Here is a 54,727-nt window from a genome sequence, read left to right as displayed (position 1 = left end):
GGCGGGTGTAGGCCTCCAAGTCGCGGTAGTAGCGAGAGGCCTCGAAGGCGACGACGATGCGGCAGCAGCCGGCGCGGATCCCTTCGAGCATGGCCTCGAAGTCGTCGCGGGACGTCTTGGCGTGGCGGGAGGCGGAGACGTCGACGTCCTTGAACTCCTCGACGACGGGCCAGCCGAGCCGGGCGCACAGGGCCCGGCCTTCTTTCAGCTGGGCGTTGACGCTGCTGCCCCTCTTCTTGGGGTCGCGGCTGGCGCGTCCGTAGAGGTAGGCGTGGAAGGGGCCTTGGTAGAGGACGTGCAGGTAATCCGGGTCAACTGGCATGGCTCAGCGTACCCAACTATGTATGCGCAATGGCATGTTTGCGCCTGAGATCTTCCTGACCTGGGTCGCGGCCAGGACCAGCACCATCCGCATCGGGCACGGAGTCGTGTGCATGCCCTTCAACTTCAACCACCCGGTCCGGGTGGCCGAACGGGCGGCGATGCTCGACCTGCTCTCGGGCGGCCGGCTCGACCTCGGGGCCGGGCGCGGGGGCACCGAGCAGGAGACCTCGCTGTGCGGGGTGGACCGGGAGCGCACCACCGCGGAGGTGGAGGAGGCCCTGCGGATCATCGGCAGGGCCTGGCAGGAGGAGGAGCTGGAGTACCACGGCCCGCTGATCGACATCGACCCGCACCCGATCCTGCCCAGGCCCGCGCAGACCCCGCATCCGCCGCTGTTCCTCGCCTGCAGCCGGGGCGAGACCCTGGTGCAGGCCGCCGAGCTGGGGATCGGAGCGCTGGTGATGGGCTTCGCCGGACCCGAGTCGATCGCGGGGATGCGCGCCGTCTACGACGCGGCGGTCGCCGCGCGGGACGGGAGCCGGTTCGTGTCCACCGCCGTCAACGACCACTTCTCGGTGCTGTGCCCGACCATCGTGCTCGACGACCGGGAGGAGGCGCGCCGGATCGGCATCCGCGGCCAGCGGTTCTTCGCCCAGTCCATCGGCCACTGGTACGGCGGCGCGGGCATCCCCGACGAGGCCGTCGTGGCGGGGGCCGACGAGGCCGCGCGGATGCGCGAGGCGGCCGAGCAGGTGGTGGCCCGGCTGCACGAGCTGGACATCCCGGTGCGCCCCACCTCCACCGCCACCTTCAACGCCGACCACGCCTACGGCAGCGCCGACGACGCCATCGCGTACGTGGAACGGCTCAGGGACGCGGGCGCGGACGAGATCATGTGCCTGATCCAGATGGGCACCGTGGAGCAGGAGGCCTGCCTGGAGACCCTGCGCCAGTGGGGCGAGAAGGTCATCCCCCACTTCCGGGGCCGGCGGTGACCGCCCCCGGGCCCGGTGCGGACGGCGGCCCCGACCCCGCTGCCCGGCCCTACCTCGACGCGCTCGGCGCCGGCTTCCCCGACCTCGGCGGGACGGTCACCGACGCCCGCGAGGCCCGCCGCATCCTGGCGGCCGCGCCCCGCCCCCCGGCCGACCCGCCGCGCGTCGGAGCCGTCGAGGACCGCACGGTCCCCGGCCCGCCCGGAGCCCCGCCGGTCGCGGTACGGGTCTATCTGCCCGACCCCGGCGAATGGCCCGGGCCGCGCCCCACCGTGGTCTTCCTGCACGGCGGCGGCTTCGTCCTGTGCGACCTGGACACCCACGACACCACCGCCCGCACCCTCTGCCGGGCGGCCGGCGCGGCCGTGGTCTCCGTGGACTACCGGCGGGCCCCCGAGCACCGCTTCCCGGCCGCCGCCGAGGACGCCCACGCCGCCCTGTGCTGGGCCGGCGGGCACCTGGCCGAACTGGGCGGGGATCCCGGGGCCCTGGTCGTCGCGGGGGACAGCGCCGGCGGCAACCTCGCCGTCGCCGCGCTGCTGATGGCCCGGGACCGCCGGCAGTACGGCGGCCCGGCCGTCGCCCTCCAGGCGCTGGTCTATCCCGTGCTCGACGCCGCCCAGGACTCCGCGTCGTACCGGACCTACGCCGAGGGCTGCTTCCTGACCGCCGCGCACCTGCGCTGGTTCTGGGAGCAGTACCTGGGCCCGGGCGGCGACGGCGGGCACCCGCTGGCCTCCCCGCTGCGCGCTGACCTCACCGGACTGCCGCCCGCGCACCTGGTCGTCGCCGGGTGCGATCCGCTGCGGGACGAGGGACGGGCCTACCACCACCGGCTGGCCGAGTGCGCGGTCCCCTCCGTTCTGGACGAGCATCCCGGGATGTTCCACGGGTTCCTGGCCCTGGCCGGCGTACTGCCGCAGGCCCGGGAAGCCATGGCGCGACTGGGCGGAGCCATCAGTTCCACGCTGAAGAACGGGAAGACTTCCGGTGAAGCGGGGGGTATCACAGGATAATTTCCCGAGATCCCTCTTGAACGGGAGAGCCTGCGCCGTTTACGCTGCCTTGACGTGAGGTTCTCCTGTGGAGGAAGTGACATGACGGAAACTCTTGTGCCGGGTGCCCGCGGTGCCGTGATAGCCGCCGGGACGCGGGTGGTCGACCACCCCGCGTGGCCCGCGCTCAAGGCCGCCGTGGAGGAGATCCGCCCCTGGCAGGCCAAGGACGGCTCCATCGACTTCGAGGCCGCCGAGGCCCCCACCCGCTCCGAGGCCGCGGCCGCGGTCGAGTGCGTGATCGAGGGCGTCGAGGCGCTCTCGCCGCTGCTCCCGCACGCCACGGCGTACCACCGCGCGCTCGTCGCGGACCTGCGCAAGTGGGCCGCAGACGGCTTCCTGGTGCCCGACTTCCTCGACTCGCTGCTGGCCTTCCAGCCGGCCGCCGAGCGCACCGACGGGCTCCAGCACCTCGTGGTCTTCCCCATGTACACGCAGAACGGCAACCCGGACCGCAACCTGGAGGCCGTCGTCCTGCGCATGGTGTGGCCCGAGTGGCTCGCCGAGCTCGAGCGCACCCGGTACGACAACCCGCTCTTCCTCGGCATCACCTTCGAGGACTTCACCCCGGGCTACGACACCAACTCCGCCGTGCTCTTCCCGGAGACCATCGCCGTGCGCGAGGCCCCCGAGCGCTTCACCTGGGGCGGCATCTTCTGCGACCGCGAGGCCGCCCGGTATCGCAAGGTCACCGAGGCCGCGGTCGACATCCTGGGCATCGAACTGCCCGAGGACATCGCCGCCATGGTCGGGGACCAGGAGCGCTGCGAGAAGGCCTTCGTCCTGTGGGACATGGTCCACGACCGCACCCACAGCCACGGCGACCTGCCCTTCGACCCCTTCATGATCAAGCAGCGCCAGCCGTTCTGGATGTACGGCCTGGAAGAGCTGCGCTGCGACCTCACCGCCTTCAAGGAGGCCGTGAAGCTGGAGTCCGAGGGCAACGAGCACGGCCGCGACGTCCAGTACGCCGTCCTGTTCGACCGGATGTTCCGCTTCCCCGTCTCCGGCGACCGCACCCGCAACTACGACGGTCTCGGCGGCCAGCTGCTCTTCGCGTACCTCCACAAGCACGACGTCGTGCGCTGGACGGACAACAAGCTGAAGATCGACTGGATGCGCGCCCCGCAGGTCACCAACCAGCTGTGCGCCGAGATCGAGGACCTCTACCGGGCCGGCATCGACCGCCCGAAGCTGGTCCACTGGTTCAAGGCCTACGAGCTGGTCTCGACGTACCTCGCCCCGCACCCGGGCTCCAAGTGGGCCAAGGGCCCCGACGCCCTCGACATGACGCAGCCTCCGCGCAAGCTCGTGGACGACGTGCTTCCTGACGAGTTTCCGCTCAGCATGTTCTATGAGGCGCTCGCCAAGAAGCTCAAGGGTGTGATCGCCTCCACCAAGGGCATCACCGCCCTCAATGCCGAGCAGGCCGAGCGAGTCGCCGCGTGAGCGACCGCCCACAGGAGGCTGTACAGATGAACGGCTCCGGGAACGGCAACGGAAAGCTGCACGGAGCGGTAGTGGCGGTGGCCGGGGCCGGTGGCCCCGCCGGCCGCGCCACGCTGCTCCGCCTCGCCGAGGCGGGCGCCGTGGTCGTCGCGTCCGACGCCGATCCGGCGCGGCTCGCCGAAGCGGTGGACGCCGCCCGCTACGCCCACGGCGGCGCCACCATCACCGGTGACACCGTGGACCTGCTCGACCTGGCCGCCACCCAGGCGTGGGCCGAGCAGACCGAGAAGGAGTTCGGCCGGATCGACGGGCTGGTCCACCTCGTCGGCGGCTGGCGCGGCAGCAAGACGTTCACCGATGTCGACCTCGCGGACTGGGCCTTCCTGGAGAAGCTCCTCATCCGCACGGTCCAGCACACCTCGCTCGCCTTCCACGACGGACTGCTGCGCAGCGACCGCGGCCGGTACGTCCTGGTCAGCCAGTCCGGCGCGCACAAGCCGGTCGCCAACAACGCCGCGTACAACGCGGGCAAGGCGGCCGCCGAGGCCTGGACCCTGGCCCTCGCGGATTCCTTCCGCAAGGTGGGGGGCGACGACGGCCCCGGCGCGGCGGCTGCGATCCTGGTCATCAAGGCACTGGTGCACGACGCGATGCGCGCCGAGCGTCCCAATGCGAAGTTCGCGGGCTTCACCGACGTCAAGGAGCTGGCCGAGGCCATCGCCGGCGTCTGGGACCGACCCGCCATCGATGTGAACGGACAGCGTCTGTGGCTCACTCCGCAACCGTGAGAACCGATGCCGGCAAGACCGACGCCCGGCGCCATCACGACCCGGCGGTCCGCGGTTTCGCAAGCGACAACTACGCGGGGGTGCACCCCGAGGTCCTGGCCGCCGTCGCGCTGGCGAACGGCGGCCACCAGGTCTCGTACGGCGAGGACGAGTACACCGAACACCTGCAGAAGATCTTCCGCAGCCACTTCGGGCCGTACGCGCAGGCCTTCCCGGTCTTCAACGGCACGGGCGCCAACGTCGTCGCCCTGCAGGCCATGACCGACCGGTGGGGCGCCGTGATCTGCGCCAAGAGCGCCCACATCAACGTGGACGAGGGCGGCGCGCCGGAGCGGATGGCGGGCATCAAGCTGCTCGCCGTCCCCACCCCGGACGGCAAGCTCACCCCCGAGCTGATCGACCAGGAGGCCTGGGGCTTCGAGGACGAGCACCGGGCGATGCCCCAGGTCGTCTCGATCACCCAGAACACCGAGCTCGGCACGGTCTACACCCCGGACGAGATCAGGGCGATCTGCGAGCACGCACACGGCCTGGGCATGAAGGTGCACCTCGACGGCGCCCGGATAGCCAACGCCGCGGCCTCGCTCGACGTGCCGATGCGCACCTTCACGAACACGGCCGGCGTGGACGTGCTGTCGTACGGCGGCACCAAGAACGGCATGATGTTCGGCGAGGCCGTGGTGGTGCTCAACCCGGACGCGGTCCGGCAGATGAAGCACATCCGCAAGATGTCGATGCAGCTCGCGTCCAAGATGCGGTTCGTCTCGGTCCAGCTGGAGGCGCTGCTCGCCAAGGACCTGTGGCTGCGCAACGCCCGCCACGCCAACGCGATGGCGCAGCGGCTCGCCGCGGGCGTGCGCGAGACGGACGGCGTGGAGATCCTCTACCCGGTGCAGGCGAACGCGGTGTTCGCGCGGCTGCCGCACGAGGTCACGCGGCGGCTTCAGGAGCGCTACCGCTTCTACTTCTGGGACGAGGCCGCGGGCGATGTCCGCTGGATGTGCGGCTTCGACACCCAGGAAGAGGACGTCGACGGCTTCCTCCAGGCGCTGAAGGAAGAGCTGGCGCGCTGAGTCCGGCGGTCCGCCCCGCCCCTGTTCCACCCCGGATAAATCGATAGTTGTGCGGAAGGTCGCATAGGTATGCTCCTGGATCATGGAACTGATCCAGGAGCAGCCCGACCTCGCCGCCTATCTGGCGGCCGACGAAGCCATAGATCACGAGCACCCGCTGGTGCATGAGACCGCCGACGCCTTCTGGACCGTCACGGACGGCGACCCGTACGCCTACGCCGAAGCCGTCTTCGCGTTCGTCCGCGACGCCGTCCCGCACTCCGCCGACTCCGGCGACCCGCGCGTCTCCTGGCGCGCCTCCGACGTCCTGGCCACCCGCAACGGCATCTGCTACGCCAAAGCGCACGCCCTCGCCGCCCTGCTCCGGGCCCAGGGCGTCCCGGCCGCCCTGTGCTACCAGCTCCTCGCCGAAGACGACGGGTCGAACCCGGTGGTCCACGGCCTCGTCGCGCTCCGGCTGCCCGGCGCCGGGAGCTGGTCCCGGGTCGACCCCCGGGGCAACAAGCCCGGTGTGGACGCCCGGTTCAGCCTCGACACGGAGCAACTCGCCTTCCCCGTACGGCCGGAGCTCGGCGAGGTCGACTACCCCGTGCTGTACGCCGCCCCGCACCCGGCCGTGCTCAAGGCGCTCCAGGGCTCCGCCGACCGGCCGCAGTTGTGGGAGAACCTGCCGGCCGGTCTGTGACCGGCGCCGCCTGAGCGGGCTTCCCGGCCCCCGTCAGTGCGTGCAGCACGGCCGCCGCGAGCTGGAGACCGGCGATCCCGGTCAGCAGCGTCCACGCGGGCGCGTCGGCCGCGAGGCCCACCAGGGCCGCCCCGGCCGACGCCGCCGTCACCTTGAGTCCCGCGCCCAGGGTGAACACCTGCGTCCGGACCGCGTCGGGGGCGTGCTCCGAGCGGATCCGCAGGGTCGCCGTGAGCAACGGCCCGTCGCACACCCCGGCCACCGCGAACAGCGCCACCGTGACGGCCAGGGAGGGTGCGAACGCGGCGGCGGCCAGCGCCGCCCCGGTCCCGGCCAGCGCCCACCGCACCAGCCGGCCCGGCTCCACGGCCGTCATCCGGCCCAGCGTCAGCGAGCCCGCCAGGGCGCCCAGCGCGAAGGCCGTCATCAGCACGCCCCCGGCGCCCGGGCTGCCGAGCCCGGTGGCCAGCAGGACCGAGGTGGTGGTGAGCGAGCCGATGCCCACGAACGCCAGGGTCGTCGCCGAGGTGACGGCCCGCAGTTCCCTGACCCGCCACAGGGCGGCGAGCCCGGCGCCCAGCCCGGCCCGGGGCCCCTCCTGGGGCGCGCCCGCACCCGGGCCCCCGTACGGGAGGGTCGCGGCGAGCGCGGCCGCCAGCGCGCCGGACACCGCCAGCACCGCCATGGCCGGAGCCGCCGAGCCCAGCGCCGTGACCAGGCTGACCGCCGCCGGCGCGGTCACCGAGGCCGCGTTGTAGGTGGAGGCGTCCCAGCCGTAGGCGCGGTCGCGCCCGGCGCCCGCCGGGACCAGCCCGGTGACCAGGCTCGACAGCCCGCCCGTCACCATCGGCCCGCAGCTGCCGCCGAGCGCCGCCACCGCCAGAACCAGCGGGAGCGGGGCCCGGCCCAGCAGGAGGGACAGCGCCACCACGGCGGCCGTGAACCCCGCCAGGGTGCCGACGTGGAAGAGCCGCGGCCGGGCGGTGCGGCCCGCGGCGGCGCCCGCGAGCGGAGCCGCCAGTACGTGTGGTGCGAGCCAGGCCGTCAGGACGAACGCCCCGTACGAGGCGCTCCCGGTGCGCTCCAGGGCGAGCAGGACCACGGCCATGCCCATGCCCTCGGAGGCGAACCGCGCGGCGAGTGCCGCCGCCAGGTACCGCCCGAACCCGCTCATCCCGGCCCCTCCCCGCTGCTGTAACGTGATAACAGGCCAAGACGTTACGTCATTCGGGTGTACGGGGAAAGGATCCGGGCATGGCGGACCCGCGAGAGGGCTTCTCGGCGGCCCGGCGGCTGATCGACCTCGCCGAGGCGGTCCGCGCGGACCCCGAACTCCCGCGCACGGCGCTCGCGGAGCTGCTCGCCGGGCACGGAGAGCGCCCGGCGGACCTCACCGGGGAGGCGTTCCCGGAGGCGGGCGCCGCCGAACTGCGGGCCGCCGCCCGGCGGATGGCCGGCGTCCTGCGCGAGCGCGACGAGGACCTGGCCGCCGGGGCCCTCAACGCACTGCTGGAGGAGTGCGCCACCCGGCCCCGGCTGACCCGGCACGACGGGCATCCCTGGCACCTGCACGTGGACCGCGGCGAGGAGGCGGGCTGGGGCGACTGGTTCCTGGCCTCGGGCGCCCTCGCGCTCGCCCAACTGCTCACCGAGTACGGCCGGATCGCGTGGGGGGCCTGCGCCGCCGAGGGTTGCGGCCGGTTCTTCCTCGCCACCGGGCCGGGCAGCGTGCGCCGCTACTGCTCGACCACGTGCGCCGGCCGCTCGCGGGTCGCGGCGCACCGGCGCCGCAAGCGCGAAGCCTGACGGGCGGGGGCGGCCGGGTGCGACAGGAAACTTTCTTGTCAGACATCGTTGTCAGCTTGGCATGAGCATGAGTATCTTCAGGCCACCGGAACCCCCTCCGACCGGAAGGCCCCCCATGCGTTTCGGACTCCCCGCCGGGATCGCCGCCCTGGCCCTCGGCTTGGTGGCGGCGGTGGTCCCCGCCACCCCCACCGGCGCGGCGCCCGCGGCCCCCACCGCTCCCTCCGCCCTCGCCGCCCCCGCGCAGTTCGCCCACCCCGGAGTGCTCAACAGCCGCGCACAGCTGGACTTCGTACGGGCCAGGGTGCAGGCGGGACAGCAGCCCTGGAAGCAGGCGTTCGACGCCATGCTCGCGAGCAAGTACGGCTCGCTGAGCCGCACGCCCAAGCCGCGCGCGGTCGTCGAGTGCGGCTCGTACTCGAACCCGAACAACGGCTGCACCGAAGAGCGCGAGGACGCCATAGCCGCTTACACCCACGCGCTCGCCTGGTACGTCACCCGGGACGCGAAGTACGCGAAGAAGTCGGTCGAGCTGATGGACGCCTGGTCCGGGGTGATCAAGGACCACACCAACAGCAACGCACCCCTGCAGAGCGGCTGGGCCGGCTCGACCTGGCCGCGCGCCGCCGAGATCGTCAAGCACACGTACACCGGCGGCTGGCCGAACCAGGGGCACTTCGCGGCCATGCTGCGCGAGGTCTACCTGCCCGAGGTGATCAACGGGAAGCCGAACAACAACGGCAACTGGGAACTGATCATGATGGACGCGGCCGTCGGGATCTCGGTCCACCTCGACGACCGGGCGAGCTACGACAAGGCGATGGGCATCTACCTCGGCCGCGTCCCCGCCTACTTCTACCTGGCCTCCGACGGAGCGCAGCCCGTCTACCCGCCCCGGTCGAGCATCGACACCCGCGGCGAACTGATCGGCTACTGGCACGACCAGACCACCTTCGTGGACGGCCTCGCCCAGGAGACCTGCCGGGACTTCGGGCACACCGGCATGGGCATCGCGGCCGCCATGCACGTCGCCGAGACCTCGCGGATCCAGGGCCGCGACCTGTACCCGCAGTTCAAGGACCGCTTCCGGCACGCGCTGGGCTTCCACGCCACGTACGAACTCGGCGCGGCCGCGCCGTCCTGGCTCTGCGGCGGCAGCCTGACCAAGGGCCTCGGCCCGGCCACCGAGGTCGGCTACAACGCCCTGCACACCCGGCTCGGCGTCACCATGGAGAACACCCGCAGGCTCACCGAGGGCCGGCGCCCGGCCGGCACCGAGAACCACTTCGAGGCGTGGGAGACCCTGACCCACGCCGAGAACCCCAACTGACCGGTGCGCGCAAGCGCGGCCCCGCCCCTCGGACGGGGGCGGGGCCGCGTGACGGGTCCGGCGTCAGCCGGCTTCCTTGGCCTGGGCCGCGGTCGGAGCGGTGCCGCCCAGGTGGGCCGGCAGCCACCAGGAGTCGGAGGCGTCCTTGGGCTTGTCGGGGTAGGCGCGCTGCGCCGCGTCGAGCAGCTCCTGCACGCGCTCGCGCAGACGGCGGGTGATGGCCCCGGCGTACTGGTCCGTGGGCGCCTCGATCGGCTCGCCCACCCGCATCGTCACCGGGATGTGACTGCGCTTCAGGTTCTTGGGCCGGCCCTTGGTCCACAGCCGCTGGGTGCCCCACAGCGCCACCGGGATCAGCGGGACCCCGGCCTCCTGGGCCATGCGCGCCGCACCCGACTTGAAGCTCTTGAGGGTGAAGGACTGGGAGATCGTCGCCTCGGGGAACACCCCGATGATCTCACCGGCCCGCAGCGAGTCCAGGGCGTGCTGGTAGGCCGTCTCACCCTGCTTGCGGTCCACCGGGATGTGCTTCATCGCGCGCATCAGGGGACCGGAGACCTTGTGCCGGAAAACCGACTCCTTCGCCATGAAGCGCACCAGGCGCTTCTGCGGCCGCGCGGTCAGCCCGGCGAAGATGAAGTCGAGGTAGCCGATGTGGTTCGACACCAGGACCGCCCCGCCCTTGCGGGGGATGTTCTCGGTGCCCTTCATGTCGATACGGATGTCCAGCGCGCGGAACAGCCCGTGCGCGGCGCCGATCACGGGAGGGTAGACGAGCTCAGCCATGGTGGGGAGACCCCGCTTTCTGCCTGGGGAGGTGCTCCCGGCCGGAAGTTACGGAAGCGTAGGTACGCGACCCATGGGGGATCGTGCCCCAAACGCGGGCTGCTGGCCAGCCCAGACGACCGCGCCCGGCGAGATTCTCGTCACGCCGGGAATGCGGTTCCTCCGCAGGGTGCTGCGATCAGGGTACGAGCGTACGAGCATGGGGTGCGTAAGCGAAGACGGCGAGGGGAGCGCGGGTGCACGGGCAGGACGAGGGGCGCCGCGGCGGCGGGGGCGGCGGCCGGGGCCCGCTGGGCGCCGCGGAGCTGGGCGCGGAGCCCGGGGAGCGGGCCAGCCTGGTGCAGTTCTCCAGCGCCTTCTGCCAGCCCTGCCGGGCCACCCGGCGGATCCTCGCCGAGGTCGCGGGGATGGTCGAGGGGGTCGCGCACATCGAGATCGACGCCGAGGACCGGCTCGATCTGGTGCGCGCCCTGGGGATCGAGAAGACCCCGACGGTGCTCGTCCTGGACGCGGCGGGCCGGATCGTGCGGCGGGCGGCCGGGATGCCGCGCAAGGCGGACGTGATCGCGGCGCTGGGCGCCGCCGTATGAAGCGAGCGCCGGTGCACGCGCCGTTCCGCGGGCCCGCACGCGGCGTGACGCGCCTGACATCTGACGGATCCCGCTTGACTGTGTACACGGGAGATCGCCACGCTGGCCGTATGCCGTTTGAACTCCTGCTCTACGGACGGGCCCATGTGGATCTCGTCCGCTACGCGAGCGCGCGCTGTCAGGGTCGCTGAACGTCCCGATCCCCGATCCCCGACAGCGCCCGCGTGCTCCGCGGCAGAAGGAAGTACCCCGATGACCGCTCCTGCGGCCCCGACGACCTCGTCCCTCCAGTCCGCCGGCCACCCCGCCTCGCCCGACCTCCTGCGCTCCGTGTTCCGACGGCACGCCGCCGGGGTCGCGGTGATCACCGCGGAGAACTGCGGACGCCCGGCGGGCTTCACGGCCACTTCGCTCAACTCCGTCTCCGCGGACCCGCCGTTGCTGTCCTTCACCATCGGCACCGGTTCCTCCAGCTGGCCCGCGGTGCGCGACAGCGACCACCTCGGAGTCCACATACTCGGCGAGCACCAGCGGGAGCTCGCGGGCCTCTTCGCCCGGAGCGGGGCGGACCGCTTCGGCGCGGCCACCGGCTGGAACACGGGGCCGCACGGGGTCCCCGTACTCGACGACGTGCTCGCGTGGCTGGTGTGCAGGGTGGTGGCGAGGGTGCCCGCCGGCGAGCATCGTGTGATCATCGCTGAGGCGGTTGCGGGGGATCCGGCCGGAGAGGGCCGGCCCCTGCTGTACCACCAAGGTCGCTTCAACGCGTTGCGCGACTGAATCGTCCCTGTTGGGGCGGGTCGGGCGGCGTTGGGCAGATCACAGTTCGCCGAGCTTGCGCCTTCGCGGGACCCACGGTGTACTGACGAGTAACATTCCCTTCGGAGCGCGGGCCGCCCCGACCGGGATCCGCCCGACAAGGCGCCTATGCTGCCTGCACAAGGCGGTATCAGAAAAGACGATGCGGTAGGAGAGCCGGCGTGAGCCTGAGGATCGTTGTCTGTGTGAAGTACGTGCCCGACGCCACCGGCGACCGGCAGTTCACCGAGGACTTGACCGTCAACCGTGACGACGTCGACGGTCTGCTGTCGGAGCTCGACGAGTACGCCGTCGAGCAGGCGCTGCAGATCGCCGACGAGGCCGACGACGCGGAGATCACCGTCCTGACGGTGGGTCCCGAGGACGCCAAGGACGCGCTGCGCAAGGCGCTGTCGATGGGCGCCGACAAGGCCATCCACGTCGAGGACGACGACCTGCACGGCACCGACGTCATGGGCACCTCGCTGGTGCTCGCCAAGGCGATCGAGAAGGCCGGTTACGACCTGGTCATCACCGGCATGGCCTCGACCGACGGCACGATGGGCGTGCTCCCGGCGATCCTGGCCGAGCGCCTGGGCGTCCCGCAGGTCACCCTGCTCTCCGAGGTCAAGGTCGAGGACGGCACCGTCACGGGCCGTCGCGACGGCGACACCGCGAGCGAGCAGCTGGAGGCCTCCCTCCCCGCGCTCGTCTCGGTGACGGACCAGTCGGGCGAGGCCCGCTACCCGTCCTTCAAGGGCATCATGGCCGCCAAGAAGAAGCCGGTGGAGTCCTGGGACCTGGAGGAGCTGGAGATCGAGGCCGACGAGGTCGGTCTGGAAGGCTCCTGGACCAAGGTCGACTCCGCGGCGCAGCGCCCGGCGCGCACCGCCGGCACGATCGTCAAGGACGAGGGCGAGGGCGGCAAGCAGCTGGCCGAGTTCCTGGCCGGCCAGAAGTTCATCTAAGAACCTCGGCCAACCCCTCCATAGCCCCCAGACACTTCGCAATAGCAGGAGAGCAGTCCCATGGCTGAAGTTCTCGTCTACGTCGACCACGTGGACGGCGCCGTCCGCAAGCCCACCCTCGAGCTGCTGACGCTGGCCCGCCGCATCGGCGAGCCCGTCGCCGTCGCCCTGGGCGCCGGTGCCGACGCCACCGCCGCGGTGCTCGCCGAGCACGGCGCGGTCAAGGTCCTCACCGCCGACGCCCCCGAGTTCACCGAGTACCTCGTGGTACCGAAGGTGGACGCGCTCCAGGCCGCCTACGAGGCCGTTTCCCCGGCCGCCGTGCTCGTCCCGTCCTCCGCCGAGGGCAAGGAGATCGCCGCCCGCCTCGCGGTCCGCATCGGCTCCGGCATCATCACCGACGCCATCGATCTGGAGGCGGGTGACGAGGGCCCGGTCGCGACGCAGTCCGCCTTCGCCGCGTCCTTCACCACCAAGTCCCGCGTCTCCAAGGGCACCCCGGTCATCACCGTGAAGCCGAACTCGGCCCCGGTCGAGGCCGCTCCGGCCGCCGGCGCCGTCGAGGCGCTCGCCGTCACCTTCGGCGCCCTGGCCACCGGCACCAAGGTCACCGGCCGCACCCCGCGCGAGTCGACCGGCCGCCCCGAGCTGACCGAGGCCGCGATCGTGGTCTCCGGCGGCCGCGGCGTCAACGGCGCCGAGAACTTCCACATCATCGAGGACCTCGCGGACTCCCTCGGTGCGGCCGTCGGCGCCTCGCGTGCCGCCGTGGACGCCGGCTGGTACCCGCACTCCAACCAGGTCGGCCAGACCGGCAAGTCGGTCTCCCCGCAGCTGTACATCGCCTCCGGCATCTCGGGCGCGATCCAGCACCGGGCCGGCATGCAGACCTCGAAGACCATCGTGGCCATCAACAAGGACGCCGAGGCCCCGATCTTCGACCTGGTCGACTACGGAGTGGTCGGCGACCTCTTCACGGTCGTCCCGCAGCTGACCGGTGAGATCAAGGCGCGCAAGGGCTAGTCCCTGACCTGCGTATCTCTCCGTCTCCGGGGCCGTGTGGTGATTCTCACCGCACGGCCCCGAGTCGTTTCCCCGGGACGGCCGGGGGACCATTGACTGAGCGGAACCCCGTGACTAAATTCTGCTATGCGGATCTAAGCTTCCGTGAAGCGGAAAAGAGGAGAGTGCACGATGGGTCAGCAGGAGAAGGTGGCGACGAGCCTCGCAGGCGCGGTCAGCGAGGGCATCAGCGCCTCCCTCGCCCCGGTGGACGCGGAACTCGCGCGCCACTACCCGGGCGACCCCGGCACCCGGCAGCCCATCCACACGGTCTACGTACCCGGCGACGTGTTCGCCGCGGACACCATCCGCTCCTGGGGCGACCAGGCCCTGGCTGCGCTCGATGAGCACGCCCCGGACGCCGCCACCTTCGCCAAGGTACTGGGCATCTCCGACGAGCTGGCCGTACCGGTCTACGACCGCGTCCGCGCCAAGCTCGCCTCCGAGCCGGTCGAGGACCTCCGCGTCGACTTCGAGGACGGCTTCGGCGTCCGCTCCGACGAGGAGGAGGACCAGGCCGCGGCCCGCGCCGCCCGCCTCGTCTCCGAGGCCTTCTCCAACGGCACGAACGCCCCCTACATGGGCATCCGCATGAAGTGCATGGAGTCCAACGTCCGCGACCGCGGCATCCGCACCACCGACATCTTCCTCTCCGGCCTGCTGGAGCACGGCGGCCTCCCGGAGGGCCTCGTCCTGACCCTGCCCAAGGTCACCTACGCCGAGCAGGTCAGCGCCTTCGTCAAGCTGCTGGAGGCCTTCGAGACCGCCCGCGGCCTGCGCCCGGGCCGGATCGGCTTCGAGATCCAGATCGAGACCAGCCAGTCCATCGTCGCCTCCGACGGCACCGCCACGGTCGCCCGGATGATCGAGGCGTCCAAGGGCCGCGCGACCGGCCTGCACTACGGCACCTTCGACTACAGCGCCTGCGTCGGCGTCTCCGCCGCCTACCAGTCGAGCGACCACCCGGCCGCCGACCACGCGAAGGCCATCATGCAGGTCGCGGCCGCCGGCACCGGCGTACGCGTCTCCGACGGCTCGACCAACGTGCTGCCGATCGGCACCACCGAGCACGTCCACGAGGCCTGGAAGCTGCACTACGGCCTGACCCGCCGCGCCCTGGCCCGCGCCTACTACCAGGGCTGGGACATGCACCCGGCGCACCTGCCGACCCGCTACGCGGCCGTCTTCACCTTCTACCGCGAGGGCCTCGAAGCCGCCGCCGCGCGCCTGAAGGCGTACGTCGCCAAGATCGAGGGCGACGTGATGGACGAGCCCGCCACCGCCAAGGCCCTGGCCGGCTACCTGGTCCGCGGCCTGGACTGCGGCGCGGTCGGCGCCGAGGAGGTCACCGCCCTGACCGGCCTGACCCGCGCGGAACTGGACGCCTTCGCGATCCCGCGCCGCTCGGCGACCCTGACGGCGACCGCCTGATCCACGTGATCCGTACGAGGCCCGGCCGGGGTGCGCCCCGGCCGGGCCTCGCGCTGCCCGGGAGCGGGAGCAGGAGGGTCCGAGCGGTCCCGTGACGGTCAGTGCGCGGGCGGGAGTTCGCCCGAGCCGCGGGGGATGAGGCGGGTCGGGAGTTCGATGCGGGCCGGCGGGAGGTCGGCTCCCGCCAGACGCTGGAAGAGGCGGTCCGTGGCCACCCGGCCCAGGGCCGCCGGGTCCTGGGCGACCACCGTCACCCCGGGGCGGAGCAGATCGGCCAGTTCGAAGTCGTCGAAGCCGACCAGGGCCACCGGGTGCTCCCGCCGCTCCTGCCCGCGTCGCTCCTGCCCCCAGGCGCGCTCCCGCTCGGCGAGGACCCTTACGAGGGTGACCGTCACACGGTTGTTCCCGGCGAAGACGGCCGACACCGCCTCCGGGCCCGCGAGCATCGACCGGGCCGCCGCAGCGACCCGCTCGGGTGCCGTGGAGCCGAGCGAGACCCAGGATCCGGCCACCGGAAGACCCGCGTCCGCCATCGCCGCCCGGTAGCCGCGCAGTCGCTCCGTCGCCGTGTGGATGCGCGGGTGGTCGCCGATGAAGCCGATCCGGCGGTGGCCGCCCGCGATCAGGTGGGCCACCCCGTCCCTGGCTCCGCCGAAGCTGTCCGACAGGACCACGTCCGCGTCGATCCGGCCGGCGGGGCGGTCCACGAACACCGTGGCCACACCCGCCCTGATCTCCGGCTCCAGGTAGCGGTGGTCGTCGCCCGCCGGAATCACGATCAGCCCGTCCACCCGGCGCGCGCACAGCGCGAGCGCCAGCTCCCGCTCCCGCTCCGGGTCCTCGGCGCTGGAGCCGTTGATGAGCAGCGCCCCGTGCGCGCGGGCCACTTCCTCCACCGCCCGGTTCAGCGGGCCGTAGAAGGGGTCGGCGAGGTCCTCCAGGACCAGACCCACCGTCGCGGTACGGCCCTTGCGCAGCACGCGGGCGCTGTCGTTGCGGCGGAAACCCAGGGCGTCGATGGCCTCCTGGACCCGCCGTTCGGTGTCGGGGGTGACCCCCGTCTCGCCGTTGACCACGCGCGACACCGTTTTCAGGCCCACGCCCGCCCGGGCCGCCACGTCCTTCATGGTGGGCCGGTTTCCGTAACGGGGGTCGGACGGGCGGCGGGTGTGGGGCACGGCGGGGAAACCTCCGGAGGTATCGGGGCGGGGCGCTGACCTTGAGGATAAGCACTCGGCCGATAGTGAGGTTTCCGTGCCGGGGTGGGGCGGGCAAGCCACTGGGGGCTCCGGACGAGCCATGGGGAGAGGGGTAGACGTGATTGTCTGGATCAACGGCACATTCGGTGCCGGGAAGACCAGCACGGCCCGCGAACTGACCGGAATCCTGCCGGACAGCACCCTGTTCGACCCGGAGCTCATCGGGGACGCGCTGCGGCTCCTGCTGCCGCGCAAGCGCCTGGCGGAGGTCTCCGACTACCAGGACCTGCCGAGCTGGCGGCGTCTGGTGGCGGACACGGCGGCGGCGGTGCTCGCGGAAGTGGGCGGGGTCCTCGTCGTGCCGATGACGCTGCTCAGGCAGGAGTACCGGGACGAGATCTTCGGCGCGCTGGCGGCTCGGCGGATCCCGGTGCGCCATGTGCTCCTGGCCCCAGCGGAAACGATCCTGCGGACGCGCATCGCGACACGGGAGGAGGCGGGTGCCCCGCAGGACGTGGACGTCCGCGTCCGCCAGTGGGCCTACGATCACATACCCGCCTACCGGCACGCCCTCGGCTGGCTCACCGCCGACGCGCACGTCATCGACAACGGCCCCCTGAGCGTGCGGGAGACCGCGGAGCGGATCGCCGAAGCCGTGCGCACCGAGGCGGCCCCGGTCTGCGACATCGTGCAGACCCCGGAGCCCACCCGGGAGACGGTGGCGTCCGGGGTCCTGCTCTTCGACGACCAGGACCGGGTGCTGCTGGTGGATCCGACGTACAAGGCGGGCTGGGAGTTCCCCGGCGGCGTCGTCGAAGCCGGCGAGGCACCGGCCTGCGCGGGCGTACGGGAGGTCGCCGAGGAACTGGGCCTCGTCCTGGACCGGGCACCCGGGCTGCTGGTCGTCGACTGGGAGCGACCGCAGCCGCCCGGCTACGGGGGCCTGCGGCTGCTCTTCGACGGCGGCCGGCTCCCCGACGGCGCTGCGGCCCGGCTCCGGCTGCCCGGGCCCGAACTGCGGGCCTGGCGGTTCGTCACCGAGTCCGAGGCCGCCGGAATGCTCCCGCAGCACCGCTACGAGCGCCTGCGCTGGGCCCTGCGCGCCCGGGAACGCGGCCGTCCGCTGTACCTGGAGGCCGGCGTCCCGGTCGGCTGACGCGGCCCCTCAGGACGCGGTCTCCTTCAGGATGCCGCCCCTCAGCACGCGGTCTCGGCCGCCGCCTCCGCGAGGGCGGCCGCCGTGTCCGAGATCAGCGGGTCGCCGTGGCCGAAACAGGCGACCGCGGGGGACAGCGCGGCCAGCCGCCGGAAGGAGTCCACCGCCCGCGCCCGGTCCACGTTGAAGACGCCGAGCATCAGCGGGCCGACGGCGGCCACGCAGTCCCCGGTGAACAGCACCCCGTGGCGCGGGAGGTGGACGCCGATGCTGCCGTCGGTGTGGCCCGGGGCGTGCACCGCGTACGCCCCGTCCCCGAACCCCAGCGCGTCCCCGTCCTCCACCTCCTGGTCGACCGGGGTGGGCGGGGCCTCGGGGACGGTCAGGCCGTGCGCGTACAGGGGCACTTCCCAGTCGAGCAGCACCGGTTCGGGCACGGGCCGTTCGCCCCGGATCACGGGCGCGTCCAGCCGGTGCGCCAGCACCCGGGCGCCCCAGCGGGTGGCGAGTTCACCGGCCGCGCCGACGTGGTCGCGGTGGCAGTGGGTCAGCACGATCCGCTCCAGCCGCTCCGGCAGCAGCCCGAGGGACCGTATCGCCCCCTCGATCTCGGCGGCGGACTCGATGTTCCCCGCGTCGATCAGCGTCAGGGACCGCCCGCCCTCGCCCTTCTCGCCGTCCTGCCACAGGTAGGCCTGGCCGATGGGGAAGCGGAGCATGTGGAGCCGGTTCGGGAGCACTTCGACGAGATCCATACCGAGACGGTACGGACCCGTACCCGCGCCGCGCCCCCGGCTTCACCCGCAGCGGAGTCCGCCCACAGCGGAGCGGACCCGCCGTCGGCCCGGCTCAGCCGCGCTTGGACTCCGCGTAGTTGACGAGGAACAGGGCCTCCGCCACCGACAGCCGCTCCAGCTCCTGCGGCGAGACGCTCTCGTTGACCGCGTGGATCTGCGCCTCCGGCTCGCTCAGCCCGATCAGGAGCATCTCCGCGTCCGGGTACAGCTGCGTCAGCGTGTTGCACAGCGGGATCGAGCCGCCCATGCCGGAGACCTGCATCTCCTGACCCGGGTAGGCCACCCGCATGGCCGCCGCCATCGACGCGTACGCCGGACTGTCGGTGTCCGCCTGGAACGGCTGGCCCTGGCCCACCACCTCGAGCTCCAGCTTCGCCCGCCACGGGGTGTGCGCCGTCAGGTGCGCCTCCAGCAGCTTGATGGCCTCCGCGGTGTCCACGCCCGGCGGCACCCGCAGGCTGATCAGCGCGCCCGCGCTCGCGTGCACCGACGGCGTCGCGCCGACCACCGAGGGGCAGTCGATGCCCAGCACGGTCACGGCCGGACGGGCCCACAGCCGGTCCGCGATCGTGCCCTCGCCGATCAGCTCGACCCCGTCCAGCACCTTCGCGTCGGCACGGAAGTCCGCCTCCGGGTACTGCAGGCCCTCCCACACCGCGTCCGAGGCCAGACCGTCCACGGTCGTCGAACCGTCCGCCGCGCGCAGCGAGTCCAGCAGCCGGATCAGCGCCGCCAGCGCGTCGGGGGCGACACCGCCGAACATGCCGGAGTGCAGGTTGCCGCCCAGGGTGTCGATCTTGACCTTGATCAGGGTCATCCCGCGCAGCGTGGCCGTCACCGTCGGCAGGCCGAGACGGAAGTTGCCCGCGTCGCCGATGACGACGGTGTCCGCGGCCAGCAGCTCGGGGTGCGCCTCCGCGTACTGCTGGAGGCCGCCGGTGCCCTGCTCCTCCGAGCCCTCGACGATCACCTTCACGCTCACCGGCACACCGCCGTTGGCCTTCAGGGCGCGCAGCGCCAGCAGGTGCATGATGAACCCGCCCTTGCAGTCGGCGGAGCCGCGCCCGTACCAGCGGCCGTCGCGCTCGGTCAGCTCGAACGCGGGCGAGACCCACGCGGCGTCGTCCAGCGGCGGCTGCACGTCGTAGTGCGCGTAGAGCAGAACGGTCGGCGCGCCCTCGGGGCCGGGCAGGAACCCGTACACGGACTGGGTGCCGTCGGGGGTGTCGAGCAGTGCCACGTCCTGGAAGCCCTCGGCGCGCAGCGCGTCCGCCACCCAGTTCGCGGCGGCCTCGCTCTCGCTCTTCGGGAACTGCGCCCAGTCCGCCACCGACTGGAAGGCCACCAGCTCGGTCAGCTCCCGCTTGGCGCGGGGCATCAGCGAGGCGACGGTCTCGGCGATCGGATTCTGGGACATGGGCACGCTCCTTTTGGGTGCGACGTTGTGCTCTGTGTACGCCACCCGCAGCCGCGTGGTGCGCGTATGCCGGGTTCGGCGGAAGACAGCACCGATCCTCGCACAGCAGGGCGAGGCGGCGTCTCGCCGTAGGATTTCCCCGGCATCGGAGCAACGGGTGATCAGGAGCAGCAGCACATCGTGAGCAGCGACAGCGACAGCGACGACGTACGCGACGCAAACACGGAGAACACCGCACGGGGGGCGGACGGCGAGGTGGCCGGGGACAGCGGGGAGACCGGCGAGGTGTGGGACGTGGTCGTGGTCGGGGCCGGTCCGGCCGGCTCTTCGGCGGCGCACGCCGCGGCGACGGCGGGGCGGCGCGTACTGCTGCTCGAGAAGGCCGAGCTGCCCCGCTACAAGACGTGTGGAGGCGGCATCATCGGGCCTTCGCGCGACGCCCTGCCGCCGGGCTTCGTGCTGCCCCTCAAGGACCGCATCCACGCGGTCACCTTCTCGCTCGACGGGAAGCTGACCCGGACCCGGCGCTCGAAGCAGATGCTGTTCGGGCTCATCAACCGGCCGGAGTTCGACGCCGGGCTGGTCGCCGAGGCCGAGAAGGCCGGCGCGACGGTGCGTACAGGCACCGCGGTGGCCCGCGTCGAACAGCACGGCGCGGCCGTGCCCGACCGGCGCACCGTCGCCGTGGTGCTCGCCGACGGGGAGACCGTCCTGGCCCGCGCGGTGGTCGGGGCGGACGGCAGTGCGAGCCGGATCGGCGCGCACGTCGGGGTGGAGATGGAGCAGGTCGACCTGGGCCTGGAGGCGGAGATCCCCGTCCCGGACACGGTCGCGGAGGACTGGAAGGGGCGGGTCCTGATCGACTGGGGTCCGCTGCCCGGCAGTTACGGCTGGGTCTTCCCCAAGGGAGACACCCTCACCGTCGGTGTCATCTCGGCCAAGGGCGAGGGCGCGGCGACCAAGCGCTACCTCGACGACTTCATCGCCCGGCTCGGCCTCGCCGGCTTCGAACCGGCCGTCTCCTCCGGGCACCTGACCCGCTGCCGCACGCCCGATTCGCCGCTGTCGCGCGGCCGGGTGCTGGTGGCGGGAGACGCCGCCGGACTGCTGGAGCCGTGGACCCGGGAGGGCATCTCCTTCGCGCTGCGCTCCGGGCGGCTGGCGGGGGAGTGGGCGGTGAAGATCTCCGAGGCGCAGGACGGGGTGGACGCGCGCCGTCAGGCGCTCAACTACACCTTCGCCGTGAAGGCGGGGCTGGGCGTGGAGATGGGCGTCGGGCGGCGGATGCTGGCCGTCTTCGAGGCCCGGCCGGGACTGCTGCACGCGGCGATCACCGGCTTCCGGCCGGCATGGCGGGCCTTCGCGCGCATCACGCGGGGTTCGACGACCCTGGCCGATCTGGTGCGTACGTATCCGCTGGCGCGCAGGGCGCTGCACGCGCTGGACGCCCGGCAGGCGGCCCGGGGCGCCGACCGCGGTCAGGCGTAGGCAGCCCCCAGCGGGCCGGGGAGGCGGGCCGGGGAGGGGTGGGGCGGGAGGGTGAGGCGGGGAGGGGTGAGGCGGGCTGTCACCCGGACTCCGAGGCCCCGGCTCTCCGGCTCTCCTCCCCTGCGGCCTCCCCGCCGCCCGGACGCGTTCCCGCGCGGGACCGGGGCGCAACCGGTGCGTGACCGGTGAGCGACCGGTGAGCGACCAGGGCGCGACGGGGGGCGCGACCGGTGCGGGCGGTCAGCGCGCGACCGTGATGCGGAAGACGGGGTGGTCGCCGGCGGCGGCCCGGAGCTCCGCGTCGGAGGACTTGGCCGTGACCCCCTGGAAGAAGCGGTTGACCTCCCAGCCCCACTTCTCCAGGTAGGCGCGCAGGATGGCGGCCTGCTCGACGGGGTCCGTGATCTCGATGGCGGTGAAGGTGCGCACCTTGCGGCCGACGCGCAGTTCGCCGCCGCCGGCGACGCGCATGTTGCGGACCCACTGGGAGTGGCCGCGTGCCGAGACCAGGTACTGCGCGCCCTCGTACGTATGCGGGTTGACCGGGATCCGCTGCATCGCGCCGGACGTGCGGCCCCGGACCGACAGCTCGGCGGTACCGGCGAGGCTGACGCCGAGCCGGGCCAGCTTGCCGAACATCGAGTTGAAGCGGACGGCGAGCGGGCTGGCCTGGACGTAGTACGGGTTGGACGCGTTCATGGTGGCCTCCGGTGCGGTGATCCAAATGGAGAGCACTGCTCTCGCTTGAGATCAGTGTGCACGGATCGGTGCGCCAAAGCAAGAGCAGTGCTCTCGAAATAGATCGATGCTCCGAATCCTGGGCAGTGCTCCACTCGCATGGCACACTGACGCTCATGAACACCGTGCGAGGGGCCAGGGAACGGGCCCGCATCGAGGTCACCGCCGCCATCAAGGACGAGGCGCGCCGCATGCTGGCCGCCGAGGGCGCGGCCAAGCTCTCGCTGCGCGCCGTCGCCCGCGAGCTGGGCATGGTCTCCTCCGCCCTCTACCGCTACTTCCCCAGCCGCGACGAGCTGCTCACCGCCCTCATCGTCGACGCGTACGACAGCGTCGGCGCCGCGGCCGAGGAGGCGGACGCCCGCGGCCTCGCCGCCGGGGACGCACCCCGGGCCCGCTGGGTCGCGGTCTGCGAGGCCGTCCGCGTCTGGGCGCTGGAGCACCCGCACGAGTACGCCCTCATCTACGGTTCCCCGGTCCCCGGCTACAGCGCTCCCGCCGACACCATCGGTCCCGCCTCCCGGGTCGCGAACACCTTGATCGCCATCGTCCGCACCGCCTACGAGGGCCGCGGCCTGGCCCTCCCGCCGCTTCCGGCGGCCCTGCGCCCCGAAGCCGTCCGGATGACCGCCGACTTCGCCGGGGACCTGCCCCCGGAGGTCACCGCCGCGCTGGTCGCCGCCTGGGCCCAGCTGGTCGGCCTGGTCTCCTTCGAGCTGTTCGGGCAGTTCAACCGGGTGGTCGAGGAACGCGCCGGCTTCTTCGCGCACGCCGCCGACCAGCTGGCCCACGCGGTGGGGCTGCGCGCCGTATGAGGTGAACCCCGCGGATCGCGGGGCGGATTCACGCGATGCAGCGACAAGTCGCTCTTCTGTTTGTCCGATGAATGCGGGCGGTTCAGCCTTGAAGCAACGGCCGCCCGTCTAGTGTTCCTCAGGTCGAAGGGTCGAACACCCCCCTGCCGCCGCCGGAGGAACGTTCATGCGTCGCGCCGTGAAGGCCCTGTACGCCGTACTGGTCACCGCGTTACTCGCCGCTCCGTCGCCCGCCGTCACGGCTCCGGCGCCGGCCCGCGGCGGGGAGCCCGCGCGGGCGGACCGGACCCCCTCGATCCCGCCCGCCCCGAGCCCCACCGTCCCGCCCGTACCGCGGCTGCCGGGCGTGCGGGGCCTGGAGATCGCCGTCCCCGCGTACGTCTGGGCGAACGACCGCATGCTGGCCGACCTCACCGCCACCGGCCCGGCCGCCTCGGTGGTGGTCCTCAACCCCGGCAACGGAGACGCCCCGTTCGACGCCGCCTGGCGGGCCCGCGCCGACGCTCTGCGCGGCGGCACCACGGCCACCGGCGAGAAGACCAAGGTGCTCGGCTACGTCCACACCGACCACGGCAACCGCGACGCCGCCGCCGTCAAGGCCTCCGTCGACAACTACCTCAAGTCCCCCGACGGGCGCCTCCACGTCGACGGCATCTTCTTCGACGTCGTCAGCCGCGACTGCGGGCCGGGCAACGCCACCCGCGACCACTACGCGGAGCTCCGCCGCTACGTCGAGGACACCCTGAACGCCGTCGACCCCGCGGCCTCCGGCCTCGTCGTCAACAACCCCGGCACCGCCATAGCCGACTGCTACCTGGAGCCGGGCCGCCGGACCGCGGACGTGTTCGTCACCTACGAGGACACCTACGCCGCCTACACCGGCGGCGGCTGGCTCGGCGGCAACGTCTTCGACCCCCTGAACGGCTACCGCTCCGGCGCCGAACTCGACCCGAGCGGCACGGCGTTCTGGCACCTGGTCCACGGGGTTCCGGACGCCGGCGCGATGCGCTCGACCCTGCGCACGGCCTTCGAGCGCGGAGCGGGCTACGCGTACGCGACCAGCGGGGGCATGCCCAACCCGTGGAACACGGGCCCGGCATGGGCCTTCCGCAGCCAGACCGACCACGCGGCGACCCTCGGCTGAGGGCCGTGAAGCCGTGAAGCCGTGAAGCCGTGAAGCCGTGAAGCCGTGAAGCCGGGCCGCCCGGCCCCCGCCCGCGACTCCGGCGGTGCGGGGTCCGGCGGTCAGCGGTAGTCGTCAGGGTGGCCCTGCATCCAGGTGTTGATCTTGTCCCGGGTGCCGATCAGCGACGTCTGGTGCTTCTTCAGGTTCTCGAAGGACCGGTCGCCGCCCAGTTCCCCGTCGAGCTTCGCGATCAGTGCGATCGGCTCGGGGAAGTGGCCGGGTCCCTTCGGGTCCGCCTTCATCGCGCGGTCCAGGCGGTGGAGTTCGTCGTAGACCCGGCCGAGGAAGTACGCGCACTGCGACGGGGTGCAGCTGTCGTCCAGGGTCGCCTGGAGCCCCGCGAACGCGTCCCGTACCTTCTCGGCCGGCACGGCGCCGGTGGGCTGCGGCACGGAGGACGAAGGCGCCGGCGCGGACGCGGACGCAGAGGCGGACGCGGACGCAGAGGCGGATGCGGCGGCGCCGGCGGGCGGGTCCGCCGCGTCGTCCGCGCCGCAGGAGACGGTGAACGCCGCCAGGGCCACTGCCAGCACGGCCGCGTTGCGCGCGGTGGAAAGGAACATCTGCTACCCCCGAGATCGCTGAAGCAAGCAGACCCTACAGAACACCGCGGCCGGACCGACCCCGCCCCTCCCGGCCCACGTTCCCCGCCCCGGCCCCCGGCCGGGCTCAGATTCCGGCCGTCTCGCTCCACAGCCGCGCCAGCGCCAGGTCGCCGGTCACCTCCGGCCCCGCCAGCGGCTGCCGGTTCCACAGGGCCGAGTACAGCCAGCCCGCCTCGCCCGACAGCTCGCAGTCGACCGGCTCGTCCGTGGCGCCGAGCACCGTACGGGCCGGCTCCGGCGACAGGTGCACGGTCCACACCGCACCCGTGTCGAGGGCCCTGATCCGCAGCACCCGGGGCTCCGGGGTCCGCACCCGGCTGCGCGGCCGCGCGTGGAAACCGGTCAGCAGCTCGTCCACCCCGTCCTCCGCGAACTCCGGCGTGACCGGCGAGAACGCGACACCGAGCGCGGCCTCCGCGTCCATCCGGTGCACGGCCGTCTCGTGGGCCTGCCGCCGGGCCCAGAACGCCAGCGGCGAGGGCGGTGCCGTCGGGAGGAAGGTCCAGCACTGCACGTCCGCCGGCGCCTCGGCCAGCGTCCGCACCAGGGCCGCGTGACCCTCGCGGAACCAGGCCAGCAGCTCGCCGCCGGTCAGCTCGGGCGCGTCCGGGAACGGCACCGGCTCCAGCCGCCCCTCCCCGACGAAACCGGTCGCCCAGCGGTGCACCGAGCCGGTGTGCCGCAGCAGATCGGCGACGCGCCACTGCGGACAGGTCGGCACCAGGGCCTCCGTACCGGCCCGTTCCGCCAGCTCGGCGAGCAGCTCGCCCTCCCGTTCGAGGGTCTTCACGAATTCGGTGATCTCCATGCGGGAAGTCTGTCAGCCGGCCCGTCACAATCAAGTCATGGACGGGGAACTCTTCCCGCGCGAGCGGACCGTGATCGCCCCGGGTGCCGTGCACGTGCCCGACTGGCTCGGAGCGGCGCGGCAGGGGGAGTTGCTGGCGGCCTGCCGCGCGTGGGCCCGCCCGCCGGCGGGCCTGCGTACCGTACGCACCCCGGGCGGCGGCACGATGACCGCCCGGCAGGTGTGCCTGGGCCTGCACTGGTACCCGTACGGCTACGCCCGAAGCGCCGTCGACGGCGACGGGGCCCCGGTCAAGCCGATGCCCGGATGGCTGGCCGAGCTCGGGCGGGAGGCGGTGGCCGCGGCGTACGGGAAGCCGCCGGGGCCGGAGGCCGTCTACGACATCGCCCTGATCAACTTCTACGACGGAGACTCCCGCATGGGCATGCACCGCGACGCCGAGGAACGGTCCGGGGCGCCCGTGGTCTCGCTCAGCCTGGGCGATACCTGCGTGTTCTCCGCTTCGGGAACACCGCCTCGCGCGGCCTGCCGTACCGGGATGTGCGGCTGCGCAGCGGCGACCTGTTCGTCTTCGGGAATTCGAGCCGACTGGCCTATCACGGGGTGCCGAAGGTCCTGCCGGGCACGGGCCCGCAAGGGCTCGGGCTCTCCGGCCGGCTGAACATCACGCTCCGGGTCGGCGGGCTCGGCTGACGGGAGGCGTCCGGCACCCTCCGATCATGCGAGGATCGGGTGCATGAACGGCAACGGGGCCCCGCGGCGGGTGGGGGATGTGACCACGGTGTCCACCGGTTCCACGGATTCCACGATTTCCACCGGTTCCACGGGGTCCGCGAGGACCAAACTGGAGCGGGGCCGGGGCGCGCTCGGCCCGGCGCTGGAGCTCGTCCACACCGGCCGGGCCCCGACCCGGGCCGTCCTGACGGCGGAGCTCGGGGTCACCCGGGCGACCGCCGGAGCGGTCGCCGCCGAGCTGGAGGCGCTCGGGCTGATCCGCGTCGACTCGCGCCCCGGCGGCGCGGGCGGAACCCAGGGCCGCCCCTCGCACCGGCTCTCCGTGGACGAGAACGGTCCGGTGGCGCTCGCCGCCCAGGTGCACCCCGACGGATTCCGGGCCGCGCTGGTCGGCCTCGGTGGCCGCATCGTGGCCACGGCCCCCGGCAAGGTCACCGTCTCCGCCGACCCGGCACAGGTGCTCGGCGCGGTCGTGGAGGCCGGGGCCGAACTGCTCGAGCGGACCGGCCGCCGCTGCGTCGGGGCGGGCCTCGCGGTCCCCTCGGCCGTCGCCGAGCCGGAGGGCACGGCGCTGAACCCGCTGCACCTGGCCTGGCCCGCCGGTTCTCCCGTACGGGCCGTGTTCGCGCAGTGCGTGAAGGCCGCCGGGATCGACGGCCCGGCCCTGACCGGCAACGACGTCAACCTCGCCGCCCTGGCCGAGCACCGGCACGGCGCGGGGCGCAGCGCGCAGCACCTGCTGTGCGTGGCCACCGGGCACCGCGGGGTCGGCGGGGCGCTGGTGCTGGACGGCCGTCTGCACAGCGGCAGTTCGGGCCTGGCCCTGGAGGTCGGCCACCTCACGGTGAACCCGGAGGGGCGGGCCTGTCACTGCGGCAGCCGCGGCTGTCTCGACGTGGAGGCGGACCCGCTGGCCTTCCTCACCGCGGCGGGACGCAGCCCGGGCCCCGAGGTCTCGCTGCTCCAGCAGGCGCGGGACCTGCTGCGGAGCGAGTACGCGGAGCCGGCGGTACGGGCGGCCGCCGAGGAGCTCATCGACCGGCTCGGCCTCGGCCTCGCGGGGCTGGTGAACATCCTGAACCCCGACCGGATCATCCTGGGCGGGCTGCACCGGGAGCTGCTCCACGCCGATCCGGAGCGGCTGCGCGCGGTGGTCGCGGACCGCAGCCTGTGGGGGCGCAGCGGGAGCGTGCCGATCCTGCCGTGCACCCTGGACCACAACAGCCTGGTCGGCGCGGCGGAGCTGGCGTGGCAGCCGGTGCTCGACGACCCGCTGGGAGCCCTGGGCGCGGCGGCGTAGGCGGCGCGGCCCGGACCCTCGCGGGGCCCGGCACCGGGCGGCCGGGGCGGCCGTGCGCTACCCGGGCCTGGCGCCGACCGACACCGCCACCGACAGGCCTGCCGAGACGGCAGCCGGGTCCAGGGCGACGAGTGCGGTCCGGGCGGGTTCCCGTACGGGCTTGGTGGTGATCCGCACCGGACGCGGCGAGGACACCGGAGCTGCCGCCGCCGTGAGCGAGAACCAGACCACCTTGCCCGGGCCGTCCGTCTGGTGTCGGGCGCCCCAGGCCTCGCTGACCGCCTCCACGAGCGCGAGCCCGCGCCCGCAGGTCTCCAGAGCGTCCAGCGCCGCCTCCCGGAGCACCGGGAGCCGCGGATCGCTGTCGATGACCGAGACCGTGAGCCGCCCCAGGCGGAACTCGATCTCCACGGTGCAGGTCTTGTCCGGCTGTGCGTGGCGGTGGACGTTGCTGAGCAGCTCCGTCACGCCGAGCGCCGCCCGGTCGATGAGCGGATCGAGCTGCCAGTGGCGCAACTGGGCGGAAACGATCCGGCGGATCTGGCCTATGCGCGCCGGCAAGGCCTGCAGTTCGACGACGCAGTGCCTTCGGGAATGACTGATCACGGCTGCGACTCCCCGACATGAGTGTTACGGGTGCTGCACCCTCGGTAATGCTCCACCAGGGTCACCCACGGTGCCCCGCAGTGCAACCGAACGCGATCGAAAGCGATCCGCATGGAAACCCAAAGTGACTGTTTGTGCAGGTGAGGGAGGTACATTTCGAAAGCAGGGGGCGAATACACGCACGAAGGAGCACGGCGCATGAGCACCACCGGCACCACCGGCACCAGCGGAACGACGGGCACCATCCGTGGCAGCGGTACGACGGCCACGACCGTCGACGTCGACCACAGCGACGCGCAGTACCGTGCTTGGCTGAAAGAAGCCGTCCGCAAGGTCCAGGCCGACGCCAACCGCTCCGCGGACACCCACCTGCTGCGCTTCCCCCTCCCCGAGGAATGGGGCATCGACCTCTACCTCAAGGACGAGTCCACGCACCCGACGGGTTCGCTCAAGCACCGCCTCGCGCGCTCGCTGTTCCTCTACGCGCTCTGCAACGGCTGGATCCGCCCCGGCCGACCGGTGATCGAGGCCTCGTCCGGCTCCACCGCCGTCTCCGAGGCCTACTTCGCCAAGCTGATCGGCGTGCCGTTCATCGCCGTCATGCCCCGCACCACCAGCCCGGAGAAGTGCCGGCTCATCGAATTCCACGGCGGCGAATGCCACTTCGTGGACGACTCGATGAAGATGTACGAGGAGTCGGCAGAGCTCGCCACCCGCACCGGCGGCCACTACATGGACCAGTTCACCTACGCGGAGCGGGCCACCGACTGGCGCGGCAACAACAACATCGCGGAATCGATGTACCAGCAGATGCGCCTGGAGCGGTACCCCGAGCCCGCCTGGATCGTGGCCACGGCCGGCACCGGCGGCACCTCCGCGACGATCGCGCGCTACGTGCACTACATGCAGCACGACACCCGCGTGTGCGTCCCGGACCCGGAGAACTCCTGCTTCTTCGACGGCTGGATCAACAACGACCCGCACGCGAGCAGCGATTGCGGCTCGCGCATCGAGGGCATCGGGCGGCCGCGCATGGAGCCGAGCTTCGTGCCGGGAGCCATCGACCGCATGATGAAGGTGCCGGACGCGGCGAGCGTCGCCGCCTGTCGGGCGCTGGAGACGGCCATCGGGCGCAAGGCGGGCGGTTCCACCGGCACCGGCCTGTGGAGCGCCCTGAAGATCATCTCGGAGATGGTGGCCGAGGGCCGCAAGGGCAGCGTCGTCACGCTGCTGTGCGACCCGGGCGACCGCTACCTGGACAAGTACTACTCCGACGCCTGGCTCGCGGAGCAGGGCCTCGACATCGCCCCGTACGCGAAGACCATCGACACCCTGCTGACCACGGGAGCCTGGCGCGAGCCCTCCGCCGTCTGACCGTCCGCACTGCGGCCGGCCGGCGGGGGTCACCGAGCTGTGGGGGTCACCCGCCTGTGGGGGTCACTGACCGGCCGCGCGGCGGGCGGTGAGCAGGCCGTCCAGGGTGCGCACGGCCGAGCGGAAGGAGTGGCCCAGGCCCGGGCGGGCGGCCGTCAGGGCCAGCCGGAAGGGAGCCGGGCCGTCCGCGGCGAAGGTCCAGCGGACGTGCGTGCCCGAACCGGCGGGCGTCAGCCGCCACTCCTCCAACAGGGCCCGCATTCCCGGCGCGTTGGTCTCGTCCACCCGGTAGGCGTACCGCTGCTCCGGATCCGCCGCCATGACGGTCTCCAGGAACCTCACCCCGCCCATCAGCCGCACTTCCCGGCCCGCGCCGCCGTGCGTGGGGCGGGCCAGCGTCACCGCCCCGAACCAGCGCGGCCAGCCCGTGACCTCCTCGGCCAGCGCCTGGTACACCGCCTCCGGCGGCGCCGCGGCCTCGGCGGCGAAGACGAGCCGGACCGGTGCGGTCTCGATGAAGTCAAGCCCCACCGGGCGGAGTCGGCGAGCCATGGAGGTACCTCCCTTGGGCGGGTGCGGAGTGTCGCGTGTGCGGCCTCGGCGGGGGCGTGACGAGGGTCGTGGTGACGGGCGTCGTGACGGGCGTGACGGCGGGCGTGACGAGCGGCGTCGAACGGCCGTGCGCGCCACCATAGCTGGCTGCCCGTCAGATGTCCGTGCCGGAACGGTTTTCCGCTGACGAAGGGCGCGTGCCCCTGGCCACGGGCCCTGCCGCGGGGGATGCTGGAACCGCGCCGATCCCGCCCCGCGAGCGGAGCCAGCCGTGCCGGAGCCCCCGGAGACCCGCCCACCGTCACCCTCGCCACCGCCACCGCCACCGCCACCGCCACTGCCACTGCCACTGCCACTGCCACTGCCACCGCCACCGCCACCGCCTCTCGCCCTCGAGCTGCTGGTGCACGGCGTCGCCGGCGCCGCCCCCGCCGAACTGCTCGGCGACCCGCGCACCGTGCGCGTCACCGGCGACTCCACCGCCGCCGTCTTCCGCCGCACCGAGGACGCCGACGCCGAAGCCCGCCCCGAGCGGTATGCCGGACGGCCCGTCCCCGAGGCCTACTGCTGGTCCCGGCTCACGTCCGGCAACGGCGCCCGCGCCCTGTGGCTGCTGCTCCTGCCCTTCATGGTGGCCAACCTCGCCCACTGGGCCCGGCCGGCCATGCCCGCCGCCGACCCCGCGCCGCGCACGGTCCGCACGTACGGGGTCCTCGTACGGATCCTCGCGCTCAGCCTGACCGTGCTGCTGATCGCGGCCGCCTGCGAGGTCGCACTCGACCTGTTCGCCTGGCAGTGCGCGGGCTCCGGGACCTGCACCGCCGACCGCTCCTGGCTGGGATTCCTCGCCGACGGCGGCTGGTGGGCCCAGCCCGGGCGCCGGCTCGCCCTCGGAGCGCTGGTCCCCGCCGCGCTGACCGGGCTGCTCTGGTTCCTGTCGAACCGGACGTGGAGCGCCTACGAGTCCCAGCCGCCGCCCGCCGGCGCCCCCGACCCGGACACGGCCTCGGACACCGCGCCCGCGCTCGGCCGCCCCGGATTCTGGTACGGCCGGCGGATCGTGGCCCGGCTGCGCGCCGCCCACACCGCCGCCGGGCTGCTCACCGTGGCCGCGGCCGTCGCCGCACCCACCGCCCGCCACGACCGCGCCGTCGGAGCCCCCGTACTCGACGCCCTCGGCTGGGCGCTGGAGGTGCTGCTCGCCGCCGGCGGGCTCTGCGTGGCCTGGGTGGTCTGCCGGCGCGGCCGCAGCGAGGCCCGGCCCGACCGCCGGCTCGACCGGGCCGCCGTCACGTTGCTGCCCGGCGCCGCCCTCGCGCTCCTCGTCGCCGTACTCCTGTACGCCTGCTGGTCGCGCCCCGGCTGGGCCTCCGCCGGGCGGCTCCCCGGAGACTTCGCCTTCGGCGTGCTCATGCTCGGCCAGGGCCTGTGCGTGCTCGCCCTCGCCGTGGCCGCCGCCGCTCTGCACCGCCGGGCCCCCGATCCGGCCGCCGCCCTGCACGGCCTGGGCGGGCCCGCCATCGCCATGCTGGGCTGCGCGCTCGGCGGGGTGATGTCCGGTGGGGTCGCGCAGCGCGTCGCCGACTGGCTGGACGGGGGCGCGACCCCGGGGATGGCCGGGGCACCGCTGCCCGGGCCGCCCGTGCTGCTGTCCTGGCAGGCCGCCGTACTGCCCCCGATGCTCCTCGTCCTGGCACTGGTCGCCGCCTGGTTCGCGATCAGCGGAGCCCGGTCCCGGCGCAGGCTCGCCGGGACCGTCGCCGCCGAGTATCCGGGAGAGACGCCGGACCGGTCGCGCAGCCGCCGGATCGCGGGGGCCCGGGCCGCCGCCGCGCTCACCGACTCCGCGCCGTGGTTCGTGGCGGCCGTCTCCGGGATCACCCTGCTGCTGGGCGCGGGGGCACTCGCCGGAGCCTGGATCGGGGGGCGGGTCCCGGGTGAGGCGGCCCGCGGGAGCGGCCCGGTCCTGGAGACCGCAGCCCGGGCCGCCCAGGACACCGGCTCCTGGCTCATAGGCTTCGGCTTCGTCCTCTTCGTCACCTGGGGCCGGCGCGCCTACCGCGATCCCGCCGCCCGCCGCACCATCGGCATCCTGTGGGACGTCGGCACCTTCTGGCCGCGGGCCGCCCACCCCTTCGCGCCGCCCTGCTACGCGGAGCGCGCCGTCCCCGACCTGACCTGGCGGATGACCGGCTGGACCGGCCGCACCGGCGGCCGCCTGGTGATCTCCGGCCACTCCCAGGGCAGCGTGCTCGCAGCCGCGGCCGTCTGGCAGCTGCCGCCGCCCGTCCGCCGCCGGGTCGCCCTGCTCACCTACGGCTCCCCGCTCGGCAGGCTCTACGGCCGCTGGTTCCCGGCCTACTTCGGCCCCGGGCCGCTCACCGCCCTCCACCACGAGGTCGACTGCTGGCGCAACCTGTGGCGGGCCACCGACCCCATCGGCGGGCCGGTGCTCCCCGGCACCCCGCAGGACGTCGACCGCGGCCCGCTCGCCGACCCCGTCGCCTACGGCCGCAGCCCCCGCCACCCGCTGCCCGCGCCGATCCTCGGCCACTCCGACTACCAGGCCGACCCCGCCTTCGCCGCCGAACGCGACGCCCTGCTCGCACGCCTGGACCCGGCGGCACCGGGCGGGGGCGTACCCGGTCAGCGGCTCAGCAAGGCGCCGGCTGGGCCGGCAGATCCGCCGGGAACAGCAGGGTGAGCTCGTCCGTGCTGGGCTCCCGCAGCTGGGCCACCCGCCCCGCGTGCCGTTCGACCATCGACTCGAAGGTCTGCCGCGCGGTGCGGCCGTTGCCGAACGCGGGTCCCTTGGGAAGCTCCGTGAAATAGCCCAGCAGCGCCTCGGCCGTGCCGTCCCCGAGCCGGTACTCGTGCTCCTCCGCCTGCTGCTCCACGATCCGCAGCAGTTCCCCGGGCCCGTAGTCGCCGAAGGTGATGGTCCGGGAGAAACGGGAGGCTACACCCGGGTTGACGGTCAGGAACCGGTCCATCTCCGCCGTGTACCCGGCGACGATCACCACCACCGCCTCCCGGTGGTCCTCCATCAGCTTCACCAGGGTGTCGATCGCCTCCCGCCCGAAGTCCCGGCCCGAGTCCTCCGGCGCCAGCGCGTACGCCTCGTCGATGAACAGGACCCCGCCCCGCGCCCGGTCGAACGCCTCCTGCGTACGGATCGCCGTGGACCCGATGTGCTCGCCGACCAGGTCCACCCGCGACACCTCCACCAGGTGCCCGCGCTCCAGGACCCCGAGGGAGGCGAGGATCTCCCCGTACAGCCGGGCGACCGTGGTCTTGCCCGTGCCGGGGGAGCCGGTGAAGACGAGGTGCCGGCGCACCGAAGCCGCCTTGAGGCCCGCCTGCTGCCGCCGCCGGCCCACCTCGATCATGTCGGTGAGCGCACGGACCTCGCGTTTGACGCTGTCCAGGCCGACCAGGGCGTCGAGCTGGCCCAGCACCTCGCCGGAGCCGCGGGCCGCCGCCGGGCCACCGGCGCCACCGTCACCCGCGTCCGCCGGCCGCGCCGCGGGCACCTCCGCCGCCCGCGGTACGGGGCCCTGCGCCGCGCCCGCCGTACGGACCTCCGCCCGCGCCCCGGCGACGGCGCCGCCCGCTGCCGCCTGGGCCGCCGGCCGGGGCCCGGACCCGTCGCCCGTGCAGCCCTCGGCGACCGGGCCGTCCTCCGGGAACTCGTACCCCCCGCGCGCACAGCGCTCGGTGTGGCAGCGGGCGAGGGTGGTGCGGCAGCCGTCGAGGACGTGGAACCCGAAGCCGGCACTGCCCGTCACCCGGCAGGCCGTGAAGCTGCCGCGGCCGCCCGCCGACACGTAGAAACCGGACTCGGCGGGGGAGGTGACCGTGCACCGCTCCAGGGTGGGATCGGCGCCCTTGGTGACGATCACGCCGGTCTGCACGGCGTCGATGGTGCAGTTGGCGAGGGTGCCGCCGCTGCCGTGGTCGCGGAACCACGCCCCGGTGGCCGCTTCCCGGATCCGGCAGTCGTCGAGCTGCGCGGTGGCCCCGTCGCTCACCGACACCGCGGTGTTGCGCACCTGGGACAGATCGCTGTCGACGACGTCGACCCGCGAACCCCGGTCCAGTACGAACAGCGCGTCCGGCACGTCGTGGACCCGGCAGGAGTCGAGGGAGGCGGTGGCCCCGTCGCTGATCCACACCGCCGGATAGTCGCCCGTGCTGTCGTGGATCTCGCAGGAATCGGCGTCGACCCTGGTGCCCGGATCCCACACCGACAGGCCGTTGCGCCCGAAGCGGCGCACGGTCGTCCGGCTCAGCGTGAGCACCGAACGCGACCGCAGGTCGACCGCGTTCTCGGGGATGTCGTGGATGTCGCAGCCGGCCAGGGTGAGGACCGCGTCGGTGTCGAGGGTGACCCCGTCGGCGGAGGTGCGGTGCACCGAGCAGTCGGTGAGCCGGGCCGTGGCGCGGGCGGCGACCTGCACCCCGCTGCCCTTGATCTCGTACACCTCGCAGCCCAGCGCCTCCAGGCCCGAGCCCTCGCCGGTGACCCCGATGCCCGCGCCGGTGGCGTGGTGGATCCGGCAGCGCTCCAGGCGCGGGCGGCCGCCGCCGCGCACCGAGATCCCGGTCTGTCCGGCGGCCACGACCTCGCACTCCTCGAACACCCCGCCGCCGCCGTCCAGTACGGCGATGCCGACTCCGGTCGGATTCTCCACGGTGCACCGCCGCACCAGGGGCCGGGCCCCGGTGCCGCGCACTTCGATGCCGGCCGCCGAGCGGGTGCTCACCCGAAGGTCGGTGAGTTCGGGAGCGCCGTCCTCCACCAGCAGGGCGGGAGCGGCCCGGTCCTGGCCCTCCAGGTGCAGGTCCTGGACGACGGCCGAGGCGCGCACGGTCAGGGCGACCCCGTCGGGCGGCGCGATGCGCACCGACCCCAGCCCGCCCTCGGGCCCGCGCAGCGTCACGGCGTGGTTCAGCACCAGGTTCTCCCGGTAGGTGCCGGGGGAGAGGGACAGCACGTCCCCGTCGCCCGCGACAGCCAGGGCCGCGGCCAGCGTCGGATACTCACCGGAGCGGCGCCGCCAGCGCGAGGCTCCGCCGTGCGTCACCTGGACCGTGCCCTGAGCCATGGTGCTGTCGTGCCCCCACCCTCGTACTCGCCGGGCCGCCGATGCGGCCGGTCTGGTCTGGCCGGTCCACCGTAGCGCGCGCGGGGCCCGTGAGTTGCCAGGTCAACTGCCCGCGCCCGCCCTGCCCCAGTCCGGCCCCGCCGCCGCCCACGCGCGGTCCAGACGTATGTACCGCCGATGCACCAGCCTTCGTACGACCAGCCGGCGGACCGTCTCGGCCAGTACGGCGGCGGCGAGCGCCGCGGCCAGGCCCGCCAGCGACGCGTGGAGGGCGGCCGAGGACGGGTCGAGCGGCTGCCCGACCAGCCGTCCGCGCGCATCGGTCCATATCCGGAACTGCTCGCCGGGCCGCGGCGGTTCCTCGGCGGCCGGCACCGTCCCCTGGTGGCTGGTGCCGTCGGGCGCGGTCCACACGGCCACCACCTGGGTGCGGGTCGGGGCGGTCCGCTGCGCCGAGGGGTCGGCGGACGCGGCCGCCGCCGAGTCCGCGGCCGGCCGGACCACGACCGCGGGCACGAGGTGCCGCTCCTGCCGCTGGGAGAGAGCGGCCTGCCGGAGCGTCCCGTCGACCTGTATGCCCGCGACGCAGCCGATGGCCGGAGCCACCAGCAGGACGCACACGAGCGCCGCGAAGGCCACCCACGCCTCGAAGAGATCGGTCGGCCGGCGCAGCGGATTACGCCGCCAGCGCCACACTCCCATTGCTGTCCACACGGTCCGGCTCCCCCCACGTACGCCAGCCATCCGTCCTGTCCTGACTGCTCCAACGGCGTGGTCGCACCGGTGGTTCCAGTCCGGGGGCAGAGCCCCCCGAAGGTGTCATTCCAGGACGCGGACCTCGTCGCCGACGCGCACGGTGCCCGTCCGCACCGGCACCAGTTGCCGGCCGAAGGCCAGGGACTTGCCGATCCGCCGGTGCGCGGCCAGGGTCTTCAGCGGCTCCTTGCCCCGTTCCGCCGTCCGCTGGTCGGTGGTGGTGACGACGCACCGGCCGCACTCCCGGACCCCGCGGAAGACGGCGTCGCCGATCGCGATGCGCCGCCAGCCGTCCTCGGCCCACGCCTCGGCCCCGGCCACCACCACATTGGGCCGGAACCGGTTCATGGGCAGCGGGCCCTCCGCCGCGTGGTCCCCTTGTGCGATCAGCGCGTTGAGCGCGTCCAGCGAGGCCGTGGTCGTGAGCAGTACCGGGTAGGCGTCGGCCAGGCTCACCGTCTCGCCCGGCAGTGCGTACTGCGGGTCCACGGGCCGCCGTACGGCCGGATCGTCCAGGTGCACCAGCCGCACCGGCACCCCGAGGTACGCGCTGAACCAGTCGGCCGCCGCGCTCGCCGCGACCGCGGTCTCGACCTTCTTCCCGAACAGCCCGACCGGCTCCAGCGGCCCCGGTCCGGGCACCCCCACGAGCAGCTCCGGCATGCCGGGTGCGGACAGCGCGATGCCGCTGCCATCCGCCGGACGCGCCGCCGCCAGGGCCAGCCGCGGCTGCTGGCGCTGGGTGATGACCGTGCCCCATGCGTCGACCAGCGCCCACCGGCGGTCCCCGGACAGGCCCCAGGGCTCCACGGCCACCTCGTCGGGAGCGGTCCCCGCTACCGATTTGACGGGATGGACGTGAAGCGCCTGGACGTGCAAGTTCGACATGGGGGCATCCTGTCAGGCGCCCCCTCCGCGGCCCCAGCGGATATCCGCCGCTCGGGTCAGTAGCCGCGCCCCTGGTACGGGCGGCCGTACGGGTCCTCGTACCCGGCGGCCGGGACCGGCGCGGGAGCCTGCATCGGGCGCGGCGCGGCCGGACGCATGGCCTCGTACCCGGTGGTCGTGGCGAACGGGCGGGGCTGCTGCGGCTGGTGCTGCGGTACGAACGCGCCGCGGGCCTGCTGTTGCTGCTGGGGGATGTACGGCGCGGGCGCGTGCTGCAGCGGCATCGGTTGCGGCGCGGCCTGCTGCTGGTAGGGGTAGCCGTACGCGGGTGCCTGCTGCTGCGGCATGGCCGGGGGCAGCGCGGGCAGGGAGGACGCGAGGGCCGGCAGGTAACCACCGCTCGAATACCCGGCGCTGGGGGACTCGTAGGCAGCCGGGACCCGGATCGGGGCGATCTGCGGAGTGCCGCGTTCGGCGACGAGCGAGTCGTAGATGGGGGTGTCCGGGAAGGAGGGCGCGGAGTAGTAACCGCCGCCATAAGTGGAGCGGGGGGAGGTCATGGGACCTAAGTTAAGCCCACGACTTCACCGGGTCCATAGCGAGGTGCCGTCAACACCGTCCTGACCTGCATATTCGCAGGTCAGGACATCACGTTTCACTTGACGTTCACGTGCACGATTCGCCACTTCCACCCCACCTTGTTCTGACTCGTACCCACCGGTTGTGCAGTGCACCGACTTGGTGCTGACGCAGCGTCACAAGCCGGTGACCTCGGATGATGTTGTTTCGGGCAGCAGTTCGCCGTTTCAGGCGTCGCTCGGGCGGGCATAGGTACGGCCCTTCCACGCCGCGCCGCGGCCCCGGTAGTGCTGAACGGCCGAATCGACGGTCATCAGCAGGTACAGCAGCGCCGTGAACGGAAGCAGCGGAGCGAGCGCCGCGGGCTGCCGGTAGTACCGCAGCATCGGCAGGTAGGTGCCCGCCATCAGCAGCCACGCCAGGCCGCCGGCCCACGCGGTGGACGGCTGCCCGGCGGCGAGCCCGGACAGGAGCGCGGCCGGGGGCACGAGGTAGACGAGCACCAGGCCCGCGACCGTCCCGGCGAGCAGGAGCGGCTGGTGGCGCAGCTGCGCGTAGGCACTGCGCGAGACCATCCGCCACAGGTCCCCGAGCGCGGGGTACGGGCGCACGCTGTCGACCCGCTCCGCCAGCCCGAGCCAGATCCGGCCGCCGGAGCGCCGGACGGCGCGGGCGAGGGACACGTCGTCGATGACGGCCTGGCGGATGCTGTCGGGCACGCCCGCGCGGACCGCGGTCTCGGTGCGCAGCAGGACGCAGCCGCCGGCGGCTGCCGCGGTGCGGGTGCCGGGGCGGTTGACCCGGCGGAAGGGGTAGAGCTGGGCGAAGAAGTACACGAAGGCGGGGACCACGAGCCGCTCCCACACGCCGACCACGCGCAGCCGGGCCATCTGGGAGACGAGGTCGAGGCGGGCGGAGGTCGCGGCGGAGACCAGTTCGCGCAGGCTGTCGGGCTCGTGCGCGATGTCGGCGTCGGTGAGGAGCAGGTAGTCGGGCTCGGTGGCGCGCGCGGTGCGGGCGAGCGCGATGCCGTGGCGCAGGGCCCAGAGCTTGCCGGTCCAGCCGGCGGCCGGGTCGCCGGGGGAGGTGACGGTGAGCGGCAGCCCGGGCTGCTCGCGGGCGAGGCGCTGCGCGAGGGCGCCGGTCCCGTCGGTGCTGCCGTCGTCGACCAGGATCACCTCGGCCTCGCCCGGATAGTCCTGGGCGAGCAGGGAGGCCAGGCTCAAGGGCAGTACCTCGGCCTCGTCCCGGGCCGGGACGATCACGGCGACGGAGGGCCAGCGGGCCGGGGCGGTGCGCGGAGGGAGCCGTACGTCGGTGCGCCAGAACATGCCCTGGGCCAGCGTGAGCCAGAGCCAGGCGGCGAGTGAGGCGTAGGCCGCACAGGCGGCGATGAGGGTGCCCATGGCGGCAGTGTGCCGGGCCCTGCGGGACGTGTCGCGCATCCGGCGGCCGGTGTCCGCGTCCGCGTGGCGGACCCCGCGGGATGCGCTCCCGCCGAGCGGGCCCGGCGTCACTCCGCGGGGGGCGCGGGCGGGACGCCGGGGCCGGGGTGGTGGGGGTGTCGACTAAGGTGGGCGGGTGAAGATCGCGCTCATGGACTCCGGAATCGGCCTTCTCGCGGCAGCCGCGGCGGTGCGGCGGATGCGGCCGGACGCGGAGCTGGTCCTGTCCTCCGACCCCGACGGCATGCCCTGGGGTCCGCGTACGCCCGCCGACCTCACCGGGCGGGCGCTCGACGTCGCCCGTGCCGCCGCCGCGCACCGCCCCGACGCCCTGATCGTGGCCTGCAACACCGCCTCCGTGCACAGCCTGCCGGCTCTCCGGGCCGAGCTGGAGCCGGGGATCCCCGTCATCGGGACCGTGCCCGCGATCAAGCCGGCCGCCGCCGCCGGCGGGCGCGTGGCCATCTGGGCCACCCCGGCCACCACGGGCAGCCCGTACCAGCGCGGGCTGATCGGCGAGTTCGCCGCCGGGGCCCGGGTGACCGAAGTGCCGTGCCCGGGTCTGGCCGACGCGGTCGAGGCCGCGGACGACGAGGCCGTGACGGCCGCCGTGGCCGCGGCCGCGGCGCTGACCCCGGCCGACGTCACCGACGTGGTGCTCGGCTGCACGCACTACGAACTGGTCGAGACCGCCATCCGGGCCGCTCTGACCGAGCGGACGCAGGGCGCCGAGCTGGTCTTCCACGGATCCGCCGAGCCCGTCGCCGTGCAGGCGCTGCGCCGGATCGGCACGCACCCCGAGCCCGGCCTGCCGGCCACCGGCGGCCTGACGGTGCTCCGCAGCGGCCGCCTCGGCACGCTCCCGGCCGCCGCCCTCGGATACGCGGAGGGCCGCCTCCTCGCGGGCCGCGACGCCGTCGTCGGCTGACCCTCCACCCGGAGCAGCCCGCCCAGCCCGCCCAGCCGGCCGCCACGGCCCGGGGTCTACGCCCCGCCCGCCGCGGCCAGGCGACGCGCGAGGTCCCGGAGGTCGTCCGCGTCGAGGACGCGGTCGCCGTAGCCGGGGAGGGGGACGTGGAGCGGGGCCGTCCACTGCTCGGGGACGGCCCGTTCGCCGTAGCGTGCCCCTGCCAGGGCGCCGGTCACCGCCGCCACCGTGTCCGTGTCGCCGCCCAGGTCCACCGCGGCCCGTACCGCTTCCGCGAAGCCGGCGGTGGTGCGCAGGGCCCAGACCGCCGAGCCCAGGCAGGGCCACACCGCCCCGTTGAACTCGGTGGCCAGGCCCGGGTGCCAGGCCGGGTCCAGCACCACGGCGTAGCGCTCGCGGTGGCCGGGGTGGACCGCGTCGAGCGTCGCCGGGATCGCGGCCAGCGGATCGGCTCCCTCCAGGGCCACCCGCACCAGCTCGTGCAGGACGGCCGTGCCCTCCCAGGCGGCCCGGTCGCCGTGGGTCAGCGCCGCGATCCGCCGGGCGGCTTCCATGCTGGCTTCGCGCCCGCTGCCCGCGAAGTACACGGCCGAGGTGGCCGCCCGCATCAGCGAACCGTTGCCCGCCGCCCGGGCGTTGACCTGGAAGTGCAGCGCCGCGGCGCTGTCCCAGGGCTCGCCGTTGGTGAGTACGTCCTCGGTCTGGAGCCCGATGTCCTTGGGCCGGCCCGCCGCCCACCGCCGGAACCGGCCGAAGACGTCCGGGAGTTCGAGGCCGCCGTGTTCCAGCAGGGACTCGCCGACCAGGACCGCCATCTGCGTGTCGTCCGTCGCCTCGCCCGGATCCCAGCCGCCGCCCCCGAGCATCTCCTCGCCCCGCTCGCCGAACTGCCCCGGCAGGCCGAACTCGTACGGAGCGCCCAGCGCGTCCCCCGCCGCGGAACCCAGTACGGCGCCCACGGCCCGTTCGGTCCGTTCGGCCCGTTCGGTCATCGGGCCGGCTCCTCGGCGTGGTCGGCAGCGGCCAGCAGGCCGCGGGTGAAGGCGTCCAGATCGTCCAGCCCGGCCGCCGCCAGGGTGTCCGGTGCGCCGGCCAGCAGGTGGGGGAGGGCCCCGTGCAGGGCGAGGGTGAGGGCGCGGACGTGCCGCGGAGCGGCCGGCAGCCCGGCGGAGTGCAGCAGGTGCCCGTACGCTGCGAAGTCCGAGGCGGCGATCGGGTCCAGCAGCCCGGCCAGCCACGGCCGACGCGTCGCCTCGGTCTGGAGCTCCAGGTAGGCCAGCGTCCGGGCCCGGCCCGTTCCGGCCACGTCCCGCAGCAGTCCCGCGAGCAGCGCCGCGAGCTCCCGTGCGTCGGAGGGGCCGGGCCCGGCCCCCGCCAGGGCGGCGGCCACCGCCCGGTACTGCTCCAGGCAGCGCTCGGCCACCGCCCGCAGCAGCGCGTCGCGGGTCGGGAAGTAGTTCTTGGCCGTGCCCGTCGGCACGTCGGCCGCGGCGTCGACGGCCCGGTGCGTCAGCCCGCGCCCGCCCGCCTCCGCCAGTACGGCGATGGCCGCGTCGCGCAGCCGGTCCCGACGGTCCTGGTTCACGTTCCCCGCATTCCCGTTCCCCGCATTCACGTTGCCAGGATAACCACACCCGTGGTACCACAAATGTAGTACCACGGGTGTGGTAGTCGTCTCGGTGAAGAGGGTTCGGTCATGAGCAGCCAGAGCAGGGCCGTCGTGGTGGGCGCGGGCGTCGGCGGACTCGCCACCGCCATCGGCCTGCGGCGCGCGGGCTGGGCGGTGACCGTGGTGGAGGCCCGGACGGCGCTCGAACGCTACGGAACCGCCTTCGGCATCCACCCCACCGCCCAGGCCGCGCTCGAACGGCTCGGCCTCGGTGAGGTGCTGCGCACGCACGCCGTCCCCTACCGCGAGGCCCGGATCCGCCGCCCCGACGGCAGGGTGCTGGCCGCGCTCCCGCTCGAACGGATCGAACGCAAGGCGGGCCGGCCCGAACTGCTCGTCTCCCGGCCGCGCCTGATCGACGCACTGCTCGCCGCGCTCGACCGGGCCGGCGGCGCGCGGATCGTCTACGGGCACCGCCTCACCGGCCCGGCCGGCCTAGAAGCCGCCCCGGCCGGCCTAGAAGCCGCCCCGGCCGGCCTAGAAGCCGGCCGGGCCGACCTCGTCGTCGGCGCCGACGGCATCAACAGCGCCGTCCGCACCGCGTACTTCGGCCGGGCCGGCGGCCCCCGCGCGATCGGCTCCGTCGCCTGGATCGGGATCGCCGGCTTCGAGACCGGCGTGTACGGGGAGACCTGGGGCGAGGGCCGGTTCTTCGGGATGACCCCCGTCGAGCCCGGCCGCACCAACTGGTACGCAGCCGTCCCCGAGGCCACCACCGCCGAGGAACTGCGGGAGGCCTTCGCGGGCTGGCACGACCCCGTCCCCCGGGTTCTGGCGGAGACCGACCCCGCGAGCTGGATCCGCTACGAGATGCGTCACCTGCACCCCGCCCTGCCCTCCTTCGTCGCGGCCGGCCGGGTGGCGCTCGTCGGCGACGCCGCCCACGCGATGACCCCCAACCTCGGCCAGGGCGCCTGCACCGCCCTGCTCGACGCCGAGGCCCTGACCCGCGCCGTCGCCGCGGGCGCCGCGGCCGGGCCGGGCGGGCCGGCCGGGCTCCCCGCCGCCCTGCGCGCGTACGACGCCGAGCGCCGCCGCAGCGCCCAGCGGGTCGCCTTCGGCTCCCGGACCCTGCACCGCTTCGTGACCGCCCGCCGCCCCGGCCTGCGCGACGCCCTGGTGAGCCTCCTGCCCGGCTAGGCCGCCGCCGACCGCCTCCGACCGCCGCGGGACCTCAAGTTTGGTTCAGGTCACCAGCGGGCAGGCGCGCCATGCATCGACCGACCGGGCGAGAGGCGGTGGCGCGCATGCGGAACGTGAGTACGCTGCTACTCATGACCGGTCACCCCCCGGGTCCGCTCTGGACGGGCCGGGCCTCCAACCGTGTGCAGTGGCTGCTCGCAGCGGCCGGTGCGGCCTGTCTGGCGCTCGGCGTCCAGCTCGCCGTCGACAGCTCCTGGACCGACGGCATCGCCCCGCTGCTCATGTCCGTGGTCGGCTGCCTCGCCGCCGGACTGCTCATCCTCTACGGCACCCTCGCCTTCGTGCACGTGGCCGTCACCGTCGACTCCGAGGCCCTCGTGGTCCGCTGCGGCCACATCGGGCTGCCGCGCCGCACGATCCGCCTCGCCGAGGTGACGTCCGCCGAGTTCGTACCCCGGATCACCCCGACGCACTGGGGCGGCTGGGGCTACCGCTGGCGCCCCGAGAAGGGCACCGCGGTCATCGTCCGCCGCGGCGAGGGCGTGGAATTGCGGCTCGACGACGGGAAGCTCTTCACGGTCACCGTCGACGACGCGGAGAACGCCGTCCGGGTCATCCGCGCCCACCTGCGGGCCCTTGCCCGCTGACGCGGACGGACACGACGTACACTCCGCCAGATGAGCAGCAGTGTCACCCGCGCGGCCGGGAACGAGCCCGCGGACCCCTCCGCCGCAGTCCGCGCAGCAGCCGGAACGCAACCCGCGGTGCCGTCCGCCACGGGCCCCGCCGAGACCGCGAAGCGGAAGGGTGCCCGGCTGGCGCGTCCGCTGCTCGCCGCCCTCTCCGGGGTGCTGCTCTACCTCAGCTTCCCGCCCCGCCCCCTGTGGTGGCTGGCCCCCTTCGCCCTCGCACTGCTCGCCGGCTGCCTCCGCGGCCGCCGCGCCCGGGCCGGCTTCGGACTCGGCCTCCTCGCCGGACTCGGCTACCTGCTGCCGCTCCTCGTCTGGACCGGCGAGGAGGTCGGCCCCGTGCCCTGGCTGGCGCTGTCCGCCCTCGAAGCCGTCTTCATCGGCCTCACCGGACTCGGGATCGCCCTCGTCAGCCGACTTCCGGCCTGGCCGCTGTTCGCCGCGGCCGTCTGGGTCGCGGGCGAGGCACTGCGCGCCCGGGCCCCGTTCGGCGGATTCCCCTGGGGCAAACTCGCCTTCGGCCAGGCCGACGGCGTCTTCACGCCGCTCGCCGCGGTCGGCGGCACCCCGCTGCTCTCCTTCGCCGTCGCCCTGTGCGGATTCGGGCTGTACGAGGCCCTGCGCACCGCCCTCGACCACCCCCGGCGGGCCACCGCCGCGCTGGCCGCGCTCACCGTCGTGGCCCCCGTCGCCGCCGGTCTCGCGGCCCGGCCGCTGGTCTCCGACGCCGCCGAGGACGGCACCGCCGTGGCGGCCGTGATCCAGGGCAACGTGCCGCGGCTCGGCCTCGACTTCAACTCCCAGCGCCGCCAGGTCCTGGACAACCACGCCAAGCGCACCGAGCAGCTCGCCGAGGACGTCAAGGCGGGCCGGGTCCCGAAGCCCGACTTCGTGGTCTGGCCGGAGAACTCCTCCGACCTCGACCCGTACTCCCAGCCCGACGCCTACGAGGTCATCGACAAGGCCGTCAAGGCGATCGGCGTGCCCGTGGCCATCGGCGCGGTCGTGTCCCCGCAGACCGGCCCGCTGCGCAACACGATGATCCTCTGGGACCCGGTGAGCGGCCCCACCGCGACCTACGACAAGCGCAAGATCCAGCCCTTCGGCGAGCGCATCCCGATGCGCTCCTTCGTCCGGCTCCTCAACTCCGACGTGGACCGGGTGCGCCGCGACTTCGGCCCCGGCAAGGACCCCGGCGTGTTCGACATGGCCGGCAGCGGTGTCGGCATGGTCACCTGCTTCGAGGCCGCCTTCGACGACGCCGTGCGCTCCACCGTCCGGGCCGGGGCCCAGGTGATCGCCGTACCCAGCAACAACGCCACCTTCGGCCGCAGCCAGATGACCTACCAGCAGCTCGCCATGGACCGGATCCGCGCCGTCGAGCACGGCCGGACCGTCCTCGTGCCGGTCACCAGCGGGGTGAGCGCGGTGACCCGCCCCGACGGGACCATCGAGCGCCAGACGAAGATGTTCACGGCGGACGCGCTGGTCACCGAGATCCCGCTGCGTTCCACCGAGACCCCCGCGACCCGGTTCGGACCGCTGCCCGAGTACGCGCTGCTGCTCCTCGCCGCCGCCGGTCTCGGATGGACCCTGGCCCGCCGGATCCGCGCCCGCGGGGCCACCGCGTAGGCGGCCGGAACCGGCCTTAAGGTCGGGGAATGACCACACCGGAATACATCCGCGAGATCCGCGCCACCGCCGGGCACCGGCTGCTCCTGCTGCCCGGCGTCACGGCCGTCGTCGTCGACGACCGGGGCCGGGTCCTGCTCGGCCGGCGTACCGACACCGGGCGGTGGTCGGTGGTCGGCGGGATCGCCGAACCGGGGGAGCAGCCCGCCGAGACCGCCGTGCGCGAGGTGTACGAGGAGACCGCGGTGCGGTGCGTGCCGGAGCGCGTGGTCCTCGTCCAGATGCTCGAGCCGGTCACCTACCCCAACGGCGACCGCTGCCAGTTCCAGGACATCACCTTCCGCTGCCGGGCGACCGGCGGCGAGGCGCGCGCGAACGACAGCGAGTCGCTGGAGGTGGCCTGGTTCGACGTGGACGCCCTGCCGCCCCTTGAGCACTTCGCCCTGGACCGCATCCACCGCGCCCTGCGCGACGAGCCGACCTGGTTCGCGGCCCCGGCAGGGGTCACGGAGTAGTGCGTCAGCCGGCGTCCGAGGCCTCCCGGTAGAGCTCGACCGCCTGGTCTCCCATCAGCGCGCTGTACGAGATCTCCGGCACGGTGCCGCCGCCCTCGTGGCCGCCGAGCACCCCTGCCAGGGCGCCGTCCACCAGCCAGGGGCTGCCGCTGGTGCCGCCGCTGAGGTCCGGGCACGCGATGCGGCGCTGCGTCGGTGAGATCAGGACGGTGGTGTTGGTGCAGCGCAGCGGGGTCTCCTCGCTGCGCGGGTACCCGATGACGGTCACCGTGGCGTCGGCCGGCTGCTCCGCCGCGACCGGGAAGCCGCCGACGAGGTCCTCGACCCGCTCGGAATCTCCGCCGTCCGCCGGGGCCACCGTCGCGAAGGCGATGTCGTCGTCGGGGTCCTCGCCGTCCGTCCAGCCCGGGGCCATGTGCACGCCCGTGATCCGCCACGTGCCGTACGGGGCCTCGCCGTCCCGGTAGCCCGGAGCGAACACGGTGGCGTCCGGGTCGTCCAGGCAGTGCGCGGCGGTGGCGATCACGTCGCGGTCGTCGCTGCGCACCACCGCGGCGGTGCAGAAGTGCCCGCCGTCGAGCCCGCCCGCGAAGAGCGCGCCCACCCGGTCCGCCGCGGCGTCCGGTGCGGCCCGCGCGGTGACCCCGAGCGGCGGCTCGGCCGCGGCGTCGGGCACGTCCACGCTGAGCAGTGCGGCCATCGCGACGAGCGCCGCCAGGAGCCGGGACACCCGCCGGGCACGGCCGACGGCGCGGGGCGGGGTGAGCATGCGGTGGATCATGCTTCGACCCTGCCCGGCGAACCTATGTCCGGAGCCCGATGTTCCGTATGAATCCGCTGTGAATCGTGGACCCGCGGTGAATCCGGTGGCCCCCGTGTGAAGCCGGGTGCCCGGATCGGGCCCGGGTGCCCGGATCGGGCCCGGGCGTCCGGACGCGTCCTACCCGAGCCGCTCGTACACCGTCACCCGGCGGCCCCGGACCTGCCGGTCCTCCACCACCGCGAACCGCTCCCGCAGGACGGCCGCCTTGGCCTTGTCACGCTCCGCCGACGGCGCCTTCGCGACCCCCGCCGCGTCCGTGACCAGCAGCACCCGCCGCTGCCCGAGGAGCTCCGCCCGGATACGGTCCGGACCGGCCTCTTCGCCCTTGAGCGTGCCCGACGCGACCGGGGTCCGGGCCAGGGCGATGTCGGCCAGGCCCGCGAAGGCGCCGGGGGAGACCAGCGCGGTGTCGCGGCGCGCGGCCGGGACGTACAGCACCGCGTCCCCGTCCCGCTTCAGCCGCGCCACCTCACCGGCCACCGACAGCACGTCGTCGACCCGGCTCGCCGGAGCCCGCTTGCCCAGCTCCACCGGCAGCAGGGCCAGTACGGCGACACCCGCCACACCCGGCACGAGCAGGCGGCCGGCCCTCGGGAAGCGGGGTGCGCAGACCCGTACGGCGGCGCCCAGCGCGGCGCCGATCAGCAGGGCCAGACCCACCATGGAGAACAGCACGTACCGGTCCAGGAACAGCGGCTGGACCAGCGAGAGGCCGATCAGCCCCAGCTGCGGCACCGCCAGCAGCGGAAGCCCCACCGCCGCCGCCGACAGCCGGGCCCGGACGGGACGGTCCGCGCGTGCGCAGAGGCCGCCGACGGCCAGCAGGATGCCCGGCCCGATGAGCATGTGCAAGGTCAGCGGCGGTATCCATGACACCTGGCCGGACTGCCCCCGGCTGAACAGGATCAGCGGCAGCGCACCCGCCACCGCGCAGGCCCCGTACGCCGCCCAGCGCAGCCACACCCCGCGCCCGGCCCGCACCCACCACAGCGTCACGGCGTGGGCGGGCAGGATCAGCAGCGACAGCCAGTTCAGCAGGGCGCAGACCAGCACCGTGGCCCCGTACGCCGTCCAGCGCGGCCAGACCCGCCGGCCGGGCCGGGCCGGTTCCGGGGACAGCAGGGACACCAGCAGCAGGGTCGACAGTCCGGCCCCGGCCGCGACCAACGCGTACGGCCGGCCCTCCTGCAGATAGAACTGCACCGCCGGCAGCAGTCCGAGGGCCAGTCCGCCGCCGAGCCCCGCCCAGGGCCCGGCCAGGCGCCGCCCGATCAGCGCCACGCACGCCGCGGCCGCGGCGACGGCGAGCACGGACGGCAGCCGCAGGGTCGTCGTGCTCGCCCCGAAGAGCTCGAAGAGGCCGTGCATCAGCAGGTAGTACAGGCCGTGCACGGCGTCGACGTTGCCGAGCATGTCCCAGATCTCGCCCGCCGACCGCCCGGCCACCTGCCAGGTCGCGGCCTCGTCCCGCCACAGGCTGTCCTGGCGCGACAGCCCCCACAGGCCGAACGAGAGGGTCCACAGGAACGGGAGGAACCAGACGAGGTGCCCGCGTCGGGCCGCGGGTATGTGGCAAAGCATGAAGGACGTGTGTTCCTCGGTCTGGCGTTCGGGCGGAAGCCACCAGTCTATGGACGACACGGACGGTTTCCGGACCGCCTGTTGTGCACCGCGGAGCGTGGGCCGGCGCCCCACCCGCCCCTAGCCTCGCCGCAGGAGCACGAACGAGGGGCGGTACCCGGTGAACTGGCTCATCCACGACTACCGCGAGAGCGATCTCGCAGCGGTGGTCCACCTGATCGACACCACGGCCGAACTCGGCCAGGAGTCCGTCTTCTCGCTCGCCGAGTGCATCAGCGCCCTCACGGACCGCCAGCCCTGCGTGGTCGCCGTCCACCAGGGCGTGCCGATCGGCGCGGCCCTCGCCTGCGTCACCGGGGAACGCGCCTGGGTGATGCGCATCGCGATCGCCGCCGGCTGGCGCGGCCGGGGCCTGGCCAGCGCCCTGCTCGTCGAGCTGGAGCGGCGGCTCATCGCGGCCCGCGTGGGCCGGATCGCCTACGTCCTGCCCGAGGAGGACCTGCTCGGGGAGGGGCTGCTCAACGCCGGCTACACCCGGCAGCCCGCCGTCGCCTACTTCGAGAAGACCGAACCGCTGCACGGACCGGCCGCGGGCCTCCTCGACGACCTCGGCGGCCGGTTCCTCCCCAACGACCTGTGGACCAAGGTCGCCGGCATGGAACGGGAGAAGGACCTCATCGAACGGCGCGTGGTGCTGCCGCTCGCGGAGCCCGAGCGCGCCGCCTCCCACGGTGTGCGGCCGCCGCGCGCCATCACCCTGTTCGGGCCGCCCGGCACGGGCAAGACCACCTTCGCCCGGGCCATCGCCTCCCGGCTCGGCTGGCCCTTCGTGGAACTGCTGCCCTCCCGGCTCGCCGACGAGGGCAACCTGGCCGCCGCGCTGCGCGACGCCTTCGCCCGGATCGCCGAGCTGGAGCGGGTGCTCGTCTTCATCGACGAGGTCGAGGAGATCGCGCCCGTGCGCACCGAGCCCGCGCAGCCCGGCGGGATCCACGGGGTGACGAACGAGCTGCTCAAGCTGATACCGGGCTTCCGCGAGGGCGACGAGCGGCTGCTGGTCTGCGCCACCAACTCCATCCGCTCCCTCGACCCGGCCTTCCTGCGGCCCGGCCGCTTCGACTACCTGATCCCGATCGGCACCCCGGACGCCGGGGCCCGCGCCGCGATCTGGTCCCGGTACACGGCGGGACGCGCGGACGTCGACGTGGCGGCGCTGGTGGCGGCGAGCGAGCTGTTCACCCCCGCCGACATCGAGCACGCGGCGCGGATCGCGGCGCAGGTGTCCTTCGAACGGGACCTGGAGGCGGTGGGCGCGCGCGGCGCGGCGGCCGCGCAGCTCGGCGCGACCACGGAGGACTACCTGGCGGCGGTCGCGCAGTGCCGGCCGACCGTGACCCCGGCGGTGACGGGCGAGTTCGAGGCGGACATCACCGCCCACGCCCGCTTCTAGCCCCAACATCTCCGTCCCCCGGTTGCGGCGGGGGGCGGGACGGCCGGGCGGCCGGACGCGAAACGGCCCGCGGCCACTCCCCAAAGCGGCCGCGGGCCTCCCGCGCGGACTTGGCATCCGTGCGGGACGGCCACGCTCCGGTTGGGGTGTTCGCCGGCTGGAACGTGACACGCAGGGGTGCCGGAGGGCGCCCTGAGCACCCTCGTCAACACCTCCGAGTCAACCAGCGCTGGGTGTGCCCGCGCCTCGGCCGGACGGCCACGGCCGCCCCGGCCGAAAGGACGAGACGGGCAACGGGCCTACGAGTCCCGCAGGCGGCCGTCCGCTACGGGGCGCAGCGGTACTCGAACTCCACCGCGGCCGTGCGCTGCCCGGGCGAGACCAGTTCGAGCTCGGCCCTCGCGGGATAGGTCCCCGCGCCCCGGAAGGTCCACAGCAGGTGCAGCCGGGCCTCCTGCTGCCCGCGCGGCACCCGTTCGGTCAGCCGTTCGGACCGCGTGCCGTCGCTGCGCAGCCACCGGTACGTCAGGGTCCCCGGACGTCCGTTGGTCCGTACGACGGCCACCACGTCGGCCGCCGCATCGCAGGCCGGCCCCATCGGGTCGGTGGTCACGGCCACGTCCTCGACGGCGAGCGCGGGACCGAAGCGCTGCCACCCGAGGTACGCGACGACCGCGAGCAGCACGACCGCGGCCAGGGCGTAGCGCCGCAGGCCCGCGCCGCGCCGCGGCCGCGCGGGCGGGGCGGGCGCGGTCACCGGGAACGGCGCGGGCATCGCCGCCGTGACCCCGGGCCCGAACCGGAGCACGGACCCCTCGACCCGGTCGGGGGTCACCTCCGTGGCCGCCGGAGGACCGGAGAACCAGTGGCTGCCGAGGACGGTGGCGCTGTAGTCGTCGTCGTTCTGCGGGGCGCGGGGATCGCTCATCGGGGCACCTCCTGGCAGCGCGCCAGGTACTGCGAGTCGGACGCGGACTTGTTGCCCGCGGCGGGCTTGGTGGTGACCCTGACCCCGCCGTAGCAGCCGCCGCCGCGGGGGAAGGAGTGGGACCTCACCACCGGGGCGAGCGAGCCGGACTGCACGACGAAGGTCTCCGTGCCGTCGGGCACGGAGTAGTCGCCCTGCCGGCTGCCCAGGAACCACTCCACGACCACGGTGACCGGCCCGGTGCCCGTGGCCGCGACCGAGATGGTCGCGTCGCCCCGGTAGACGCCGGTCTTGAGCGAGACGCCCACGTCGGTGACCCGCAGGGTCGGTGTGGGACTGGGCGTCGGTGTGGGCGACCAGCTGACGGTCGGCTTCGGCGTCCCCGTGGCGCTGGGCGACGGCGTCCCCGGCCCCGGAGCCGAGGGCGACGGCGACGCGGACGGCGAAGGGCTCGCCGATGCCGAGGGGCTCGGGCTCGGGCTCGGCGTCGCGGAAGGGGAGGGGCTCGGGCCCGGCGCGGGGGAGGCCGCCCCGGGCGGGGCCGCGCTCGTCGTGGCGAACGCGCTGAGCGCCGAGGCCCCGCCCGGGGAGGCGCCGATCGCGTCCGTCGTGAGGACCAGGGCCGTGCCCAGGATCAGCGCCGCCCCCGCCGCCAGCCAGCCGCGCCGGCCCGGGGCCCAGCCGGAGCCCGGGCCGCTGCTCAGGGTGGTCGTGGCCACCGCGGTGGTGCCCTCGGCCGCGCCCGCGGAGGGGAACAGCAGCGGCAGCAGCGCCGCCAGCGCGGCCAGCTTGCGCTGCCCGCGCTGCTCCCACTGCGGCCCGTACGCGGCGAGGGCCACGTCCTCCAGCTCCGCCACGAAGGCCTCGGCGTTCTCCGGCCGCTGCTCGGGCCGCTTGGCCAGACCGCGCCGGATCAGCGGGCGCACCGGCTCGGGGGCCTCCGTCTCCGGTACGGGCGCCTCGATGTGCTGGACGGCGAGCTCCGCGAAGTTCTCCCCGTCGTACGGCTTGCGCCCGGTCAGGCACTCGAAGAAGGTCGCCGTCGCCGCGTAGACGTCGGCCGCGGGCGACGCGGGCCTGCCCTGCCACTGCTCGGGTGCCATGTAGGCGGGGGTGCCGGCCACGCCCGGTGTGGTCCCGCGCCCCGCCGCGATCCCGAAGTCCACCAGCTTCGACGAACCGTCCGCCGAGACCAGCACGTTCTCCGGCTTGTAGTCCCGGTGGACGACGCCCTCCCGGTGCGCCGCCGCCAGCCCGAGCAGTGATCCCTTCAGCACCACCAGCGCGGCCTCGGCGTCCGCCTGCCCGGCCTGCCGGAGCAGCGCGCGCAGCGAGATGCCGTCCACCAGCTCCATCACGATGGCCGCGCCGCCGGGCGACTCCACGTACTCGTACAGACCTACGACGAACGGCGACCGCAGCCCGCCGAGCAGCCGCGCCTCCGCCCGGAACTCGCCGACGAACGCCGGGTCCTCGCGCAGCCGGTCGCTCAGGTACTTCACCGCGACGGCCGTTCCGGTGCCGTCGTGCACGGCGAGCACCACCCGGCCGCTGCCGCCCGACCCCAGCTCCCGGACCTCCGTGTATCCGGGGACCGCCCATGCCGTCCGGGTGTCCTTCATCGCTTTCCGCCCCCCTGCCGGCCGTGGTTCCGCCGCCGTGTGCGCCCCGGGTCGGGGCGTCACATGGGACGTGGATTGCGCCACGGCCGGTTCCCCACCGGGTGGCGTGTGTCAGGCCGCGGCCGACACCGCTCCGATCATGGCGTGCAGCCGGTCGGCGGCGGCCCGTCCGAAGTCCGGGTCGTTGATGTGGGTGTCGTAGTCGTAGAGCCGGGCGGCGCTGCCCCGCAAGCCTTCGCGCAGCGCCGAGAACAAAGCCCGGTCGGCGCCGGGGTCATGGTAGGGCCCACCGGGGGCGCCGAGCGTGGACAGTCCGCGCAGTGGGACGCAGACGGCCGTGGGGCCGGTCGCCGCGCGGAGTTTCCCGGCGACCCGGCGGCCGAGTTCCGCGCATTCGTCCTCGGTCGTACGGATCACCGTGATGGACGGGTTGTGGACGCGGACCCGCCGGTAGCGGACCCGGTCGGGCAGGGTCTCCATCGGGCCGAACTTGACCATGTCCAGCGCCCCCAGGCTCACCACCTGCGGAATCCCGGCCCGCCCGGCCGCGCTGAGCCGGTCGGGGCCGGCGGTGAGGATTCCGCCGCACAGGTCGTCGGCGAGTTCGCTCAGGGTGAGGTCGAGGACGCCCGCGAAGACCCCCTGGCCGGCCAGCGTCTCCAGAGTGCGGCCGCCGGAGCCGCTGACGTGGAAGACGAGCACCTCGTAGCCCAGTTCGGTCAGCCGCTCGCGGGCCGCGTCCACGCCGATCGTGGTCACGCCCGCCATGCTCGCCGCGATCAGCGGGCGGTCGCCCGCGCCCAGCCGCGGCGCGCGGCGCGGGTCCAGGGAAGTGCGGGCGAAGGCCTTGGCCATCCCGGCGACCGCCTCCACGGCGTTGGCCAGGACGGGCGCCGAGATGCTGTTGATCCCCGCGATGTCCACCACGCTGTACATCATCGTGATGTCGGCGGAGCCCACGTACGGCGTCACATCGCCGGACGCCATGGACGAGACCATCAGCTTCGGCACGCCCAGCGGCAGGGCGCGCATGGCCCGGGTCGCGATGGAGGTGCCGCCGCTGCCGCCGATCGCGAGCACCCCGTGCAGCCGGCCCTCGGCGTGCAGGCGTAAGAGGGTCGCCTCGGCGCCCCGGGCCATCGTGGTGACGGCCGCGCCCCGGTCGGCGGCCTCACGCAGTTCCGACAGTTCCGTTCCCGCGGCCCGGGCGACCGCCTCCCGGGGGACGTCCGCGGGCACCCGGGGCTCGCCCATCACCCCCGTGTCGACCAGTACCACTTCGACGCCGGCCCGCAGCAGCCTCTCGCGCAGCCAGCCGAACTCCACACCCTTGGTGTCCAGGGTTCCCACCAGCACGACGTTCGTCATATGTGGAATGTGCACGCAGCCGGAGCCGCTGGCAACCCGACGCGTATCAGCCCTTTTCCCTCTCCAACAGGCGGTCGAGGAATGGTGTCTGAGAGGGCATCAGCTTCTCCCGCGCCGTCGGCGGGTCGAACCACGCCACCCGGTCGAGCTCGGGGAACTCCCGTACGGTCCCCGAGTGCGGCGGCCATTCCATCGAGAAGGTCCCGGGGACCATGAGCGCCGGGTCGAGGTCCGCCTCCACCGCCCAGATGGTCACCAGCTTTCCGCTGGTCAGCCGTACCTCCCCGAGGGGCACGTACGCGCCCTCCGGCGGCGGCAGGCCGATCTCCTCGGTGAACTCCCGGCGGGCCGCGTCGCGCGGGGTCTCGTCGGGTCCGTACTCGCCCTTCGGAATGGCCCACCCCCCGGCGTCCCGCCCCGACCAGAGCGGGCCGCCCATGTGGCCGAGAAGTACCTCGATCCCCGGATCCCGATCCTCACCCGTTCGGCGGAACAGGAGCAGTCCGGCACTGCGCTTGTGTGTCATGCGCCCATGTATGCCCCGCTCGGCGGCCGGTCAGTGACAGGACCCGCCGGGCCCCGGTGACGGCCGGTCAGTGGTCGTGCGGGCCCTGGCGGTGGACCGGACCGTGCGCGTCCGCGCAGTGCGCGTCCTCGGTGTCCTGGCCGGCGCGGCCGACGGTGAGCAGCGCGTCCTGTACGTGGTCCACCTGGAGGGTGGTGTGGGTGATCCCGTACTCCTTGGCCAGCAGCCGCTCCAGATCCCGGCGCACCGCGTGGCAGTCGCCCGCCGGCTCGACGAGCACGTGCGCGGACAGGGCCGCCTGACCCGAGGTGATGGTCCATATGTGCAGGTCGTGCACCTCGGTGACCGGCGGGTGCCCGACCAGCCGGTCGCCCACGGCGTCCGGGTCCACATGGGCCGGAGCGGCCTCGAGGAGGATCCGTCCGGACTCGCGGATCAGCCCGTAGCCCGCCTTGACCATCAGCACCACCACCACGAGCGTGGCGATCGCGTCGGCCTGGCGGAATCCGGTGGTCAGCACGATCAGACCGGCGACGGCCGTCCCGATGAACGCGAACAGGTCGTTCAGGATGTGCTGGTAGGCGCCCTCGACGGCGAGCGAGGACCGGTTGGCCCGCGAGATGCACCAGGCCGCGGCGATGTTCACGACGATGCCCGCGAGCGCCGTCGCCAGCACCAGACCGCCTTCCACCGGCGGCGGGTTGATCAGCCGGCGCACCGCCTCGTAGGCCAGCCAGACCGCCAGCAGCAGCAGGGTCAGCCCGTTGGCCTGGGCGGAAAGGATCTCCGCCCGCTTGAGGCCGTACGTGAAACCGCCGCGCGCCGGCCGGGCCGCCAGCCGCATCGCGATCAGCGCGAGGACGATCGAGACGGCGTCGGTCAGCATGTGGGCGGCGTCGGAGATCAGGGCCAGCGAGTTGGCCATCACGCCGATGACCACCTCGACGGCCATGAACGTGGCGATCAGGCCGAGCGCCATGGCCAGCCACCGGCGGTCGGCGTCGGCCGAGACGCCGTGGCTGTGCCCGGCGTGGCCGTGGCCGTGGCCCTTGTCGTGCGCGTCGTCGTCGTGGTCGTGGTCGTGCGCCTGGCCGAGCGCGTTCGGATGGTCGTGCCCACTCATGGCGTCCCCCATGTGTTCGGTTCCGTCGCGTGAAGTGA

Annotated in this window: 51 protein-coding genes and 1 pseudogene (1 of these 52 cut by a window edge); 27 read left to right on the top strand and 25 right to left on the bottom strand. The window is 73.9% G+C overall.

All coding sequences use genetic code 11. The features are described from left to right. Positions 1-322, bottom strand: the 5' end (the start) of a protein-coding gene (locus tag ACTVZO_RS05160; RefSeq protein WP_443297217.1) for a recombinase family protein. The gene continues 1,235 nt to the left of window position 1, outside the view; the window shows 322 of its 1,557 coding nt (coding positions 1-322); its start codon is at positions 320-322; the stop codon falls past the left edge of the window. Between the two features lie 34 nt (positions 323-356). Between ACTVZO_RS05160 and ACTVZO_RS05155 the strand changes: the two genes are divergently transcribed. The 6 genes from ACTVZO_RS05155 to ACTVZO_RS05130 all read left to right on the top strand — a co-directional run bounded on the left by ACTVZO_RS05155 (position 357) and on the right by ACTVZO_RS05130 (position 6,369). Next, the gene (locus tag ACTVZO_RS05155; protein ID WP_443297216.1) at positions 357-1,319 is read left to right on the top strand and encodes an LLM class flavin-dependent oxidoreductase; all 963 of its coding nucleotides are present in this window, start codon (positions 357-359) and stop codon (positions 1,317-1,319) included. Beyond that, positions 1,316-2,335, top strand: a complete 1,020-nt coding sequence (locus ACTVZO_RS05150) for an alpha/beta hydrolase (RefSeq protein WP_443297215.1) — start codon at positions 1,316-1,318, stop codon at positions 2,333-2,335. Before ACTVZO_RS05155 ends, ACTVZO_RS05150 begins: the two co-directional genes overlap by 4 nt. 81 nt (positions 2,336-2,416) lie before the next feature. Further along, positions 2,417-3,823, top strand: coding sequence for a DUF6421 family protein (locus ACTVZO_RS05145; protein WP_443297214.1), 1,407 nt, complete (start codon positions 2,417-2,419; stop codon positions 3,821-3,823). A gap of 26 nt (positions 3,824-3,849) precedes the next feature. Continuing rightward, positions 3,850-4,611, top strand: coding sequence for an SDR family NAD(P)-dependent oxidoreductase (locus tag ACTVZO_RS05140; RefSeq protein WP_443297213.1), 762 nt, complete (start codon positions 3,850-3,852; stop codon positions 4,609-4,611). Next, positions 4,590-5,684: a threonine aldolase family protein gene (locus ACTVZO_RS05135; RefSeq protein WP_443297212.1), complete on the top strand. Its 1,095-nt coding sequence runs from the start codon at positions 4,590-4,592 to the stop codon at positions 5,682-5,684. Before ACTVZO_RS05140 ends, ACTVZO_RS05135 begins: the two co-directional genes overlap by 22 nt. A gap of 82 nt (positions 5,685-5,766) precedes the next feature. Next, entirely contained in the window at positions 5,767-6,369 is a 603-nt protein-coding gene (locus tag ACTVZO_RS05130) for a transglutaminase domain-containing protein (protein WP_443297211.1), read from the top strand. Here ACTVZO_RS05130 and ACTVZO_RS05125 read toward each other — a convergent pair. After that, positions 6,305-7,543 (bottom strand): MFS transporter, encoded by a 1,239-nt coding sequence (locus ACTVZO_RS05125; protein WP_443297210.1) that lies wholly within the window; start codon positions 7,541-7,543, stop codon positions 6,305-6,307. The two genes, ACTVZO_RS05130 and ACTVZO_RS05125, sit on opposite strands and share 65 nt — an antisense overlap. 80 nt (positions 7,544-7,623) lie before the next feature. Between ACTVZO_RS05125 and ACTVZO_RS05120 the strand changes: the two genes are divergently transcribed. Further along, positions 7,624-8,175, top strand: a complete 552-nt coding sequence (locus ACTVZO_RS05120) for a CGNR zinc finger domain-containing protein (protein ID WP_443297209.1) — start codon at positions 7,624-7,626, stop codon at positions 8,173-8,175. Between the two features lie 115 nt (positions 8,176-8,290). After that, positions 8,291-9,505, top strand: coding sequence for an alginate lyase family protein (locus ACTVZO_RS05115; RefSeq protein WP_443297208.1), 1,215 nt, complete (start codon positions 8,291-8,293; stop codon positions 9,503-9,505). A gap of 63 nt (positions 9,506-9,568) precedes the next feature. On the opposite strand, the gene ACTVZO_RS05110 is transcribed toward ACTVZO_RS05115, so the two are convergent. Then, positions 9,569-10,291: a lysophospholipid acyltransferase family protein gene (locus ACTVZO_RS05110; protein WP_443297207.1), complete on the bottom strand. Its 723-nt coding sequence runs from the start codon at positions 10,289-10,291 to the stop codon at positions 9,569-9,571. A gap of 236 nt (positions 10,292-10,527) precedes the next feature. On the opposite strand from ACTVZO_RS05110, the gene ACTVZO_RS05105 reads away from it, so the two are divergent. The 5 genes from ACTVZO_RS05105 (at position 10,528) to ACTVZO_RS05085 (ending at position 15,140) form a co-directional block, all read left to right on the top strand. Further along, on the top strand, positions 10,528-10,881 hold the full coding sequence (locus tag ACTVZO_RS05105; RefSeq protein WP_443297206.1) for a TlpA family protein disulfide reductase: 354 nt from the start codon (positions 10,528-10,530) through the stop codon (positions 10,879-10,881). A gap of 252 nt (positions 10,882-11,133) precedes the next feature. After that, positions 11,134-11,661 (top strand): flavin reductase family protein, encoded by a 528-nt coding sequence (locus ACTVZO_RS05100; protein ID WP_443297205.1) that lies wholly within the window; start codon positions 11,134-11,136, stop codon positions 11,659-11,661. 200 nt (positions 11,662-11,861) lie between these two features. Further along, a complete protein-coding gene (locus tag ACTVZO_RS05095) occupies positions 11,862-12,647 on the top strand; it encodes an electron transfer flavoprotein subunit beta/FixA family protein (RefSeq protein ID WP_361763707.1) in 786 nt (261 codons plus the stop codon). Between the two features lie 60 nt (positions 12,648-12,707). Then, entirely contained in the window at positions 12,708-13,670 is a 963-nt protein-coding gene (locus ACTVZO_RS05090; protein ID WP_362298506.1) for an electron transfer flavoprotein subunit alpha/FixB family protein, read from the top strand. A 171-nt stretch (positions 13,671-13,841) separates the two neighbouring features. Beyond that, positions 13,842-15,140, top strand: coding sequence for a DUF6986 family protein (locus tag ACTVZO_RS05085; protein ID WP_443297204.1), 1,299 nt, complete (start codon positions 13,842-13,844; stop codon positions 15,138-15,140). A gap of 98 nt (positions 15,141-15,238) precedes the next feature. Here the strand turns inward: ACTVZO_RS05085 and ACTVZO_RS05080 are convergent, their stop codons facing one another. Further along, the gene (locus ACTVZO_RS05080; RefSeq protein ID WP_443303051.1) at positions 15,239-16,267 is read right to left on the bottom strand and encodes a LacI family DNA-binding transcriptional regulator; all 1,029 of its coding nucleotides are present in this window, start codon (positions 16,265-16,267) and stop codon (positions 15,239-15,241) included. 190 nt (positions 16,268-16,457) lie between these two features. Here ACTVZO_RS05080 and ACTVZO_RS05075 point away from each other — a divergent pair, with 190 nt between their 5' ends. Continuing rightward, positions 16,458-17,495: an NUDIX domain-containing protein gene (locus ACTVZO_RS05075; RefSeq protein WP_443297203.1), complete on the top strand. Its 1,038-nt coding sequence runs from the start codon at positions 16,458-16,460 to the stop codon at positions 17,493-17,495. A gap of 41 nt (positions 17,496-17,536) precedes the next feature. Here ACTVZO_RS05075 and ACTVZO_RS05070 read toward each other — a convergent pair whose 3' ends face one another. Continuing rightward, on the bottom strand, positions 17,537-18,250 hold the full coding sequence (locus tag ACTVZO_RS05070; protein WP_443297202.1) for an MBL fold metallo-hydrolase: 714 nt from the start codon (positions 18,248-18,250) through the stop codon (positions 17,537-17,539). A gap of 94 nt (positions 18,251-18,344) precedes the next feature. Next, positions 18,345-19,709, bottom strand: coding sequence for a dipeptidase (locus ACTVZO_RS05065; protein ID WP_443297201.1), 1,365 nt, complete (start codon positions 19,707-19,709; stop codon positions 18,345-18,347). 255 nt (positions 19,710-19,964) lie between these two features. Between ACTVZO_RS05065 and ACTVZO_RS05060 the strand changes: the two genes are divergently transcribed. Beyond that, on the top strand, positions 19,965-21,197 hold the full coding sequence (locus ACTVZO_RS05060) for a geranylgeranyl reductase family protein (RefSeq protein ID WP_443303050.1): 1,233 nt from the start codon (positions 19,965-19,967) through the stop codon (positions 21,195-21,197). Between the two features lie 240 nt (positions 21,198-21,437). Here the strand turns inward: ACTVZO_RS05060 and ACTVZO_RS05055 are convergent, their stop codons facing one another. Further along, positions 21,438-21,896 (bottom strand): nitroreductase/quinone reductase family protein, encoded by a 459-nt coding sequence (locus ACTVZO_RS05055; RefSeq protein WP_443297200.1) that lies wholly within the window; start codon positions 21,894-21,896, stop codon positions 21,438-21,440. Between the two features lie 155 nt (positions 21,897-22,051). On the opposite strand from ACTVZO_RS05055, the gene ACTVZO_RS05050 reads away from it, so the two are divergent. Both ACTVZO_RS05050 and ACTVZO_RS05045 read left to right on the top strand, forming a co-directional pair. Beyond that, the gene (locus ACTVZO_RS05050) at positions 22,052-22,750 is read left to right on the top strand and encodes a TetR/AcrR family transcriptional regulator (RefSeq protein WP_443297199.1); all 699 of its coding nucleotides are present in this window, start codon (positions 22,052-22,054) and stop codon (positions 22,748-22,750) included. A 166-nt stretch (positions 22,751-22,916) separates the two neighbouring features. Next, positions 22,917-23,894, top strand: coding sequence for a spherulation-specific family 4 protein (locus ACTVZO_RS05045; RefSeq protein WP_443297198.1), 978 nt, complete (start codon positions 22,917-22,919; stop codon positions 23,892-23,894). 101 nt (positions 23,895-23,995) lie between these two features. Here the strand turns inward: ACTVZO_RS05045 and ACTVZO_RS05040 are convergent, their stop codons facing one another. Together ACTVZO_RS05040 and ACTVZO_RS05035 are read right to left on the bottom strand one after the other, a co-directional pair. Then, positions 23,996-24,499, bottom strand: coding sequence for a hypothetical protein (locus tag ACTVZO_RS05040; protein ID WP_443297197.1), 504 nt, complete (start codon positions 24,497-24,499; stop codon positions 23,996-23,998). 106 nt (positions 24,500-24,605) lie between these two features. Continuing rightward, a complete protein-coding gene (locus tag ACTVZO_RS05035; RefSeq protein ID WP_443297196.1) occupies positions 24,606-25,349 on the bottom strand; it encodes a maleylpyruvate isomerase family mycothiol-dependent enzyme in 744 nt (247 codons plus the stop codon). 37 nt (positions 25,350-25,386) lie between these two features. Here ACTVZO_RS05035 and ACTVZO_RS05030 point away from each other — a divergent pair. After that, positions 25,387-26,042 (top strand): annotated as a pseudogene (locus ACTVZO_RS05030) (alpha-ketoglutarate-dependent dioxygenase AlkB family protein). 43 nt (positions 26,043-26,085) lie between these two features. Beyond that, positions 26,086-27,384, top strand: coding sequence for an ROK family protein (locus tag ACTVZO_RS05025; protein WP_443297195.1), 1,299 nt, complete (start codon positions 26,086-26,088; stop codon positions 27,382-27,384). 57 nt (positions 27,385-27,441) lie between these two features. On the opposite strand, the gene ACTVZO_RS05020 is transcribed toward ACTVZO_RS05025, so the two are convergent. Beyond that, positions 27,442-27,990, bottom strand: coding sequence for an ATP-binding protein (locus ACTVZO_RS05020; RefSeq protein ID WP_443297194.1), 549 nt, complete (start codon positions 27,988-27,990; stop codon positions 27,442-27,444). A 198-nt stretch (positions 27,991-28,188) separates the two neighbouring features. Between ACTVZO_RS05020 and ACTVZO_RS05015 the strand changes: the two genes are divergently transcribed. Next, positions 28,189-29,364 (top strand): PLP-dependent cysteine synthase family protein, encoded by a 1,176-nt coding sequence (locus ACTVZO_RS05015; protein WP_443297193.1) that lies wholly within the window; start codon positions 28,189-28,191, stop codon positions 29,362-29,364. Between the two features lie 63 nt (positions 29,365-29,427). Here the strand turns inward: ACTVZO_RS05015 and ACTVZO_RS05010 are convergent, their stop codons facing one another. Beyond that, the gene (locus ACTVZO_RS05010) at positions 29,428-29,916 is read right to left on the bottom strand and encodes an SRPBCC family protein (RefSeq protein ID WP_443297192.1); all 489 of its coding nucleotides are present in this window, start codon (positions 29,914-29,916) and stop codon (positions 29,428-29,430) included. Positions 29,917-30,253: 337 nt separating this feature from the next. Here ACTVZO_RS05010 and ACTVZO_RS05005 point away from each other — a divergent pair, with 337 nt between their 5' ends. Further along, positions 30,254-32,620, top strand: coding sequence for a hypothetical protein (locus ACTVZO_RS05005; protein ID WP_443303049.1), 2,367 nt, complete (start codon positions 30,254-30,256; stop codon positions 32,618-32,620). Here the strand turns inward: ACTVZO_RS05005 and ACTVZO_RS05000 are convergent. The 5 genes from ACTVZO_RS05000 to ACTVZO_RS04980 form a co-directional block, all read right to left on the bottom strand. Beyond that, a complete protein-coding gene (locus tag ACTVZO_RS05000; RefSeq protein ID WP_443297191.1) occupies positions 32,571-35,024 on the bottom strand; it encodes a right-handed parallel beta-helix repeat-containing protein in 2,454 nt (817 codons plus the stop codon). The genes ACTVZO_RS05005 and ACTVZO_RS05000 overlap by 50 nt on opposite strands. Positions 35,025-35,126: 102 nt before the next feature. After that, positions 35,127-35,738, bottom strand: a complete 612-nt coding sequence (locus ACTVZO_RS04995) for an Rv1733c family protein (RefSeq protein WP_443297190.1) — start codon at positions 35,736-35,738, stop codon at positions 35,127-35,129. Positions 35,739-35,843: 105 nt separating this feature from the next. Further along, a complete protein-coding gene (locus ACTVZO_RS04990; RefSeq protein WP_443297189.1) occupies positions 35,844-36,668 on the bottom strand; it encodes an MOSC domain-containing protein in 825 nt (274 codons plus the stop codon). 56 nt (positions 36,669-36,724) lie between these two features. Beyond that, positions 36,725-37,228, bottom strand: coding sequence for a DUF6643 family protein (locus tag ACTVZO_RS04985; protein ID WP_443297188.1), 504 nt, complete (start codon positions 37,226-37,228; stop codon positions 36,725-36,727). 246 nt (positions 37,229-37,474) lie between these two features. Beyond that, the gene (locus tag ACTVZO_RS04980; RefSeq protein WP_443297187.1) at positions 37,475-38,653 is read right to left on the bottom strand and encodes a glycosyltransferase; all 1,179 of its coding nucleotides are present in this window, start codon (positions 38,651-38,653) and stop codon (positions 37,475-37,477) included. A 175-nt stretch (positions 38,654-38,828) separates the two neighbouring features. Here ACTVZO_RS04980 and ACTVZO_RS04975 point away from each other — a divergent pair, with 175 nt between their 5' ends. Further along, positions 38,829-39,620 carry a glutamate racemase gene (locus tag ACTVZO_RS04975; RefSeq protein WP_443297186.1) on the top strand — a complete coding sequence of 264 codons (792 nt, stop codon included), beginning with the start codon at positions 38,829-38,831 and terminating at the stop codon, positions 39,618-39,620. A 56-nt stretch (positions 39,621-39,676) separates the two neighbouring features. Here ACTVZO_RS04975 and ACTVZO_RS04970 read toward each other — a convergent pair whose 3' ends face one another. Beyond that, positions 39,677-40,612 carry an ADP-ribosylglycohydrolase family protein gene (locus tag ACTVZO_RS04970; RefSeq protein ID WP_443297185.1) on the bottom strand — a complete coding sequence of 312 codons (936 nt, stop codon included), beginning with the start codon at positions 40,610-40,612 and terminating at the stop codon, positions 39,677-39,679. Continuing rightward, complete coding sequence (locus ACTVZO_RS04965; RefSeq protein ID WP_443297184.1) at positions 40,609-41,205, bottom strand: TetR/AcrR family transcriptional regulator; 597 nt, start codon at positions 41,203-41,205, stop codon at positions 40,609-40,611. Before ACTVZO_RS04965 ends, ACTVZO_RS04970 begins: the two co-directional genes overlap by 4 nt. Positions 41,206-41,316: 111 nt before the next feature. Here ACTVZO_RS04965 and ACTVZO_RS04960 point away from each other — a divergent pair, with 111 nt between their 5' ends. The 4 genes from ACTVZO_RS04960 (at position 41,317) to ACTVZO_RS04945 (ending at position 45,268) form a co-directional block, all read left to right on the top strand. Continuing rightward, positions 41,317-42,429: an FAD-dependent oxidoreductase gene (locus ACTVZO_RS04960; protein WP_443297183.1), complete on the top strand. Its 1,113-nt coding sequence runs from the start codon at positions 41,317-41,319 to the stop codon at positions 42,427-42,429. Between the two features lie 134 nt (positions 42,430-42,563). Then, the gene (locus tag ACTVZO_RS04955; RefSeq protein WP_443297182.1) at positions 42,564-43,079 is read left to right on the top strand and encodes a hypothetical protein; all 516 of its coding nucleotides are present in this window, start codon (positions 42,564-42,566) and stop codon (positions 43,077-43,079) included. Positions 43,080-43,109: 30 nt separating this feature from the next. Beyond that, positions 43,110-44,753: an apolipoprotein N-acyltransferase gene (gene lnt / locus ACTVZO_RS04950; protein WP_443297181.1), complete on the top strand. Its 1,644-nt coding sequence runs from the start codon at positions 43,110-43,112 to the stop codon at positions 44,751-44,753. Between the two features lie 29 nt (positions 44,754-44,782). After that, a complete protein-coding gene (locus tag ACTVZO_RS04945; protein ID WP_443297180.1) occupies positions 44,783-45,268 on the top strand; it encodes an NUDIX hydrolase in 486 nt (161 codons plus the stop codon). Between the two features lie 4 nt (positions 45,269-45,272). On the opposite strand, the gene ACTVZO_RS04940 is transcribed toward ACTVZO_RS04945, so the two are convergent. Then, positions 45,273-46,049, bottom strand: a complete 777-nt coding sequence (locus ACTVZO_RS04940) for a trypsin-like serine peptidase (protein ID WP_443297179.1) — start codon at positions 46,047-46,049, stop codon at positions 45,273-45,275. A 159-nt stretch (positions 46,050-46,208) separates the two neighbouring features. Beyond that, positions 46,209-47,672 carry a glycosyltransferase family 39 protein gene (locus ACTVZO_RS04935; RefSeq protein ID WP_443297178.1) on the bottom strand — a complete coding sequence of 488 codons (1,464 nt, stop codon included), beginning with the start codon at positions 47,670-47,672 and terminating at the stop codon, positions 46,209-46,211. A 160-nt stretch (positions 47,673-47,832) separates the two neighbouring features. Here ACTVZO_RS04935 and ACTVZO_RS04930 point away from each other — a divergent pair, with 160 nt between their 5' ends. Next, on the top strand, positions 47,833-49,122 hold the full coding sequence (locus ACTVZO_RS04930) for an ATP-binding protein (RefSeq protein ID WP_443297177.1): 1,290 nt from the start codon (positions 47,833-47,835) through the stop codon (positions 49,120-49,122). A gap of 325 nt (positions 49,123-49,447) precedes the next feature. On the opposite strand, the gene ACTVZO_RS04925 is transcribed toward ACTVZO_RS04930, so the two are convergent. From ACTVZO_RS04925 to ACTVZO_RS04905, 5 genes are all read right to left on the bottom strand, one after another. After that, positions 49,448-50,050, bottom strand: a complete 603-nt coding sequence (locus tag ACTVZO_RS04925; protein ID WP_443297176.1) for a hypothetical protein — start codon at positions 50,048-50,050, stop codon at positions 49,448-49,450. Beyond that, the gene (locus tag ACTVZO_RS04920; RefSeq protein ID WP_443297175.1) at positions 50,047-51,672 is read right to left on the bottom strand and encodes a serine/threonine-protein kinase; all 1,626 of its coding nucleotides are present in this window, start codon (positions 51,670-51,672) and stop codon (positions 50,047-50,049) included. The genes ACTVZO_RS04925 and ACTVZO_RS04920 overlap by 4 nt, the downstream gene beginning before the upstream one ends. A 111-nt stretch (positions 51,673-51,783) precedes the next feature. Further along, on the bottom strand, positions 51,784-53,040 hold the full coding sequence (locus ACTVZO_RS04915; RefSeq protein ID WP_443297174.1) for a Tm-1-like ATP-binding domain-containing protein: 1,257 nt from the start codon (positions 53,038-53,040) through the stop codon (positions 51,784-51,786). Positions 53,041-53,086: 46 nt separating this feature from the next. Beyond that, entirely contained in the window at positions 53,087-53,566 is a 480-nt protein-coding gene (locus ACTVZO_RS04910; RefSeq protein WP_443297173.1) for an NUDIX domain-containing protein, read from the bottom strand. A gap of 67 nt (positions 53,567-53,633) precedes the next feature. Next, positions 53,634-54,689, bottom strand: a complete 1,056-nt coding sequence (locus ACTVZO_RS04905) for a cation diffusion facilitator family transporter (RefSeq protein WP_443297172.1) — start codon at positions 54,687-54,689, stop codon at positions 53,634-53,636. Positions 54,690-54,727: the final 38 nt, after the last annotated feature.

Source organism: Streptomyces sp. IBSNAI002, assembly GCF_052244475.1.
Classification (GTDB): Bacteria; Actinomycetota; Actinomycetes; order Streptomycetales; family Streptomycetaceae; genus Streptomyces.
The sequence above is the reverse complement of the archived record's forward strand: the minus strand, read 5'-3'. Positions and strand labels throughout refer to the sequence as shown.

What these genes read in the sequence shown, in the direction of transcription:
- ACTVZO_RS04960 (WP_443297183.1), top strand. Translation starts at nt 41,317, where the DNA reads ATGAGCAGCCAGAGCAGGGCCGTCGTGGTGGGCGCGGGCGTCGGCGGA.
- lnt (WP_443297181.1), top strand. Translation starts at nt 43,110, where the DNA reads ATGAGCAGCAGTGTCACCCGCGCGGCCGGGAACGAGCCCGCGGACCCC.
- ACTVZO_RS04980 (WP_443297187.1), bottom strand. Translation starts at nt 38,653, where the DNA reads ATGGGCACCCTCATCGCCGCCTGTGCGGCCTACGCCTCACTCGCCGCC.
- ACTVZO_RS05100 (WP_443297205.1), top strand. Translation starts at nt 11,134, where the DNA reads ATGACCGCTCCTGCGGCCCCGACGACCTCGTCCCTCCAGTCCGCCGGC.
- ACTVZO_RS05130 (WP_443297211.1), top strand. Translation starts at nt 5,767, where the DNA reads ATGGAACTGATCCAGGAGCAGCCCGACCTCGCCGCCTATCTGGCGGCC.
- ACTVZO_RS05065 (WP_443297201.1), bottom strand. Translation starts at nt 19,709, where the DNA reads ATGTCCCAGAATCCGATCGCCGAGACCGTCGCCTCGCTGATGCCCCGC.
- ACTVZO_RS05070 (WP_443297202.1), bottom strand. Translation starts at nt 18,250, where the DNA reads ATGGATCTCGTCGAAGTGCTCCCGAACCGGCTCCACATGCTCCGCTTC.
- ACTVZO_RS05035 (WP_443297196.1), bottom strand. Translation starts at nt 25,349, where the DNA reads ATGGAGATCACCGAATTCGTGAAGACCCTCGAACGGGAGGGCGAGCTG.
- ACTVZO_RS04910 (WP_443297173.1), bottom strand. Translation starts at nt 53,566, where the DNA reads ATGACACACAAGCGCAGTGCCGGACTGCTCCTGTTCCGCCGAACGGGT.
- ACTVZO_RS04905 (WP_443297172.1), bottom strand. Translation starts at nt 54,689, where the DNA reads ATGAGTGGGCACGACCATCCGAACGCGCTCGGCCAGGCGCACGACCAC.
- ACTVZO_RS04955 (WP_443297182.1), top strand. Translation starts at nt 42,564, where the DNA reads ATGACCGGTCACCCCCCGGGTCCGCTCTGGACGGGCCGGGCCTCCAAC.
- ACTVZO_RS05145 (WP_443297214.1), top strand. Translation starts at nt 2,417, where the DNA reads ATGACGGAAACTCTTGTGCCGGGTGCCCGCGGTGCCGTGATAGCCGCC.
- ACTVZO_RS04920 (WP_443297175.1), bottom strand. Translation starts at nt 51,672, where the DNA reads ATGAAGGACACCCGGACGGCATGGGCGGTCCCCGGATACACGGAGGTC.
- ACTVZO_RS05155 (WP_443297216.1), top strand. Translation starts at nt 357, where the DNA reads ATGTTTGCGCCTGAGATCTTCCTGACCTGGGTCGCGGCCAGGACCAGC.
- ACTVZO_RS04925 (WP_443297176.1), bottom strand. Translation starts at nt 50,050, where the DNA reads ATGAGCGATCCCCGCGCCCCGCAGAACGACGACGACTACAGCGCCACC.
- ACTVZO_RS05050 (WP_443297199.1), top strand. Translation starts at nt 22,052, where the DNA reads ATGAACACCGTGCGAGGGGCCAGGGAACGGGCCCGCATCGAGGTCACC.
- ACTVZO_RS05140 (WP_443297213.1), top strand. Translation starts at nt 3,850, where the DNA reads ATGAACGGCTCCGGGAACGGCAACGGAAAGCTGCACGGAGCGGTAGTG.
- ACTVZO_RS05045 (WP_443297198.1), top strand. Translation starts at nt 22,917, where the DNA reads ATGCGTCGCGCCGTGAAGGCCCTGTACGCCGTACTGGTCACCGCGTTA.
- ACTVZO_RS05010 (WP_443297192.1), bottom strand. Translation starts at nt 29,916, where the DNA reads ATGGCTCGCCGACTCCGCCCGGTGGGGCTTGACTTCATCGAGACCGCA.
- ACTVZO_RS05120 (WP_443297209.1), top strand. Translation starts at nt 7,624, where the DNA reads ATGGCGGACCCGCGAGAGGGCTTCTCGGCGGCCCGGCGGCTGATCGAC.
- ACTVZO_RS04985 (WP_443297188.1), bottom strand. Translation starts at nt 37,228, where the DNA reads ATGACCTCCCCCCGCTCCACTTATGGCGGCGGTTACTACTCCGCGCCC.
- ACTVZO_RS05000 (WP_443297191.1), bottom strand. Translation starts at nt 35,024, where the DNA reads ATGGCTCAGGGCACGGTCCAGGTGACGCACGGCGGAGCCTCGCGCTGG.
- ACTVZO_RS05085 (WP_443297204.1), top strand. Translation starts at nt 13,842, where the DNA reads ATGGGTCAGCAGGAGAAGGTGGCGACGAGCCTCGCAGGCGCGGTCAGC.
- ACTVZO_RS05090 (WP_362298506.1), top strand. Translation starts at nt 12,708, where the DNA reads ATGGCTGAAGTTCTCGTCTACGTCGACCACGTGGACGGCGCCGTCCGC.
- ACTVZO_RS04940 (WP_443297179.1), bottom strand. Translation starts at nt 46,049, where the DNA reads ATGATCCACCGCATGCTCACCCCGCCCCGCGCCGTCGGCCGTGCCCGG.
- ACTVZO_RS04990 (WP_443297189.1), bottom strand. Translation starts at nt 36,668, where the DNA reads ATGTCGAACTTGCACGTCCAGGCGCTTCACGTCCATCCCGTCAAATCG.
- ACTVZO_RS04970 (WP_443297185.1), bottom strand. Translation starts at nt 40,612, where the DNA reads ATGACCGAACGGGCCGAACGGACCGAACGGGCCGTGGGCGCCGTACTG.
- ACTVZO_RS04935 (WP_443297178.1), bottom strand. Translation starts at nt 47,672, where the DNA reads ATGCTTTGCCACATACCCGCGGCCCGACGCGGGCACCTCGTCTGGTTC.
- ACTVZO_RS05025 (WP_443297195.1), top strand. Translation starts at nt 26,086, where the DNA reads ATGAACGGCAACGGGGCCCCGCGGCGGGTGGGGGATGTGACCACGGTG.
- ACTVZO_RS05125 (WP_443297210.1), bottom strand. Translation starts at nt 7,543, where the DNA reads ATGAGCGGGTTCGGGCGGTACCTGGCGGCGGCACTCGCCGCGCGGTTC.
- ACTVZO_RS05115 (WP_443297208.1), top strand. Translation starts at nt 8,291, where the DNA reads ATGCGTTTCGGACTCCCCGCCGGGATCGCCGCCCTGGCCCTCGGCTTG.
- ACTVZO_RS04915 (WP_443297174.1), bottom strand. Translation starts at nt 53,040, where the DNA reads ATGACGAACGTCGTGCTGGTGGGAACCCTGGACACCAAGGGTGTGGAG.
- ACTVZO_RS05110 (WP_443297207.1), bottom strand. Translation starts at nt 10,291, where the DNA reads ATGGCTGAGCTCGTCTACCCTCCCGTGATCGGCGCCGCGCACGGGCTG.
- ACTVZO_RS04945 (WP_443297180.1), top strand. Translation starts at nt 44,783, where the DNA reads ATGACCACACCGGAATACATCCGCGAGATCCGCGCCACCGCCGGGCAC.
- ACTVZO_RS05015 (WP_443297193.1), top strand. Translation starts at nt 28,189, where the DNA reads ATGAGCACCACCGGCACCACCGGCACCAGCGGAACGACGGGCACCATC.
- ACTVZO_RS05040 (WP_443297197.1), bottom strand. Translation starts at nt 24,499, where the DNA reads ATGTTCCTTTCCACCGCGCGCAACGCGGCCGTGCTGGCAGTGGCCCTG.
- ACTVZO_RS05080 (WP_443303051.1), bottom strand. Translation starts at nt 16,267, where the DNA reads ATGAAGGACGTGGCGGCCCGGGCGGGCGTGGGCCTGAAAACGGTGTCG.
- ACTVZO_RS05055 (WP_443297200.1), bottom strand. Translation starts at nt 21,896, where the DNA reads ATGAACGCGTCCAACCCGTACTACGTCCAGGCCAGCCCGCTCGCCGTC.